The 57,671-nt window shown below is 53.3% G+C and carries 53 protein-coding genes (1 of these 53 running past the window's edge); 19 read left to right on the top strand and 34 right to left on the bottom strand.

Features of this window, described 5'->3' with window-relative positions:
* Together QWY27_RS13745 and QWY27_RS13740 are read left to right on the top strand one after the other, a co-directional pair.
* Positions 1 to 320, top strand: partial view of a Bug family tripartite tricarboxylate transporter substrate binding protein gene (locus tag QWY27_RS13745; RefSeq protein WP_290198974.1) — the final stretch only. It extends 676 nt beyond the left edge of the window; 320 of the gene's 996 nt are visible here — the last part of the coding sequence; its start codon lies beyond the left edge, outside the window; its stop codon occupies positions 318 to 320.
* A 13-nt stretch (positions 321 to 333) separates the two neighbouring features.
* Complete coding sequence (locus QWY27_RS13740) at positions 334 to 1,377, top strand: hypothetical protein (protein WP_290198973.1); 1,044 nt, start codon at positions 334 to 336, stop codon at positions 1,375 to 1,377.
* Here the strand turns inward: QWY27_RS13740 and QWY27_RS13735 are convergent, their stop codons facing one another.
* From QWY27_RS13735 to msbA, 4 genes are read right to left on the bottom strand one after another with little or no spacing between them, the layout of a single operon-like run.
* Entirely contained in the window at positions 1,378 to 2,757 is a 1,380-nt protein-coding gene (locus tag QWY27_RS13735) for an amidase (RefSeq protein WP_290198972.1), read from the bottom strand.
* The gene (locus tag QWY27_RS13730) at positions 2,754 to 2,948 is read right to left on the bottom strand and encodes a hypothetical protein (protein ID WP_290198971.1); all 195 of its coding nucleotides are present in this window, start codon (positions 2,946 to 2,948) and stop codon (positions 2,754 to 2,756) included. The genes QWY27_RS13735 and QWY27_RS13730 overlap by 4 nt, the downstream gene beginning before the upstream one ends.
* A gap of 51 nt (positions 2,949 to 2,999) precedes the next feature.
* On the bottom strand, positions 3,000 to 3,863 hold the full coding sequence (locus QWY27_RS13725; RefSeq protein ID WP_290198970.1) for a nitroreductase family protein: 864 nt from the start codon (positions 3,861 to 3,863) through the stop codon (positions 3,000 to 3,002).
* Between the two features lie 11 nt (positions 3,864 to 3,874).
* Positions 3,875 to 5,650, bottom strand: coding sequence for a lipid A export permease/ATP-binding protein MsbA (msbA, locus tag QWY27_RS13720; protein WP_290198969.1), 1,776 nt, complete (start codon positions 5,648 to 5,650; stop codon positions 3,875 to 3,877).
* A gap of 173 nt (positions 5,651 to 5,823) precedes the next feature.
* Between msbA and QWY27_RS13715 the strand changes: the two genes are divergently transcribed.
* Together QWY27_RS13715 and QWY27_RS13710 are read left to right on the top strand one after the other, a co-directional pair.
* Positions 5,824 to 6,729, top strand: a complete 906-nt coding sequence (locus QWY27_RS13715) for a glycosyltransferase family 9 protein (protein ID WP_290198968.1) — start codon at positions 5,824 to 5,826, stop codon at positions 6,727 to 6,729.
* 44 nt (positions 6,730 to 6,773) lie between these two features.
* Positions 6,774 to 7,541 carry a YdcF family protein gene (locus tag QWY27_RS13710; RefSeq protein WP_290198967.1) on the top strand — a complete coding sequence of 256 codons (768 nt, stop codon included), beginning with the start codon at positions 6,774 to 6,776 and terminating at the stop codon, positions 7,539 to 7,541.
* On the opposite strand, the gene QWY27_RS13705 is transcribed toward QWY27_RS13710, so the two are convergent.
* The 6 genes from QWY27_RS13705 to dnaE are packed head-to-tail and all read right to left on the bottom strand — an operon-like array spanning position 7,517 to position 15,977.
* Positions 7,517 to 8,704 (bottom strand): glycosyltransferase family 4 protein, encoded by a 1,188-nt coding sequence (locus tag QWY27_RS13705; RefSeq protein WP_290198965.1) that lies wholly within the window; start codon positions 8,702 to 8,704, stop codon positions 7,517 to 7,519. The genes QWY27_RS13710 and QWY27_RS13705 overlap by 25 nt on opposite strands.
* Positions 8,697 to 9,425: a polysaccharide deacetylase family protein gene (locus QWY27_RS13700; RefSeq protein ID WP_290198964.1), complete on the bottom strand. Its 729-nt coding sequence runs from the start codon at positions 9,423 to 9,425 to the stop codon at positions 8,697 to 8,699. Before QWY27_RS13700 ends, QWY27_RS13705 begins: the two co-directional genes overlap by 8 nt.
* A gap of 4 nt (positions 9,426 to 9,429) precedes the next feature.
* Positions 9,430 to 10,545, bottom strand: coding sequence for a glycosyltransferase (locus tag QWY27_RS13695; RefSeq protein WP_290198962.1), 1,116 nt, complete (start codon positions 10,543 to 10,545; stop codon positions 9,430 to 9,432).
* A complete protein-coding gene (locus QWY27_RS13690) occupies positions 10,542 to 11,312 on the bottom strand; it encodes a glycosyltransferase family 2 protein (RefSeq protein WP_290198986.1) in 771 nt (256 codons plus the stop codon). Before QWY27_RS13690 ends, QWY27_RS13695 begins: the two co-directional genes overlap by 4 nt.
* Before the next feature lie 32 nt (positions 11,313 to 11,344).
* Positions 11,345 to 12,469, bottom strand: coding sequence for a glycosyltransferase family 4 protein (locus QWY27_RS13685; protein WP_290198985.1), 1,125 nt, complete (start codon positions 12,467 to 12,469; stop codon positions 11,345 to 11,347).
* Positions 12,470 to 12,488: 19 nt separating this feature from the next.
* Positions 12,489 to 15,977, bottom strand: a complete 3,489-nt coding sequence (dnaE, locus tag QWY27_RS13680; RefSeq protein ID WP_290198961.1) for a DNA polymerase III subunit alpha — start codon at positions 15,975 to 15,977, stop codon at positions 12,489 to 12,491.
* Between the two features lie 104 nt (positions 15,978 to 16,081).
* On the opposite strand from dnaE, the gene QWY27_RS13675 reads away from it, so the two are divergent.
* Entirely contained in the window at positions 16,082 to 16,981 is a 900-nt protein-coding gene (locus tag QWY27_RS13675; RefSeq protein ID WP_290198959.1) for an aspartyl/asparaginyl beta-hydroxylase domain-containing protein, read from the top strand.
* Positions 16,982 to 17,005: 24 nt separating this feature from the next.
* On the opposite strand, the gene hrpA is transcribed toward QWY27_RS13675, so the two are convergent.
* On the bottom strand, positions 17,006 to 20,866 hold the full coding sequence (gene hrpA, locus QWY27_RS13670; protein WP_290198958.1) for an ATP-dependent RNA helicase HrpA: 3,861 nt from the start codon (positions 20,864 to 20,866) through the stop codon (positions 17,006 to 17,008).
* A gap of 82 nt (positions 20,867 to 20,948) precedes the next feature.
* Here hrpA and argA point away from each other — a divergent pair, with 82 nt between their 5' ends.
* Both argA and QWY27_RS13660 read left to right on the top strand, forming a co-directional pair.
* The gene (gene argA / locus QWY27_RS13665; RefSeq protein WP_290198956.1) at positions 20,949 to 22,349 is read left to right on the top strand and encodes an amino-acid N-acetyltransferase; all 1,401 of its coding nucleotides are present in this window, start codon (positions 20,949 to 20,951) and stop codon (positions 22,347 to 22,349) included.
* Positions 22,350 to 22,456: 107 nt separating this feature from the next.
* The gene (locus tag QWY27_RS13660; protein ID WP_290198953.1) at positions 22,457 to 22,729 is read left to right on the top strand and encodes an oxidative damage protection protein; all 273 of its coding nucleotides are present in this window, start codon (positions 22,457 to 22,459) and stop codon (positions 22,727 to 22,729) included.
* Here the strand turns inward: QWY27_RS13660 and rpiA are convergent.
* From rpiA to radA, 7 genes are read right to left on the bottom strand one after another with little or no spacing between them, the layout of a single operon-like run.
* On the bottom strand, positions 22,721 to 23,392 hold the full coding sequence (rpiA, locus tag QWY27_RS13655) for a ribose-5-phosphate isomerase RpiA (RefSeq protein ID WP_290198952.1): 672 nt from the start codon (positions 23,390 to 23,392) through the stop codon (positions 22,721 to 22,723). The genes QWY27_RS13660 and rpiA overlap by 9 nt on opposite strands.
* Positions 23,393 to 23,430: 38 nt before the next feature.
* Positions 23,431 to 24,858, bottom strand: coding sequence for a DNA recombination protein RmuC (locus QWY27_RS13650; RefSeq protein ID WP_290198950.1), 1,428 nt, complete (start codon positions 24,856 to 24,858; stop codon positions 23,431 to 23,433).
* A complete protein-coding gene (locus QWY27_RS13645; RefSeq protein ID WP_290198984.1) occupies positions 24,855 to 25,217 on the bottom strand; it encodes a Spx/MgsR family RNA polymerase-binding regulatory protein in 363 nt (120 codons plus the stop codon). The genes QWY27_RS13650 and QWY27_RS13645 overlap by 4 nt, the downstream gene beginning before the upstream one ends.
* A gap of 49 nt (positions 25,218 to 25,266) precedes the next feature.
* Positions 25,267 to 26,016, bottom strand: coding sequence for a 3-deoxy-D-manno-octulosonic acid kinase (locus QWY27_RS13640; protein WP_290198949.1), 750 nt, complete (start codon positions 26,014 to 26,016; stop codon positions 25,267 to 25,269).
* Positions 26,017 to 26,073: 57 nt separating this feature from the next.
* On the bottom strand, positions 26,074 to 26,487 hold the full coding sequence (locus QWY27_RS13635) for a group II truncated hemoglobin (protein WP_290198948.1): 414 nt from the start codon (positions 26,485 to 26,487) through the stop codon (positions 26,074 to 26,076).
* A 47-nt stretch (positions 26,488 to 26,534) separates the two neighbouring features.
* Positions 26,535 to 29,024 (bottom strand): ABC transporter permease, encoded by a 2,490-nt coding sequence (locus QWY27_RS13630; RefSeq protein WP_290198947.1) that lies wholly within the window; start codon positions 29,022 to 29,024, stop codon positions 26,535 to 26,537.
* A complete protein-coding gene (radA, locus tag QWY27_RS13625) occupies positions 29,021 to 30,388 on the bottom strand; it encodes a DNA repair protein RadA (RefSeq protein ID WP_290198946.1) in 1,368 nt (455 codons plus the stop codon). The genes QWY27_RS13630 and radA overlap by 4 nt, the downstream gene beginning before the upstream one ends.
* Positions 30,389 to 30,548: 160 nt before the next feature.
* Between radA and hpnC the strand changes: the two genes are divergently transcribed.
* From hpnC to hpnE, 3 genes are read left to right on the top strand one after another with little or no spacing between them, the layout of a single operon-like run.
* Entirely contained in the window at positions 30,549 to 31,355 is an 807-nt protein-coding gene (hpnC, locus tag QWY27_RS13620; protein ID WP_290198945.1) for a squalene synthase HpnC, read from the top strand.
* 4 nt (positions 31,356 to 31,359) lie between these two features.
* The gene (gene hpnD, locus QWY27_RS13615) at positions 31,360 to 32,238 is read left to right on the top strand and encodes a presqualene diphosphate synthase HpnD (RefSeq protein WP_290198944.1); all 879 of its coding nucleotides are present in this window, start codon (positions 31,360 to 31,362) and stop codon (positions 32,236 to 32,238) included.
* Positions 32,235 to 33,596 (top strand): hydroxysqualene dehydroxylase HpnE, encoded by a 1,362-nt coding sequence (hpnE, locus tag QWY27_RS13610; protein ID WP_290198943.1) that lies wholly within the window; start codon positions 32,235 to 32,237, stop codon positions 33,594 to 33,596. The genes hpnD and hpnE overlap by 4 nt, the downstream gene beginning before the upstream one ends.
* A gap of 3 nt (positions 33,597 to 33,599) precedes the next feature.
* On the opposite strand, the gene crcB is transcribed toward hpnE, so the two are convergent.
* The 4 genes from crcB to alaC are packed head-to-tail and all read right to left on the bottom strand — an operon-like array spanning position 33,600 to position 37,895.
* Entirely contained in the window at positions 33,600 to 33,986 is a 387-nt protein-coding gene (gene crcB / locus QWY27_RS13605) for a fluoride efflux transporter CrcB (protein WP_290198941.1), read from the bottom strand.
* An 11-nt stretch (positions 33,987 to 33,997) separates the two neighbouring features.
* Positions 33,998 to 35,407 carry a threonine synthase gene (thrC, locus tag QWY27_RS13600; RefSeq protein ID WP_290198940.1) on the bottom strand — a complete coding sequence of 470 codons (1,410 nt, stop codon included), beginning with the start codon at positions 35,405 to 35,407 and terminating at the stop codon, positions 33,998 to 34,000.
* Entirely contained in the window at positions 35,404 to 36,711 is a 1,308-nt protein-coding gene (locus tag QWY27_RS13595) for a homoserine dehydrogenase (protein ID WP_290198939.1), read from the bottom strand. Before QWY27_RS13595 ends, thrC begins: the two co-directional genes overlap by 4 nt.
* Entirely contained in the window at positions 36,711 to 37,895 is a 1,185-nt protein-coding gene (alaC, locus tag QWY27_RS13590) for an alanine transaminase (RefSeq protein ID WP_290198938.1), read from the bottom strand. Before alaC ends, QWY27_RS13595 begins: the two co-directional genes overlap by 1 nt.
* 200 nt (positions 37,896 to 38,095) lie before the next feature.
* On the opposite strand from alaC, the gene QWY27_RS13585 reads away from it, so the two are divergent.
* From QWY27_RS13585 to pdxA, 4 genes are all read left to right on the top strand, one after another.
* A complete protein-coding gene (locus QWY27_RS13585; protein ID WP_290198937.1) occupies positions 38,096 to 38,548 on the top strand; it encodes an Mth938-like domain-containing protein in 453 nt (150 codons plus the stop codon).
* Entirely contained in the window at positions 38,545 to 39,012 is a 468-nt protein-coding gene (locus QWY27_RS13580) for a peroxiredoxin (protein ID WP_290198936.1), read from the top strand. Before QWY27_RS13585 ends, QWY27_RS13580 begins: the two co-directional genes overlap by 4 nt.
* A gap of 65 nt (positions 39,013 to 39,077) precedes the next feature.
* Positions 39,078 to 40,763 carry a PhoH family protein gene (locus QWY27_RS13575; protein ID WP_290198935.1) on the top strand — a complete coding sequence of 562 codons (1,686 nt, stop codon included), beginning with the start codon at positions 39,078 to 39,080 and terminating at the stop codon, positions 40,761 to 40,763.
* 11 nt (positions 40,764 to 40,774) lie between these two features.
* Positions 40,775 to 41,797, top strand: coding sequence for a 4-hydroxythreonine-4-phosphate dehydrogenase PdxA (gene pdxA, locus QWY27_RS13570; RefSeq protein WP_290198934.1), 1,023 nt, complete (start codon positions 40,775 to 40,777; stop codon positions 41,795 to 41,797).
* Positions 41,798 to 41,830: 33 nt separating this feature from the next.
* Here the strand turns inward: pdxA and QWY27_RS13565 are convergent, their stop codons facing one another.
* Entirely contained in the window at positions 41,831 to 42,175 is a 345-nt protein-coding gene (locus QWY27_RS13565) for a hypothetical protein (protein ID WP_290198933.1), read from the bottom strand.
* A gap of 19 nt (positions 42,176 to 42,194) precedes the next feature.
* On the opposite strand from QWY27_RS13565, the gene pbpG reads away from it, so the two are divergent.
* Positions 42,195 to 43,076, top strand: a complete 882-nt coding sequence (pbpG, locus tag QWY27_RS13560) for a D-alanyl-D-alanine endopeptidase (RefSeq protein ID WP_290198932.1) — start codon at positions 42,195 to 42,197, stop codon at positions 43,074 to 43,076.
* Here pbpG and QWY27_RS13555 read toward each other — a convergent pair.
* The 9 genes from QWY27_RS13555 to QWY27_RS13515 form a co-directional block, all read right to left on the bottom strand.
* Positions 43,073 to 44,449 carry a replicative DNA helicase gene (locus tag QWY27_RS13555; RefSeq protein ID WP_290198931.1) on the bottom strand — a complete coding sequence of 459 codons (1,377 nt, stop codon included), beginning with the start codon at positions 44,447 to 44,449 and terminating at the stop codon, positions 43,073 to 43,075. The genes pbpG and QWY27_RS13555 overlap by 4 nt on opposite strands.
* A 7-nt stretch (positions 44,450 to 44,456) precedes the next feature.
* Complete coding sequence (locus QWY27_RS13550) at positions 44,457 to 45,275, bottom strand: RIO1 family regulatory kinase/ATPase domain-containing protein (RefSeq protein ID WP_290198930.1); 819 nt, start codon at positions 45,273 to 45,275, stop codon at positions 44,457 to 44,459.
* A gap of 114 nt (positions 45,276 to 45,389) precedes the next feature.
* Entirely contained in the window at positions 45,390 to 45,845 is a 456-nt protein-coding gene (gene rplI, locus QWY27_RS13545; protein ID WP_290198929.1) for a 50S ribosomal protein L9, read from the bottom strand.
* A 14-nt stretch (positions 45,846 to 45,859) separates the two neighbouring features.
* The gene (gene rpsR / locus QWY27_RS13540) at positions 45,860 to 46,132 is read right to left on the bottom strand and encodes a 30S ribosomal protein S18 (RefSeq protein ID WP_290198928.1); all 273 of its coding nucleotides are present in this window, start codon (positions 46,130 to 46,132) and stop codon (positions 45,860 to 45,862) included.
* A 12-nt stretch (positions 46,133 to 46,144) separates the two neighbouring features.
* Positions 46,145 to 46,495, bottom strand: coding sequence for a primosomal replication protein N (priB, locus tag QWY27_RS13535; protein ID WP_435433488.1), 351 nt, complete (start codon positions 46,493 to 46,495; stop codon positions 46,145 to 46,147).
* 12 nt (positions 46,496 to 46,507) lie between these two features.
* Positions 46,508 to 46,882, bottom strand: coding sequence for a 30S ribosomal protein S6 (rpsF, locus tag QWY27_RS13530; protein WP_290198927.1), 375 nt, complete (start codon positions 46,880 to 46,882; stop codon positions 46,508 to 46,510).
* 191 nt (positions 46,883 to 47,073) lie between these two features.
* Positions 47,074 to 48,933: a 1-deoxy-D-xylulose-5-phosphate synthase gene (dxs, locus tag QWY27_RS13525; RefSeq protein ID WP_290198926.1), complete on the bottom strand. Its 1,860-nt coding sequence runs from the start codon at positions 48,931 to 48,933 to the stop codon at positions 47,074 to 47,076.
* 8 nt (positions 48,934 to 48,941) lie between these two features.
* Positions 48,942 to 49,856: a polyprenyl synthetase family protein gene (locus QWY27_RS13520; RefSeq protein WP_290198982.1), complete on the bottom strand. Its 915-nt coding sequence runs from the start codon at positions 49,854 to 49,856 to the stop codon at positions 48,942 to 48,944.
* 8 nt (positions 49,857 to 49,864) lie between these two features.
* A complete protein-coding gene (locus QWY27_RS13515) occupies positions 49,865 to 50,113 on the bottom strand; it encodes an exodeoxyribonuclease VII small subunit (RefSeq protein ID WP_290198981.1) in 249 nt (82 codons plus the stop codon).
* 261 nt (positions 50,114 to 50,374) lie between these two features.
* On the opposite strand from QWY27_RS13515, the gene QWY27_RS13510 reads away from it, so the two are divergent.
* Both QWY27_RS13510 and htpX read left to right on the top strand, forming a co-directional pair.
* The gene (locus QWY27_RS13510; protein ID WP_290198925.1) at positions 50,375 to 51,529 is read left to right on the top strand and encodes an aromatic ring-hydroxylating oxygenase subunit alpha; all 1,155 of its coding nucleotides are present in this window, start codon (positions 50,375 to 50,377) and stop codon (positions 51,527 to 51,529) included.
* A 125-nt stretch (positions 51,530 to 51,654) separates the two neighbouring features.
* Positions 51,655 to 52,536, top strand: a complete 882-nt coding sequence (gene htpX / locus QWY27_RS13505) for a protease HtpX (RefSeq protein WP_290198924.1) — start codon at positions 51,655 to 51,657, stop codon at positions 52,534 to 52,536.
* A 31-nt stretch (positions 52,537 to 52,567) separates the two neighbouring features.
* Here htpX and polA read toward each other — a convergent pair whose 3' ends face one another.
* Positions 52,568 to 55,288 carry a DNA polymerase I gene (polA, locus tag QWY27_RS13500; RefSeq protein ID WP_290198923.1) on the bottom strand — a complete coding sequence of 907 codons (2,721 nt, stop codon included), beginning with the start codon at positions 55,286 to 55,288 and terminating at the stop codon, positions 52,568 to 52,570.
* On the opposite strand from polA, the gene QWY27_RS13495 reads away from it, so the two are divergent.
* Complete coding sequence (locus tag QWY27_RS13495) at positions 55,287 to 55,967, top strand: LOG family protein (RefSeq protein WP_494338398.1); 681 nt, start codon at positions 55,287 to 55,289, stop codon at positions 55,965 to 55,967. The genes polA and QWY27_RS13495 overlap by 2 nt on opposite strands.
* Positions 55,968 to 56,031: 64 nt before the next feature.
* On the top strand, positions 56,032 to 57,516 hold the full coding sequence (locus tag QWY27_RS13490; RefSeq protein WP_290198922.1) for an NAD-dependent succinate-semialdehyde dehydrogenase: 1,485 nt from the start codon (positions 56,032 to 56,034) through the stop codon (positions 57,514 to 57,516).
* Between the two features lie 67 nt (positions 57,517 to 57,583).
* Here QWY27_RS13490 and QWY27_RS13485 read toward each other — a convergent pair.
* Positions 57,584 to 57,671: IS3 family transposase (locus QWY27_RS13485; protein WP_290195450.1), on the bottom strand; the 88-nt coding region annotated here is incomplete at its 5' end.

The following is a 57,671-nucleotide window of genomic DNA, read 5'->3' as shown; positions in this document are numbered from 1 at the left end:
GACTCAGAGCACTTGGGGTCGCTACAAGTGAACGGAGTCCCATCGCACCTGAAGTGCCCCCTATTGGCGATACCGTTAAAGGCTACGACCTTCGCCCTTGGTGGGGTCTGGCGGGTCCTGCAGGCATGCCAAAGGACATAGTCGAGAAACTCCACGCAGCCACGACCCAAGTACTGGCAGATCCAGAAGTTCAGGAGCGCTTCAAAAACATGGGTCTCATCATCACTCCGATGACGACCCAACAGTTCAATGATTTCACCGTTGCAGAGCTCGCTAAGTGGACCAAGATTGTGAAAGATTCCGGCGCAAGTGCCAATTAAAAAGTCAATATTCATGAAAGAAGCATCCAAAGAACTCCTGCTCCCCACTACAGTCGTGGGCAGCTACCCACAGCCTGACTGGCTGGTTGATCGGGAGCAGTTGTCCAAGGGCGTTCCACGCACGCGTCAGCAAGAAATCTGGCGCGTACCGGGTGAGTGGTTGGAACAGGCGCAAGATGATGCGACTGTCCTGGCTATCCGCGACATGGAGCGCGCAGGAATCGATATCATCACAGACGGTGAGATCAGAAGAGAAAGCTACTCGAATCGTTTTGCGATGGAGTTAGAGGGAGTGAATGGTGATTCTCCTGCCATCATCATTTCAAAAACAGGACTCAAAACGCCTGTCCCGCGCGTGGTCAGTAAAATTGTCCGCACCCATCCCGTTGAAATTCGGGACCTTCAGTTCCTGAAGGCTCACACCGATCGTCTCGCTAAAATCACCCTGCCCGGTCCTTTCACAATGGGACAACAAGCCAAGAATGAGTTCTATGCCGATGACGAAGAAATGGTCATGGACTTTGCCGCTGCGGTGAACGCAGAGGCGCTCGATCTTCAGGCCGCGGGTGCGGATTTTATTCAGCTCGACGAACCTTGGTTACGCCATGATCCCGAGGCAGCCAAACGTTATGCAGTCAAAGCCATCAATCGCGCCTTGCAAGGCATCACGGTGCCGACGATTGTCCATCTCTGTTTTGGCTATGCAGCGGTTGTCAAAGGACAAAAACCGACGGGCTATTCATTTCTGCCGGGGCTGAGCGATTCCATCGCAAAGCAAATCTCAATCGAGGCTGCACAACCGCGTTTGGACTTGGGTGTTTTAAGTGACTTGGCAGGAAAAAAAATCATGCTGGGCGTACTCGATCTTGGGACGCATGACATTGAAACAGCCCAACAGGTCGCGGATCGCATCCGTGCAGGACTCAAATATGTCCCGGTCGAAAACATGATTCCGGCACCAGACTGTGGCATGAAGTATCTGCCAAGAAATGTCGCCTTTGGCAAGCTGCGTGCACTTGCCGAAGGCGCAAAAATTGTGCGTCAAACGCTTGGGTAATTAACCAAGTTCAGGATGAGTCTTGTGCCAAGGGGTGGCCTGTTCAAAGGCCGCTCCTGTGCGCAACACAGTCACTTCATCATAATGTTTGCCAATGATCTGCATGGACAAGGGCAAGCCGGTACTAGACAGACCGTTCATCAAGGCTAAAGCAGGATGGCCGGTCAGATTAAACGGAACACGTGCCTGTCTGGTGTAGGTCCTTACGATTTCTTTTTCATCCTCGATTCGACATGGTGGATCAAACGAATTGACGGCCAATAAAACATCGACCTCATCAAAAGCTTGATTCACTGAATCACTTAAAGCTCCGCGCCATTGCATCGCCTGCACATAGTCTCCGGCGCTAAGGAAAGCACCGCAAATTAATTTGCGTCGAGACATTTGCGCAAAGTCCTCGGGTCGCTCGCGCAAATGACGCGCATGAACAGCCCAACCCTCAGACATCAGAATAATTTTCTGCGCAGCGCTAAAGGTTTGAAGTGATGGCAGCGTGATGTCTTTGACTGTGGCACCCAAAGAACGAAACACCTCGCAAGCATCGTTTAACGCACGCGTCATTTCAGGATCGGCCAGCTCATCTTTTTCATGAAAATGTCGAATAAATCCGATTCGCAAACCCTTGACGCCCAGCTGCAGATCCCTCGTATAGGAAACAGGTTTTGCAGCTGAGGATATGGTGGAAGTTGTTGCCAGTACGTCCAACAAAAGCGCAACGTCTTCAACGGTTCGTGCCATGGGTCCCACATGATCCAGAGACATCGAGAGAGGGTAAACCCCTTTTCTAGAAACCAAATCATATGTCGGCTTCAGGCCCGCCAAGCCACAGGCGGCTGAAGGGTTACGGACCGAACCACCCGTATCGGTTCCGAGCGTAAGCGGGACAAAACCCGCAGCAAGCGCAGTTCCTGAACCGGATGAGGAGCCGCCAGGATGATGCTCGACATTCCATGGGTTGCGTGCGGGTGGGAAAGGCAGATCAAAAGAAGGACCGCCGATGGCGAACTCATGCAGCGCGAGCTTGCCAAGCAGTATTGCTCCAGCCGCTCGCAAGGCCTGGATGACAGAAGCATCCTCCTTTGCCACGTGATCCATCATCACTTTGGAATGGCATGAGGTACGCTGGCCTGCAATATCAATGATGTCTTTAATTCCAACAGGAACTCCATGCAAGGGTCCGAGAGTCCTGCCCGCTCTGATCTCTCGCTCGGCCTCTTTTGCAGCAAGACGCGCAGCATCCCGGTCAAGATGAATAAAGGCACGATATTTAGGCTCATATTGATCAATATGCGCCAGCAACGTATCAATCACAGTAACAGGTGAAAGGGTACCCGCTGCATACCCTCGACTCATTTCCGCGGCAGTCATCCAGTGCATCATGATTTCACCTGCATCACAGGACATAATTCGACGGTATTGTCTGGAGGGGATTTAAATGAAGCACGAATGTTCAAGGCTACGCGCGCAGCGGTCTCGACATCATCTGGAAAACGCGCAAGTGTTTGCTCAAGCCCGGCAAGTCTGGCCAGGGTCTGAATGTCCGCACGCTCTGTGTTTGATTGACTACTCATGGTTTTGTCCCGTATTGGTTGAATTTTTATTGTCAAATTTTTCGATCAAATTTACTTCAAACTGAATTTCTTGTTTCGGATAAATGCACCAAAATCGGCACGCTCCGGAACCGAGTAATGACGGGCCTTGTCTTCAGACCAGCCATTAAAATCCGCATCCGGATATAGATTCGCGTAGCGCTGTCGTCTGAGCGGAAATAGCGCATGACGCCGCTGATCATAGGCATCGATTTGCTCTTTCAGTCCCGCTTCATCAAATCGATTTCGATGCGTGGTCACAGACAAGGGCAGTCGAGGCATGATTCGGCCCTGCTCTTGAGGATACCCCACGCACAAACCCGCCACAGGAAACACCGCATCAGGTAGTCCAAGCAGCTCACTTGTTTTTTCAGGATGGTTGCGAATAGCGCTCACGGGAACGGTTACCAAACCAACCGCCTCGGCCGCTCGAATGAATTGGGCGAGAACGATTCCTGCATCAACGGCGGCGTTCATGAAGTGGTCAAGGTGTTCATTGACGAAAGGTTTCCCTCGCCACTGTCCAATTTGCCTGACGCGACGATTGTTTCCACAAAACACTAAAAACACTGGCGCGTCATTGATCCACGGCATATCGGGTATGTCATCCGCTACAGCTTTGATCAAAGCACGGTCAGCAACATGGACAATGTCGGCTTGCTGCAAATCGGACTTGGAAGGTGCGGAAAGCGCGCACGCAAACAAAACATCCAGCAAATCCTGCGAGACCTCCCGCTGAGTCCACTTGCGGTGCGAACTGTGGGCAAGCATTCTCAGAAGCTCATCGCCACCCGGTAAATCATCAGGAATTTTATCCGGCCAGCGGGTGGTCTCCCCGAATCGCTTGAGCGCCGCTTCGGCAAGTTGTTGGGATAACGTGCGGGAGCTCTGCGACATAGATAGCCTTTTTACTCTTCTCGAAACTGCATCTGGTACAGGGCGGCATAAGCACCTGCGCGCGCCAACAGTTCGACGTGCGACCCTTGTTCGACTACTTTACCGTGATCCATCACTACGATCTTGTCAGCATTTTGAACGGTCGACAGACGATGGGCAATCACCAGTGTGGTTCTGCCCTTCATTAAGGTCTCAAGAGAGGCCTGGACTTGGCGTTCAGACTCATTGTCCAGGGCCGAAGTCGCTTCGTCAAGAATCAGGATCGGCGCATTTTTAATCAAAGCGCGGGCGATCGCCAAACGTTGCCGCTGTCCGCCAGACAGCCGGGTGGCATTCTCTCCGACAGGCGTCTGCAACCCTAAAGGTAATGACTCAACAAACTCGAGCAGGTTCGCTGCGGCAAGGGCGGCCCGCACCTCCGCTTCAGACGCATCGTGAAGCGCACCGTACCCAACGTTGACCGCAATCGTATCGTCAAACAATACGACATCCTGACTCACCAGCGACAATTGTTCGCGCAAAGACCTCAGATTCAAAGTCGAGATATCACGACCATCAATCAAGACCTCTCCACTGGAGGGTGAAACAAATCTTGGCAGCATGTTAACCAACGTAGTCTTGCCGCTGCCCGAGCGCCCAACCAAGGCAACAGTTTGTCCAGGCTCTGCAGTAATCGTGACATCCGACAGGGTATCCGTTTGTGCATCGGCAAACCGGTGGGATACGTGACGAAATTCAACTTTACCCTTTGCTCTCGCATCAAAATGCCCCGTACCTGTCTCCGGTTCAGAAGGCTGGTCAACCAATGTGAAGACGCTTTCGGCTGCAACAAGCATTTTTTGCATCCGTCCGGCCACCTTGGTCAAGCGCTTGATGGGATCAAAGATCTGAGCGAGGGCGGCCATGAAGGCCGCGAAACTGCCCACGGTCAGGGTGCCTGAATTGGCCTGATTCAACGCCACCGCGATCACGGCAGCGACTGCGATGGCAGTAATCACCTGTGTGATGGGCGTCATCGCGGCATCTGAAGTCGCCGCGCGCATATCAAAACGTCTCAAGCGACCACTCACATAGGAAAAACGGCTGCGCTCAAAGGCGTAACCATCGAACAGTTTGACGACACGCTGCCCATCAATCCCCTCGCTCACCACACGGGTCAGCTCGGCATTCATATTGACGGTATCTTGATTGATCCGTCGCATGCGGGCAATAAAAGAGCGTGAAATCAACACTGAAATTGGCATCGTGACCAAAATAATCAGCGTCAGCTCCCAGGACATGTAAAGGAGCACGGCAATCATTGCCAACACGACTAGTGTTTCCCGCACAATGACCGTCAAGACCTCTGTGGCATAGCTCGTGACATTACCGGCATCAACAGTGAAGCGGTTTAATAAGCGACCCGTGTCGCCTTTTTTAAAATCACTGTCGGGCATAGTCAACAGCTTTTCGAACATGTCTCGCCTGACACCCAGCAAGACATTATTCGCGACCCAGGCAAGCAAATAATCGCTAAAAAAATTACAGAGTCCGCGCAAGAAGATCAGCGCGATGATTGCTAAGGGTACTTGCCAGACATATTCAGGTTTAGCTCCCGAAAAACCTTCATCCAGCAACGGTTTCATGGCGACGGCAAGCGTTGGCTGGGTAGCGGCCGCCCCCGCCATAAACAGAACCGCGAGTGCCAAGCCTTTCCAGTAGGTACCGACACGACTATATATACGCGTCCATAGATTTTTTCTTAGCGCTTGAGAAGAGTCAGCTGCTGTGGTGACGGGTGAAGTCAAAATGTGGCTCTAAAATCGAATAATTAGATGATTTTACTCGCCTGAGCGAACCGAAGTAAGCATCAGACCTGTCTCAACCTCTCGCCACTACGATGAAAATGAATGCGCAAGACGTAACAAACCGCCCTGCCCCTATATTTATTCGGCTCCCGAACTGGATTGGGGATGTGTGTATGTGCCTGCCCGCGCTGGAATTACTCAGTCAATCAGGTTATTCCTATGTGATTTGCGCAAAAGGCTGGGCGCGATCCTTGTTGACAGGGATTAAGGTCGAAGGATTTATCGAAATGACCGATTCGATCAAAAATAATGTCCGTGCATTGCGCCAATGGCGAAAGCAGCATCCTGCACATCAGGTGGGCTTACTGATGCCAGATTCACTGTCGAGCGCACTGACTTTTCGGCTGGCGGGCATCCAAAGCGCAGGCTGGCGCGATGATGGACGATCCTTTCTCCTCAAATGGGCGTTTAACAAGCCTGCCGAACCCTTGCATGCCGTTCAAGCTTGGTACGCGCTCACACAACGCGCGCTAAAAAGCTGGGGGAAAGATACAGAAGACGCCTGTCTCGCACATACTCTGTCGCTTCCCATTACCAATGAGCACAAACAGGCCGCTGCAGCTGCCTTGCGTGAAGCCGGATTCAAAGCTGGGGACTTTGTTCTGATAGCTCCCACTGCGACCGGTCAGCACCGCGGTCAAAAAAAAGTCTGGCCGCACTTTGATGCCCTTGCACGCGTCTTGCAAAATAATCGTGTCAAAGTCGCCATGTGCCCACCCCAGTCAGAACAAGTGGCTGCCAACCGCGCAGCGCCGACTGTGGATTTGATCCGCCCCCTCGATCTCGGTGCATTCTGCGCGCTGACGCGCATGGCAAAACTTGTCATTTGTAACGACTCGGGCGTGGCGCACTTATGCGCTGCAGCCGGTGCGAAACAAGTCACGCTTTTTGGTGTCACGGATGCTTCCCGCACAGGTCCCTGGAGTCAAAACAGTTGCAATATGGGAATAAACGGACAATGGCCGACTGCCGGAGAGGTTGTCACACGGGTGCAGCAATTGTTAATGTCTAATGCTTAGAGTCTAATAACAAGTATGTGAAGCTTACAGGCCAAATATAAACATTGCTTTCCTCCATCCCTTTTTCCAATCTTCTGCTTTACCCACCCGGGCTGTGCCTCGTCTTGTTGGCACTGGCCCTAGTCATGGTTTCTCTTAGACTAAGGGTCACAGCGATTGTCTTGACGATCTTTGGATTGGGCTGGGTGTTTGCTTGGTCACTTCCTGCCACCTCCCTCTACTTGGGGGGACTACTCGAGTCCAAATACGCTTATAAACAAGCAAAAGAATTGCCCCGCGCAGATGTCATCATTGTGTTTGGAGGCAATACCCAGGCCAACCGGGCTAATTGGTTTGAACCATATAACCGGTCGACCGCCGTCGATCGCATTGATCGGGCTGAAGCTCTTTACTTGGCAGGACGTGCGCCGCGCATTCTACTTTCCGGGAGTGCTCTTGAGGGTAAAGTCAGTGAAGCACAGATCATGGCACGCCTGTTACGTCAGCGGGGCATACCAGACTCGGCGCTCATTTTGGAAAACGAAAGTCGCAACACCTATGAAAATGCTCGTTTTAGCGACATCATGATGCGCAGCCAAAAACTCAAAAGTGCGCTGCTTGTGACTTCGGCTCTTCATATGCCACGGGCACTAGGCAGTCTGGAAAAACGCGGCATCCAAGTTACTGCGGCAGGTGGTGCGCCTCAGATTGTGTTGCCTACTAAGGATGCGCCTGATCTCTGGTGGCCGCACACAAGAAGTTTGAGTGCCAGCCGCACCATCATCAAAGAGTATTTAGGTCTATTCGGTTATTGGGTACGCGGCTGGCTGTGAAGAAGCTCTCGCTCGGCACGCACCGTGTGATAAAGGTGTTCATAATTTTTGGCCACAGCGTCCCAGGAAAATCGCTCAACCACGCGCTGACTCTGGCGCACAATCTCATCGCGCAGACGCTCACCCGGAGCAAGAGCAAGAATAGCCTGCGCCAAAGACTGAACATCCTTGGGATCATCAAGAATCCACGCATCGTACTGATGCTGTAAAAAATCCGCAAAACCGCAATACTGCTTTGCGCTGAGCACAACCGGTATTCCGTGTGCCATGGCCTCCAGGGGAGCCATACCAAAGCTGTCGCGCAGCGTTGGATGAACATAAATATCCGCACTCAAAAAATAGGGGGATACTTCCGCGACAGGGTCCACCAAGCTCACTCGCTCGACAAGCTCAGGATGACGAGCGGATAGATAAGCGCGGGCCTCTGCGTCGGCCCCGACAACAAGAAGCTTGAAGTGATGCGGCAGTCTGATAAAGGATTCAAGGGTCGAGGCCAAACCTTTTCTCATTGGATTCCGGGCAACAAGTAAACAGACCACATCCCGTTCTCCCCAACAGAATTTTTCTCGCATCTGCCCACGCACGCATTGATCCATTGGCACAGTATTTGCACCAGGTGGAATCATTTCAACTTTTTTTAATGCAGGATAGGCCTGATACAGCTGAGCCTCCACGCTTGGGGAGACCGCGACAACACGCCTGCCAGAACCGGAGCGACCAGAGCGAACGGATTGAGCCTCCAGCCACAAGTAAGCAAGATTGCGGGGTTGCAAACAGCCCAGCAGACCTCGCCAGCGGGGCTGAAGGCAAAAACGTCTAAACTTTACTGGTACGACATGCACGACATGAATGTCACCCGCAGGTCCCATCGCATGGGTATGCACGACGTCAAAGCCTATGTCTGTTCTAGACTGACTTTTAGGATAAGAAAATTTACGCGCCCAGTAGGCAAAGTGCAAAGCACGTATCCAACCAGGCCAGCCATTCAAACGCGGCACGAGCATTTCCTTGATCGACAGGGAGTGATCAAACTCCCTCGCAATGACGGTAACGTCGTGATTCAGTGAAATTTTTTCAAACAATTGAACGGCGTAAGCCTCCGCTCCACCAAATTTGCGACCAAAGCGCTCAGTGATCAGCGCAATGCGCAAACGCTCAGCCACGGCGACGGTCCTCGTGGCCAGTCAAACATTTTTGAAAAAATCTCAGCAAATGGGTACTGCGCCAAATTCCCACCCGCGGAAGCAAAAAGGGACCGTCTTGGGGTCCAGCCAACCCTCTTTTTGTCGTGGTGGCATTTTGGTACCCCGCCTCTGCAGCCATCGCGGCATGCTCTGGCTTGAAATGACCATATGGATAGCAAAAAGCCGTAACGTCCTGAGCAACAGTCTCGGAAAGAATTTGGCGAGACTGAAAAATCTGTTGCCGCGCGACTTCGGAATTGAGTTCAGGCAAATGAACGTGATCCAGTGTGTGAGACCCGACCTCTTGACCAGCCTGTACCCAGGCTCTTGCTTCGTCTTTGCTCATCAAAGGCGAGAAAGGGACATTGTTATGCGCATCCCAAATATTTCCGCCATCGAACTGATTCGCAACAAGATAATTTGTCGAGGTAAAGCCCAGCTCAGATAAAACGGGCAAAGCATTCACAAAAACGTTACGAAATCCATCATCAAAGGTCACGCCAAACACCTTGCCGGTTCGTTCCCCCTTTAGATATGGCATAAGGTCACGCATACTCAACCCGCGATATCCGAGTCTGTGCATCCAGCGCATTTGTCTGGCAAAACTTTTAGGATGAACCGTCAGACCTCGAAATTGGGTGCCGCGAGGTGCCGGTATATCTATTTGGTGGTACATCAGAATCGGAATGGAATTGCTCATCGCCTCAAATACCCCTGCAATGCTGATATACACGCAATGTCTGCGCAGAAAAATCTGAAAGATTGAACCATTGCTCGGCGTGGGCTCTTGCCGCCGCGCCCAACTGCTTCAATAGCGTTGGCTGATCGACAATTTTACGCAGTACCTGCGCAATACCCGTGACATCCCGCACCTCAACAATCCAGCCGTGCTGACCCTCTATCAAATTTTCAGGTAGCCCGCCGACTCTGGTCACAAGCACAGGCAAGCCAAGCGCCATCAACTCTCTACAAGCAAAGGATAGAGCCTCTTGGTAGGACAGAACAAATCCAACATCGCATGCTGCAAGCAACGGTCGAATATCGTCAATCAGCCCTGGGAAACTGATCTGCGAGGCCATCCCCAATTTGATGACTTCATCCATCAACTGTGGCTTGGGTGGATCGCCTGCAACAACAATATGAAAACGAGAGCGTAGATCAGTGGGCAAGCTTGCCAACGCGCTCACCAAGTCCAACCAACCTTTTTCTAGATCAGTCCCGCCAGCACTGCCAAGCACGATTTTATCCCGCACAGTCTCGTCAAAATATTTTTCCCGTAGAGAAAGTTTTTCATTGACTGAGACCGGGACAAAATAATTCGTATCAATCCCGTGACGAATCGTCGTCACCTCACAATCCCGATACACAGAGGCGCAAACATGTTTGCGCACATAGTCGCTGACAGCGATCACATGATCGGTTGCAAGCTTTGCGCGCAACCGGTGACCGAAACTCTTTAAAGGGTGATCATTATGTTTGGTAAACACCACACTTGGCCGTGCAGTGCCCAACCCAAGTAAAGCCAGCATGACCTGCTTATGGTCAGCCGAACCATTGACATGGACAATATCGAAGTGCTCTGTCTGCAGCAATGCCCGGAGTCGGGTGCGCGCACCAAACCATGAAGATGGTCGGGTTGTGAAGGACATCGCAACAACCCTTACCCCAGGCACTTCACTCGCCAATCTGAAAAGCCTGCTGGTCTCCGGGCAGGCGACTGTCAAACTGTGATCACGAGACAAACCGCGTAGCAAGTTGACGATATACGTCACATGCCCGCCGCCGTTACCACCATGAAAATTGGTATAAAGAATCTTCATTCGGATTTGTCCGTTGCCCGCCTTTTGGAACGGTTCAACATCATCAGTTTCGAATAACGAAAAAAACTACCTGCTGAAGCAGTCACGGCTAAAACAAAACCGTAACGACCATCCAGGAAGCCCTTTCGCAGGATGTAAATGCGCACGAACGTCCAGAGACTATGGCCAATCATGCTCGCAACACCTGCCCGCTTTCCGCGCATGAACATCATTTGCGCCGCATCGCTGGAATAGCGATTCATTTTTTGAATTAAAGCATCCAGCGTTTCATACGGATAGTGCAATAAACACGCTTGCATTTTGGCAGTCGGGCCCTTGATCTCGACACGCTCATGCACCAGCGCATCGGTAAAAGATCCCGCCTCTTTGCGAAAGAGTCGCAAGACGTGATCAGGCCACCAGCCACTATGACGGATAGGTTGACCGCACAACTCCGAGAGCCTAGGTATGAAATATCCATCGCAAGAGGGGTGGCCCAGTGTGTCAATGATCTCATGTTTAAGTGCTTCGGATACGCGCTCATCCGCATCGATCGATAAAATCCAGGATTGAGTGGTCAACGCAAGCGCGCGATTTTTTTGTGGTCCAAAACCCGGCCAGTCGTCTGTATGGTGAACCTGGGCGCCACATCCTCTCGCGATCTCTGCCGTTCCATCCGTACTACCTGAATCCAAAACAATCACTTCTTGGGCGAAACTCACCGAACTCAAGCAGTCAGCAATGTGACGCGCTTCATTTTTCGTAATGATGATGACCGAAACGGGCAGTTTCTCCTGCTCGATGCTCTGGAGGACGGCAGTCATGATGTCACGCCAGACCTGTTGGACCCGCTGGACTTGTCAGACCTTTTATCCAACCATGCGCGATAGCAGGTCTCGGTGCGTCGAACAAGCGCATCGGGTGTGAATTCGGAACGCGCATCATTCCAGATACGGTCGTACCCCGCCTGTCCCATCTGCCGCCTGAGTGCTGGGTCATCAATGAGTGTGAGCAAGGTGTGCCGCATCTGCTCAGTATCATCGAGCGCAACTACAAAACCTGTCCGTCCATGTTCCAACATCTCCGGGACGCCTCCAACGGCTGTACCAATCACTGGCAGACCCGCTGAGGCGGCCTCGAGGAATACCATCCCACTCGCCTCGAGTCGTGTCGCCAGACAAAAGATGTCAAATCCCGCCATCAGATTGCCCACATCATCACGTCTGCCCAAAAGATGGATGCGTGCTTGCAAGCCCAAACGATCAACGAGCTGACGCACCTCAGTGAAAACTGGCTCTCCCGAACCGACGAGGACCAGATGGAGATGTGGTCGCAAAGAAAATAAAGGTACCATAGCCTCAATCAGCTCCCGATGCCCTTTGTTCGCACGCATCACGGCCACACATCCAACAATCACGGCTTCGTGTGTCAACCCGAGCTCTTGGCGAAGCGTAGAGTGTTCGATCGCAGGGGCCGGTAAGACAGGCGTGTAAATTGTTTGAACCCGTTCAGGTGAAACGCCTTTCCTGATCAGCTGCTCACGGACAAACTGACTATCTGTTGTGACACAGTGGGGGAGCCAAGTGTAGGCAAGCAAAGAGTTCACAGGGTTGGCTAAATGCCGGGTACGCACAATCAAAGGCGTTCCGGCTAAACGACCTGCAGTCGCAGCCAGAATCGTATCGCGTCGACTGTGCGTATTTAAAACATCTATTCGTCGCTGTTTAAGAATGTTACGAATCTTAAGGACGCCCAGCACGAAATTTAAGTGTCCATCCATCTTCATCGCATGAACAACAAACCCCTCTTCGCTCAAACGCTTAGCAAGTTGAGCATGTGGCTGGCAGATCGCCTCAAGGGTATGACCTGCCTCTCGCATGGCGATCATTTCCTTGAAAATCCTATGCTCCTGACCACCAAAATTGGTGGCAGCCTCGGCATGCATAATGCGCAGTGGTTGTTCGTTACTTGTAAGCAACTTCAATATCCTCTGCTGAGGTCCATCCAGCCAACTTTTCTACCAGACTATCGGACAATCTGACACGCCAAGACTCATCGAGCCTAAGCGTGCAAGAGGCAGTCGCTGTTTCATACTGAATCTCGACGGGCGTACCCGGCATACCATTTTCAGGCGCGGCGCGATAAGGGTTCAGCATACGTCTGAGCATCGCCGCATCGGCATTGCCATTGAGCCGAATTCTCAAAGCCTTGGCCCTCGCCTCACGCGCGAGTTGCAAGTCATAAATTTGCTCGGCCACCACGCGCATCCCGCCGGAATACTCGTCATTCGTGACCTTGGCCTGCACGATGAGGAGTTGATCGTCTTTGAGACGATTGCGGTGCTGATCCATGAGCTCGCCATAGATAGACACCTCGACTTGCGCGGTGCCGTCATCAAGCACGACAAACTGCATTTTGCCTCGACGAGTCATCATCGTTCTGGAGCCAGCAATCACACCAGCGAGCCACTGCAGGTCGCGGGAGGGTTCAATCCGGTTCAAACCCTTCGTGACGAAATGCCTCACCTCAGACCGCCAGGCATCGAATAAGTGGCCACTGAAGAAAAAGCCGAGCGCCACCTTTTCTTCTGAGAGCCGTGCATGCAAATCCCAAGGTGCGCACTGTGCAAGCTCACTCTCAACCACATCAGCACCATCGTCACCAAAGAGCGAGACTTGATTTGCGCTTCGCGCAGTCTGTTCCGCCGCCTCAAGCGCCGTGCCAAGCGAAGCAAGCAACGCGGCGCGGTTGGCCTCAATTTGGTCGAACGCACCAGCGCGGATCAAGGCTTCAATACTGCGACGGTTGACAGAGTGACGGTCGATTCTTCGGCAAAAGTCAAAAAGTGAAATGAACGGTCCGTCTTGGCGTGCGCGCAGAATCTCCTCGACCGCACCCTGGCCCGTTCCTTTGACCGCACCCATACCGTAACGAATCGTGCGTGGGGGCAAGCCCTGAGCGGAATGCTCGTCTGCGACAGGTTCAAAACGATAGCCTGACGCATTCACATCGGGAGCAAGCACCTTGATGCCGTTGGCCAGGCAGTCACGCCAGAAAGTTTGCACCTTGCCCGTGTCATCCATGTCCGATGACAGGGTGGCTGCCATAAACTCAGCGGGATGGTGCGCCTTGAGCCAGGCGGTTTGGTAGGCGATCAGCGCGTAGGCGGCTGAGTGGGATTTGTTAAATCCGTAACCTGCGAACAGCTCCATGAGGTCGAAAAGCTTGACCGCGAGATGGGCGTCGTAACCCTTTTTAATCGCGCCCTGTTCGAACAGCTGTCGATGGGCAGCCATTTCCTCAGGCTTTTTCTTGCCCATGGCGCGTCTCAGCAGGTCAGCACCTCCGAGCGAATACCCGCCAATAATCTGAGAAATCAGCATGACCTGCTCTTGATACACGATCACACCGTAGGTGCTTTTCAACGTGTTTTCAAGGTCGGGGTGGAAGTAGTCAACGGATGCGCGACCATGTTTACGGTTCACGAAGTCATCCACCATGCCCGACTCCAGTGGACCGGGCCTAAACAGCGCAAGCACCGCCACAATATCTTCGAAGGTGTTGGGACGTAATTTCTTAAGTAACTCCTTCATGCCGCGCGATTCAAGCTGAAACACGGCAGTCGTGTTTGCGTCGCAGAGGATCTGGTATGTCGCAGGATCGTCAAGCGACAGCGACATGATGTCAAAGTCGCGCATAGAAGGGTTAAATGCACGAACAAAGCGCACGGCCCAATCAAGAATCGTCAGGTTGCGCAAACCCAAAAAGTCGAACTTGACCAAACCGGCGGCCTCGACATCGTCCTTATCGAACTGGGACACTGCGCTGCCCTCCTGACCGGGCTGGCAGTAAAGGGGGCAAAAGTCTGTGAGCTTACCCGGCGCGATCAACACGCCTCCAGCGTGCATCCCGACATTTCGCGTCAAACCTTCAAGAGGTCGGGCAAGGTCCACTAGCGCACGAACTTCTTCTTCGGTGTCGTAACGGGCTTTAAAAGAGGGCTCATCTTTGAGCGCGCGGTCAAGCGTCCATGGGTCGGCAGGATTATGCGGGATCAACTTGGACAAGCCGTCACACAACATATAGGGCATATCCAGCACACGCCCGGCATCGCGCACCACAGCCTTGGCGCCAAGCGTGCCGAAGGTTGCAATCTGACTGACTGCCTCTCGGCCGTACTTTTGTTTGACATACTCAATCACACGCTCGCGATTGTCCTGACAAAAGTCGATATCAAAGTCAGGCATCGAGACACGCTCGGGATTCAGAAAGCGCTCAAACAGCAAGTCATACCGAATCGGATCGAGATCTGTGATCCCGAGTGAGTAAGCGACTAAGGATCCTGCTCCGGAGCCTCGACCCGGTCCAACCGGAACCCCATTGCTCTTGCCCCAATTGATAAAGTCCTGAACGATCAGGAAATATCCAGGGAACCCCATGTTGATAATGGTCTGACACTCCAATGCCAGACGCGCAGAATACTGAGGCATGGCGCGTGCGCGCTCCTCGGGATCTGGAAATAACTGCAGCATCCGCTTTTTAAGACCCGCCTCGGAAAGCTCGATAAGATAGTCATCCAGCGTGACGCCCTGCGGGGTCGGAAAATCAGGAAGCTGCGGCTGACCCAGCACCAAGGTGAGGTTACAGCGCCGGGCAATCGCTACTGCGTTGGCCAGCGCTGAGGGTACATCGCTGAATCTCTCGACCATCGCCTGGGTTGATAGTAAATACTGATCCGGCGTGAAGTGTCTGGGTCGACGGGGGTTGGTGAGGATTTCCCCTTCGGCAATGCAGACGCGAGCCTCGTGAGGCTGAAAATCCTCAGGCTCCAAAAACTGAACAGGATGGGTGGCCACCACAGGTAAACCACACTCTGAGGCCAAGGCAAGCGCAGCACGAACGTAAGACTGATCCGCGTCCGCCTCGGTACGCTGCAATTCAATATAGTAGGCATCCGGAAAAGTTTTTTTCCACTGCAATGCATAGGTACGCGCCAACTCGACGTTGCCTGCCATGAGGGCTTGACCGACATCGCCAGCTCGTGCACCAGACAAGGCAATCAGACCTTGGGCACCCACCAGCCACTCGCGACGCATCTCAGCTCGACCGCGGTGTGCGTTCGTGAGCCATGCTCGCGTCAACAACTCGCAAAGCGCCAAATAACCCGCACGACTCGCAACGAGCAGTAAAATGCGGTAAGGTTTGTCGCGGTCGTCATCGTTTGTCAGCCAGACATCGCAACCCGCGATCGGCTTGATACCTGCCGAACGCGCCTCCTTGTAGAACTTGATCAAACCAAAAACGTTTGACAAGTCTGTGAGGGCGACCGCGGGCTGTTCGAGCTGGGCAACGCGTCGAATGAGTTCCGGAATGCGCACCGTGCCATCCACCACCGAGTATTCGGAATGGACACGCAAGTGAACAAAGGGCTGGGAATGTGGGCTTTCTGACATAGGTCAATTGTACCTACTGTTCGGTCAGATATAGTTACACTTAGTGATGAATTGAGTCTCTGCACGTCCAGTGCCGGGCAAGATACTTTAGGATGGAATGCCGCATGAAATGGATTGTTCTTGGAACCTGGCTTGGAGCCATCCTTTTCGCCCACTTTCGCGGCCGCGTCAGACTCCCTCTTGGTCGTCAGCTGCTTGATCACTCTATTATTTTGGCGCCGATCAACGCCTTTATGGTGTTGACTTCGCGCGTACCCACAACACCCTACATTCCAAATGACGAAATGCCCGAGCTCAAACTGCTCGAGGACAACTGGGAAACGATTCGCGACGAGGCCTTGCACCTTGCCTCCTTACGTGAAATCAAAGCACCCGAGTTACATAATGACATCGGTTTTAATTCCTTTTTCAAATATGGCTGGAAACGCTTTTATTTGAAGTGGTACGACGCCAAGCATCCCTCCGCAGTCGCGCTTTGCCCTAAAACAGTGGCTTTGCTTAATCAAATCCCCTCTGTCAAGGCTGCAATGTTTGCAGAACTACCACCTGGTGGACAACTCAATCCGCACCGCGATCCCTTTGCCGGCTCTTTACGCTACCACTTGGGTTTATCCACACCGAACGATGACCTCTGCTACATAGACGTGGACGGTATCCGCCATAGCTGGCGCGATGGTAAGGGCGTCATTTTCGATGAAACCTATGTGCACGATGCCTACAATAAAAGCCAGCAAAACAGAATTATCTTGTTTTGTGACGTTGAGCGCCCTCTAAAATATCGCTGGGCCCAGTGGTTTAACCACTGGTTTGGCAAAATCGCCATGTCTGCAGCAAGCTCGCCCAACGCAGAGACCGATCAAACTGGCTTCGTCAATAAACTGACGCACTACCACTGGATCATTGATCAAAAAAGACGTGCCTTCAAAAAAGCAAACCGTACAGCCTACAAAGCCACAAAGTTTGGCTTAATCGGCCTTGCCATTGTGCTGTTTATCATCTGGTAGGCACTTTCACACGGCCTTGAATAGCTAGCGTTGCATCGCTTCCCAGGTTTTCTGCAAGCGCTTGACTGAGACGGGCATGGGGGTGCGTAACTCTTGGGCAAACAGCGCGACACGCAACTCCTCCAGCAGCCAGCGAAACTCATCAAGTCCGGTATCTGTAGCACCCTTGAGGGCACCGCGTGCGCGACTGTATTGAGTCAACACGGGCGTCATTTCCGTCATCAAGCGCGCATCTCGTGCAGGATCCGTTTTAAGTTTATCGATCCGCGTCACGGCGGCTTTGAGATAGCGCGGCAAATGCACCAACTGCGCATAAGGCGTGTCCACGATAAAGCGTGCAGGGACGAGCTGCTGTAATTGTTGCTGCAAATCTGCGTAGGCCTGGGGATAGGCCTTGGCCTGCGGCAACTTGCGCAGGGCCGCGCTCCAGCCCTCAAGGATCGCATAAGACAGTCGAGCGACTTCCTGAGCGAGCAAACCGAGTTTTGTTTTGGCCTCCTGACGGCGCACCTCAAAACTTTGCGCATCTTCTGGCCACGGTTCGGTCAAACACGCACCAATCAGCGCGCAATCAATAATTTGATCTCGCAATTGCTCTTGGGTGCCGAGCTGAATGTAAAGCATGCCCATCTTCGTGAGCTCGTGCAGATTTTTTTCCAAAAACTTAACCTGCTCGCGCAACGCCAGGCGGAACAAACGAACAAGACCGCGTCGGTGCGCCCCAAGAGCTACCTGCGGATCATCGAACACATCAAGCGCACAGGCGGCACCACGCTCAACCAGTGCCGGATATCCCACCACAACCTGATCCTTGCGGCGAATCTCCATGAGCTCGGGCAATTTGCCGAAACTCCACTCTGTGATGTCATCTTGCGACAGCACACTGGCGAGATCCTGATCCCGCGTGGCGAGCTTTTGAAAAGTGGCCTGTGCTTGCTTGCCAAGCTCGGCCTTGATCTGCGCGAGATTGCGACCTGCCGCCAACATTCGGCCATGCTCGTCCACCACCTTGAAAGACATAAAAAGATGCGCAGGCAGGGTCTCAGGCTTAAAGTCGGTGACCAACGGACGGATCTTAAGCTGCTGCCAAATATCCTGAATCAACGCCTCAACAAGGCCACAAGGCGGATGTTCCAGTCGCTCGTACCATCGTCCGTAAAAACCTGCCGCATAATCAGGCAACGGCACACAATGACGACGAATTTTCTGAGGCAAGGACTTTAATAGGAGTTGCGCTTTTTCTTTAAGCATGCCGGGCACTAGCCACTCGCAACGCGCGGCGTCAACTTGATTGAGAAAATACAAGGGCACGGTCACGGTCAAACCATCTTTTGGAGAGCCTGGCTCAAAATGATAGTCCGCAACAAGACGCACACCCTGCCACTCTAAAAACTTTGGAAACACGTCTGTTGTGACACCCGCCGCCTCATGTCTCATCAAGGCATCGCGTGTCAGCATCAACTGTTGCGCCTGATCCTTGGGCAATCCCTTCACCCAGTGCTCAAGCGTCGCCGTTTGATAGATCTCAGTAGGCAGAAGCTTGTCGTAAAAAGCCTGGATTAATGCATCGTCCACCAAAATATCCGGACGGCGTGTTTGATGTTCCAGCTTTTCAATTTGAGCAATCAGTTTTCTGTTATGCGCCAAAAAGGGCAACGGGCTGTCAATATCACCCGGAATCAAGGCCTGAAGAATAAAGATTTCTCGGGCCTGCTCGGGAGCGATGGGGCCATAATGCACTCTTCTTCCTGAGTACACGGTTAAGCCGTACAAAGTAGCCTTTTCGTTTGCAACCACTTGTCCAAGTTTGCGCTCCCAGCGGGGATCACTCCAGGAACGCTTGAGGAGATGTCCTGCAACACGCTCCACCCAACTCGGCTCGATCTTTGCCACACAACGCGCGTAAAGTTTGCTGGTATCCACCAACTCAGCCGCCATGATCCATTTGCCAGCCTTCTTTAACAAGCGTGAACCAGGGTGAATCCAGAAACGGATATCGCGTGCACCGAGATAATGCCCACCCTCCTCTGCTTTGAAGCCCAAGTTGCCCAACAGCCCGGACAAGAGAGAGAGGTGAATCTGCTCATGGGTCGCATCTGTTTTATTCAGACGCCAACCCTGCTCTCCGACGAGGGCCATCAGCTGGCTATGGATATCATGCCACTCGCGCAGACGCAGTGGTGAAAGATAGTGCGTCCGCAAAAGCGCCACCAGCTTGCGCTGAGACTGTTTGTGCTTGATCTGCTCGTGATACCAGTTCCACAGCTTGACGTAGGCAATGAATTCAGACTTGTCGTCGGAAAATTTCGCATGCGCCTGTTCTGCGGCTTCGCGCGCATGCATCGGCCTGTCGCGCGGGTCTTGTACGGAAAGTGCGGAAGCGATAATCAGCATTTCGGTAAGACAGTGCTGATCGCGTGCCGCCAAAATCATCCGTCCCAAACGAGGATCAACCGGCAGCTTTGCCAGCGCGCGGCCGGTTTCAGTCAGGGCATCGGGTTTATCGCCTTCGGGGTCGATGGCTCCAAGCTCTTGCAACAAATGGTATCCGTCGGCAATCGCACGACCACTCGGAGGATCCACAAAGGGAAAGGACTCAATATCATTGAGACGCAAAGCCTTCATCCGCAAAATCACGCTTGCGAGTGAGGAGCGCAAAATCTCAGGATCAGTAAAGGCCGCTCGCGCCTTGAAATCGACTTCGTCATAAAGCCTGATACACACACCGGGACCCAATCGCCCGCAGCGTCCGGCCCGCTGATTGGCAGAGGCTTGACTGATCGGCTCAATCCTTAATTGCTCGACTTTGTTGCGCCAAGAGTAGCGCTTGACACGGGCCAAACCGCTATCAATGACAAACCGGATCCCGGGAACCGTCAACGAAGTCTCAGCGACGTTCGTGGCCAACACAATACGTCTAGCACTCGTGCGCGGACGAAAAATTTCCTCTTGTTCTTCTTGGGACAACCTGGCGAACAGGGCGAGTACTTGCGTGCCAGGCGGGTGGTGTTTGCGCAACGCCTCGGCACACTCCCGAATTTCGCGTTCGCCGGGCATAAAAACCAAAATATCACCGGGCCCTACCCGTGCACATTCGTCGACCGCTTCGACTAAAGCATTGATCAGGTCGCGCTCCTCGTCTCTGGCCAAACTTCGGTCGGATAATCCCGTTTGAGCAGAAGTGCTGACAGCTTTGTCATCATCCAGAATGGGGTTCAGTACGGGTCGATAACGGACTTCCACAGGGTACAAACGGCCAGAGACTTCAATGACCGGGGCAGGCATACCCTTTGCATCCGCAAAATGACGGGCAAACCGCCCTGCATCAATCGTTGCGGAGGTGATAATCACCTTGAGGTCAGGTCTGCGGGGCAAGAGCTGACGCAAGTACCCCAGCAGAAAATCGATATTCAAACTACGCTCGTGGGCTTCGTCAATGATGATGGTGTCATATCGCCTGAGCAACGGGTCGCGCTGCGACTCCGCCAGCAAAATACCATCTGTCATCAGTTTGATGGCAGTTTGCGCACTGCTCCGGTCTTGAAACCTGACCTGATAGCCTACCCATTCTCCTAGGGGCGTTTGAAGCTCTTCTGCGATCCTGCGCGCAACCGAGCTCGCGGCAAGACGCCGGGGCTGCGTGTGACCGATCATTTTTTTCAGGCCACGACCGAGCTCCAGGCAAATTTTGGGCAATTGGGTCGTTTTACCCGAGCCAGTCTCTCCGCTAACGATCACAACCTGGTGACCAGCAATCGTGCGCGCGATTTCTTCACGGCGCGCGCTGACCGGCAAATCCTCTGGATAGACGATCTTGGGGGGCTGACGTGGGGAAATGACAACGCTTTCCGGCGTTATGTCGGCTGAGCGCTTTGATTCGGGCATATTTTCTAATCCGATGAACAGCTCATTATAAAATTTATATCTCTTACTCACAGCGCTCACGAGGTTAACAACACAAGCCGCCATGCCTGACAAAAAAGCACCAGAAGCCGGATCCACCCAAGAATCGCCAAATACCAGTCCAGAGGGGACCGTTTCGGCCCAGGAAGCGCCTGAGTTTGCTGCCGCGCAATTCGTTCGCTGGTTTAGAGAGGTTGCTCCCTATGTCCACGCTTTCAGAGGGAAAACCTTCGTCGTTGCTTTTGGCGGCGAGCTCGTTCAAGCCAATGCCTTGAACGCCTTGATCCAAGATTTGTCTTTATTATCAGCGCTTGGCATCAAACTGGTCTTGGTCCACGGGTCACGTCCGCAAGTCAATGAGCAACTTCGCCTCAAAGGCTTTAGCCAGCAGTTTGATCGCGGTCGCTCACCGACGGATGCCGATGCGCTGGAGTGCGCCAAAGAAGCCGCAGGCGAAATCCGCCTCGACATCGAGGCCGCATTTAGCCAAGGCTTGCCCAATACGCCTATGTCGCATGCGCAAATCAGGGTGATTTCCGGCAACTTTGTCACCGCGCGCCCAACCGGCATTATTGATGGCATCGACTACAAGCATACTGGCCAAGTCCGCAAAATCGATGTGGATGCGTTGCGCTTTGCCATTGAGCGTGGTTCGATCGTTCTGCTTTCACCGCTTGGTTTTTCCCCAACCGGCGAAGCCTTTAATTTGTCCATGGAAGAGCTTGCCACAAGTGTCGCCACCAAGTTGCGTGCGGAAAAACTCATCTTCTTGACCGAAACGCCTGGCGTACTTGCCTCGGACGGCTCGGTGGACACCGAGCTTGCCCGATTAGATGCCGATGCCTTGCTGGCATCTGGGGAACTCGACGAAAACACTGCGTACTATTTGCAATACGCCTCCCGTGCGGTCAAACGAGGCGTGACCCGCGCGCACCTGATTCCCTTTTCAATGGATGGTGTGGTGTTGCTCGAGATTTTTACGCACGATGGCGTGGGCACCATGGTCGTCGAGGATACGCTCGATGATTTACGGCCTGCGACAATCGATGATGTGGGCGCGATCCTACAGTTGATCGAACCCCTTGAGCAAGACGGCACACTCGTACCACGTGGCCGCGCGGTGATTGAGAGAGAGGTCGAAAATTTCACCGTACTCGAGCACGATGGTGTGATTTACGGCTGCGCCACGCTCAACGACTATCCAAAAGATCAGATGGCTGAAATGGCCTGCCTGATCGTGCACCCCGAGTGGCAAGGCGCCGGCGAAGGTGAGATTTTGTTGCGCCACATGGAGTCCCGCGCACGCGCGCACGGCGCCAAACGACTCTTTGTTCTGACCACACGGACATCGCACTGGTTCATCAAGCGCGGTTTCGTTCAGGGGGGCGTCGCCGACCTGCCAAAGGAAAAGCAAGCCCATTACAACCGCTCTCGCAATAGCCTGATATTTATCAAACGCCTGTGAAGTTCAGGGCTATGTGCGTCACGGATGCGCTAAACGCCCTACAATCGTTCCGATAGTTTTTAAAAAGCTGAAATTTGCTTTAAATAGCCACACATACAGGAAATAAAATGAGTCGCACTGTTCAATGCATCAAGCTCAAAAAAGAGGCTGAGGGTTTGGAGTTTCCTCCTTATCCCGGCGAGACTGGCACCAAAATTTGGCACAGTATTTCAAAGCAAGCCTGGCAGGACTGGCTCAATGTACAGACTCGCCTTGTGAACGAAAACAGACTGAATCTGGCTGATGCCCGCGCACGCAAATACCTCAAAGAACAAATGGAAAAATACTTGTTTGAGGACATCGACGTCGAAGCACAAGGCTTCGTTCCCCCGTCAGCCTAAGCGCCTGATCCCTTGTTGAGTCGCCAACAGTGCGATGTTGGCTGGACTCAGTGCGAACAAACCATTCGTCACTACACCCGGCACACAATTCAGCTGCCTTTCCATCGCAGGGGCATCCGTGATTGCCAGACCGTGGATGTCCAAAATCTGGTTGCCATTATCGGTCGTGAAACCATCCCGCAGGACGGGCTGACCGCCAAGCTGCAAGGCCGCGCGCGCGACGGCCTGGCGCGCAATCGGCAACACTTCAATCGGCAGAGGAAACTTTCCGAGATGCTCGACAAGCTTGCTCTCGTCGGCAATACAAAGGAACTGTTTAGCGACTGATGCAACGATTTTTTCACGCGTCAGCGCGCCCCCTCCTCCCTTAATCATATGCAGGTGGCTGTTAATCTCATCCGCACCGTCCACATAAACAGGCATGGTCTCCACATCGTTGAGATCCAAAACGAGGATACCCAATCCTGCCAGACGCTTTGCACTGCGTTCCGAGCTTGCAACAGCACCGCGAAAGCGTCCACGATACTTAGCTAAACCGTCGATAAATAAATCCGCCGTGGAACCCGTTCCGACGCCAATCACTGCCTGAGGCGTCAACAGGGGTTCGATAAATGACAGCGCAGCCTCTGCGGCCTGTTGTTTAAGATCTTGCTGGGAAAGCATATTTAGTTCCTGTTGAGAGATGAGAGGCCACAAGAGGCTTAGCGACTAGTATCAGGATCGGCCAGCGTATCTGACGCCGGGGTATCGACACCAAGTCCTTCTAATTCGTTTGCTTCAGAGGAAAAAATGGCGCGCGCCTGGTCTTCAGGCATGGCCTCGACGCTTTTCAGGCTGCGAAGCATCACGCGAGTGCGCGATTCAGTCTGTCCAATTTTATTGCTGGCAGTATCGAGAGACTTTTTGACGTTAGCTAGCGCATCACCGAATTTACCAAACTCGGTCTTCACAGCACGCAGCACTTGCCAAACCTCAGAGGAGCGCTCCTGAATCGCAAGCGTACGGAAACCCATCTGTAAACTATTTAGCAATGCAGCCAGATTAGCCGGGCCCGCGACATTGACGCGTAAGTCATGCAATTTGTCCAATAGACCCGATTGGCGAAGCACCTCAGCATACAAACTCTCGCTGGGCAAAAACATAATTGCAAAATCTGTCGTGTGAGGGGGCGAGACATATTTAGCCACAATCGTTTTAGCTTGTAACTCGACGGCCCGGGCCAGCGCTGCGCCTGCAGCCTTGATCCCATCGCGATCCGCCGAGTCATGCGCGTCCATGAGACGCTCATACTCCTCTTTTGGAAACTTGGCATCAATTGGCAACCATACAGGTTGATCCATCACGCCCTGACCAGGTAATTTGATCGCGAATTCGACTTGCGCATCGCTACCCGGTACCGTTTTGATATTTTGAGCGTACTGATCAGGCGTCATACTGTCCTCGATCAAGCGCGCCAGTTGAACCTCCCCCCATGTGCCCCGGGTTTTAACATTGGTCAACACGCGTTTGAGATCACCCACGCCCGCAGCCAGACTTTGCATTTCCCCAAGACCTTTCTGTACAGACTCCAGCCGATCGGAAACTTGCTTGAAGGATTGCGTCAAACGGGTCTCAAGCGTTGCATGAAGCTTTTCATCAACGGTCCTGCGCATCTCATCGAGCTTGGCCGAGTTGTCAGTTTGCAGAGAGAGCAACCGGTCCTCGACCGCCACACGTAATTCTGCGATTCTGCGCTCATTCGTTTGGATGAGCGTTTGAAGCTGTTCAGAAAAACCTGCAGCAAAACGATTGAGCGACTCTGCGCTCTCCACACGGCCCGCTGCAGCATCACGCGCCATAGCAGCACGAAACTCCGCATCGCTTTGCGCAAGCTCCACTCTCAGTGCGCGCGAAGACTCCGCAAGCTCGGCACGTAATTGGCGATGCGTCTCAGCTTGCTCGGTCCGCAAGCCGCGTTCAAGTCGCTCTTGTCCCGCTATGATTTGTTCGAGACGCGGATCGACGACAGCAGAGGGTTGCCGCCCTGCCCGCAACCATCCAAGAAAAGAAAACAATACTGCCAAACAGGCAGCAACCGCGATGAGCAGCAGGAAAATTTCTTGCGCAGTCAGCGCGGTCAAATCAATCAATGGGCACCTAGTTTTTCGGCGAAACGTTTTTCATTAAAACCAACGGTCACGGATTGATCCGGATAGACCGCGACTGGGCGACGAATCAAAGCAGGATAGTCTGCGATCAAAGATAACCACTCTTTTTCCGATACGGGTGATTTACGATATTCGTCAAGATGACGCCAAGTCATTGAGGCACGGTTGACGAGCTTCTCCCAGCCGCCCAGCGCCAAGGACCAAGCTTTGAGGGTCGCTGCAGGCAGAGGCTGATCGCGGTAGTCCTGAAACTGGTAGGAAACATCGTGGGAAGCGAGCCAAGCCTGCGCCTTGATGCAGGTACTACACTTGGCTAATCCATAAAGTTTGACCGTCATCATCATTCCTGTTTTGCTATTTGCATAAGAACTCGACTTTCATCGGGTTATTTTAGTTGCTCTGAGCGAACCAAATTTCTTGGTAGCCCTCATTGAATGCTCGCCAGCAATCATGATGCTGGACAAGAGAAAGCTTCTTCAAGGAACGCAACAAACGCGAGAGGTTTTCAGCGCGCTGGCCAGGCGTGAGCTTACCAAGCCGACCCCGATCGAAATCAATGAGCCATATCTTTCCAAGCGGATCAAACAAGATATTAAAGACATTCAAATCGGCGTGCCACACACCAAAGCGATGCATCGCGGCAATCACTTGACCTGCATGCTTCCAGAGCAACGCATCACTGGTGTACGCCAATGGCTGCGCATCTGGAATCTGTTCGGTCAGTAAGGCGGCCCGGTACGTTAGACCATGACGCCATGCCGCAGCACCAAGTGGACGGGGCACAGGCAAACCTGCTCTCCAAAGCGTACGAATCAAATCAAACTCAACGCTCGAACGCGTCTTTTCAAAACCTGACCACAGGTAACGATTCTGAACAAATTTGGCAACTAAACCGCCACGACGATAATGACGTAAAACCGCATCAAACGCACCCGCACGAACAAACCATGCCGCTGCCCGTCCACCCGCTGCGACCGGACGCGCGTGCAAAGCTGGCGTATGAGGATCGAAATAATCCCAAATCGTCAATTCTGGGCCGCAACGTTCACTTAACGCATGATCCACGCGGAACCAGCGATCAGCAAGAGTCAACTGATCAACTGTTTGCTCAAACATCGCCTCGTTCATCGTATTGCTCATTCAGACAGCATCCCATCGGCAGTATTGATCGACTACTTTGATCGACCACTTGAACCCCTAACCTTCTCGATTACGCATCCAGTCGGCGACACCAAAGAAAATTTCCAGCATTCGGTCAAGCAGAGGCTCTGGATAACCAAGCTCTTTCATGGCACGCCCCATGCAAAGCAGCCACTGATCCCGTTCAGCGATACCAATGGAAAACGGCAAATGACGGGCTCGCAGACGCGGATGACCAAAACGCTCGATGTAATGTTGTGGCCCACCAAAATAACCACACAAATACCAAAACAACTTATCCCGGGCCTGGTCCAAACTCGCACCATGGACATCACGCAGAAGTTTAAGGTCAGCGTCCACATCCATCAAATCATAAAAACGATCGACTAACTGTCGAATGCCAGATTCGCCACCTAAAATCTCAAACATGGTGGGGCCTTGCGGCTTGGCTTGCTGCTCGGTTTGACTCATTCGTCTTTCTGTCTAAAGGATATTAGTGTGAGGCACATGTCAGCGTCTTAGGCATGATGTCGCAAAATAGTGAGCGGAGGCGTATTTAGCACACCTCTTAACGCAATCGCGCCCGCTAACCAGGCACCCAGCATACAAACGGAAAGACCAAGCAACCAGGGCCAAAGCGATAGGCGCATATCAAACTCAAACACCCAGTGCGATAAAGCCCAAGCGGCCAACGTCGCACCGCCCGAGGCAAGTAAACCTGCCAACGCACCCACCGCGAGCAACTCAATGCGCTGGGCACCTGCTAGTTGACGCCGGGTGGCCCCAAAGGAGCGAAGCAAAGCGGCCTCTCTGACGCGTTCATCACGGGTGGCTGAAAGCGCGGCGGCCAACACAATGGCGCCGGCAAAAACGGAGAACAAAAACAAACCTTGAACCGCTACCGAGACCTTATCAAGAATATTTTGTAATTGACTCAATATCGCACCCACATCGAAAACAGTCAAATTAGGAAACTGTTTGACCAGATCCTGCGTGACAGTGAGCCGATCAGGAGGGAGGTAAAAAGCAGTCATCCACGTTTGTGGGGCCTCTTTCAAGGCAGCGGGCGTCGTAATGGCAAAGAAGTTCGCGCGCATCGAATCCCAGTCCACCCGCCTGAGGCTCGTGACTTCCATGCGAATTTTTTCACCTGCCACATCAAAGTCCATCATATCTCCGACCTTGAGCCCAAGCGACTTGGCCAAACCGATTTCGAGCGAGACCTCCGGGCGCGCAGCGTTTAAGTCCCGTCCGACGACGATCTGGCCTGGCTCTGCCAGACGATCTGCATAAGACAAATTGAACTCGCGTTCGACCAGCCTTTGGGCACGCGCATCTTCATAATCCGCAGCCGAGACGGTACGATTATTTAGGGCGACAAATCGCCCCCTTACCATCGGTGAGAGCCTGACTTGCGTCAACCCTGCTGCATTGAGGGTTTGCTCGATACTCTGGACTTGATCGTTCTGGATATTGATTAAAAAACGGTTTGGCGCATCGGCCGGCAAGGTTCTTTGCCAACCGGCCAGCAAGTCGGTCCGCACGATCGTTAGCAAAAGAATTGCCATCATGCCCACAGCTAGCGCGCTAGTTTGAGCGATGGTGGCACCGCGCCTGCGCACGACGCCAGCCAAGGCAAACCGCAGAACAGGAAATGATTTGAGCTTCGCTCTAAGGCCGGAAAGCGCCCACAATACCAACAGACCCAAACCTGCAAAGAGCGCAGCCGCGGCAAAAAAACCCGCGGCCAACCCGACTCCAAGTTTGACATCATTGGCAACCCACCACATCAGCACCGAAAACCCGGCTAAACCCAACACGTAACCTACCAGACTCTGAAGAGGTATGCCATTTTCCTGTGCGCGTAATATTTGTGAAGGGGGAACATGACGCAGCCCGTTCAAAGGCGGCCAGGAAAAGGCTAACAATAGCCAAAGACCTGCGAACAAACCCTGCAAAGCGGGCTCAACACTGGCCTGAGGTAGGTCCGCCCCCAGCAAACCACCCAGCGCCTGAACCATCAAAGCTTGTCCACCCCAGCCCAAGGCCACACCAACCAAAGAAGCCAAGACGCCCGTCAGGATAAACTCGCCCAACAAAATAGTCGTGACTTTTGTTTGAGTTGCTCCAAGGCAGCGCATCACGGCCACACTATTACGATGGCGCTGGCCAAATCGTCTCGCGCCCAATGCAACAGCGACAGCCGCAATCAGCACGGCCAACATTGCCACCAACGCCAGGAACTCCTGCGCACGATCAAGTGAACGTCTGATTTCGGGACGACCGGTTTCGACCGTTACGATTTTTTGACCGGCAGTCATGACGCCCTTGAGCCATTCACGATACATATCGATGGCCGGTCCATCGCCGGCGACTAAAAAGTTGTAGCCAATCCGACTGCCACGGGTGATCAGACCCGAACGGGCCAAGTCCTCTGCCCGGACCATGACGCGCGGGGCAAGATTGACAAACTGCGCGCCGCGATCGGGCTCATAGGTAATGACGCGTGCAATGTTAAGGCTCAAGTCACCCACATTGATTGAGTCCCCGATTTTCAGGCCTGTTTGACTCAAAACCTGTGCATCCACCCATGCCTGTCCCACCTCAGGGGACACAGTCGTTTGTTGCTCAGGACCGCCCAATACATTCGTGGTGCGCAAACCGCCCCGCAACGGATAGCCTGCTTCGACACCTTTGATCGAAGCGAGCACTAGGCGACCATTACTGCCAACCATTGAAGGAAACTGCCAGCCTAAGACAGTGCGCAAACCCTGGTTTCGCGCGCGCTCGACAAACTGAGGGGGAATGGGTTGAGAGGACTCCAGAACAAGGTCAGCACCCAGCATTTGCGCAGCATCTCGCTCAAGCGCCCTTCCCACTCGATCCGCTAAAAATCCAACACTGGTCACAGCGGCTACCGCGATCACCACTGCCAGGCCCAGCAAACGCAAATCTCCAGCCCGCGCATCCCGCCAGGTTTGTCTAAAAATGATCTTCAGAATATTCATGCGCGCAACCTGTCCAGAGCATCTTGGAGGCGATCAACCGCCCACACCTCAAGCCCTTCTATAGGCTGCCTGGGTGCATTGGCTTTGGGAATAATCGCGACAGAAAAGCCCAGCTTGGCAGCCTCACGCAATCTTTCCTGACCACGCGGCGCGGGCCTGACCTCTCCGGCCAGTCCAACCTCGCCAAACGCAAATAAACCCTTGGGCAGAGGACGATCACGCAACGAGGACAAAATCGCCAGCAACACAGCAAGATCGGCTGCTGGCTCAGTAATCCGTACTCCACCTACTGCATTCACAAAAACATCCTGATCCGAAGTAGAGACCCCGGCATGCCGATTCAACACGGCCAACAACATGGCCAGGCGATTGCCCTCGAGACCAACCGATAAACGTCGGGGATTTGGGACATGTGCCGTGTCAACCAAGGCTTGGATCTCAACCAGCAAAGGACGGGTGCCTTCCTGGGTCGCCATGACGCAGGAACCGGAGACTTGGGCTGAATGCTGCGATAAAAATAGTGCTGAGGGATTGGCCACGCCACGCAAACCCCGGTCGGTCATGGCAAAAACACCCAGCTCATTGACCGCGCCAAAACGATTTTTGAAGGCACGAATCAGACGAAAAGATGAATGCGTATCGCCCTCGAAATATAGGACGGTATCCACAATATGCTCAAGCACCCGGGGGCCGGCAAGCGCACCATCTTTGGTCACATGACCAATCATCACGATGGGAATGCCTGCTTGTTTCGCGAGCCTGGTCAGCTGGGCGGCGCACTCTTTGACTTGCGACACTGAACCCGGCGCGGCGGTGAGCTCGCTGGAGTACATTGTTTGAATCGAATCGATCACGGCAACAGCCGGCTTTTGCTCAAGAAGTGCCGTCTGAATGGCTTCGAGACGAATCTCAGCGAAAAGATCCACACCATCGCCCGATAAGCCCAAGCGTCTTGCCCGCAAGGCCACTTGCTCGGCGGATTCTTCACCCGTTACATACAAAACCCTGCGCTCGCCCGACATGGCAACCAGCGCCTGCAGCAAAAGCGTCGATTTACCAATACCAGGATCGCCCCCGATCAAAACGACTGCCCCGGCGACCAAACCGCCGCCAAGCACTCGGTCAAACTCAGCAATGCCTGTGGTGATCCGCGGCAATTCGAGCGCCTCAACGTCAGAAAGACTGCGCAGCGCGCTGGAGGCGGTCAACGGCGCATAGCGATGCTGTTCTGCCTGGGCGGCAAAACCTGCGTCTCTGGACTCTTCGAGCGTATTCCAAGCTTGGCAATGCGGACACTGACCCAGCCATTTCGGGCTGATGCCACCACATTCGGAGCAAGTAAAGATTGTTTTGATTTTGGCCATGTAAGTCTCTGGCGCATGATGCACCGCATAACGCTAGTCTAACGCAGGGGCAAACCCTAAAAGACCTGAAAATAGTCCACTAAACCCACAGTATTGACGGGGTGAACCACTACACTTTGTTTTTTGCACTTCAGCGCATCTGAATTAAGCATTTTTTGATATGGCCGTTGACCACTACGAAAACTTTCCCGTTGCCTCTATTCTGCTGCCCAGACATCTGCGCCGTGCGGTCACTGATATCTATCGTTTTGCTCGGGGCGCAGACGATTTGGCCGACGAAGGGGATGCCACAAGCGCAGAGCGGCTCAATGCCTTACAGTCCTACCGGGCAGCCATTCTGGACATTGCCAGGGGCCAACAGCCAGAAGCACCTTTCCGCGCTCTGGCACAGACGATCTCTGAGCACGCGCTACCTGTTCAACCCTTTTTAGATCTGCTCTCCGCGTTTGACCAGGACATTCAAAAAAAACGCTATGAGAACTTTGACACCCTTTTAGACTATTGCAGACGCTCCGCAGATCCAGTCGGTACGCTGATGCTGCATTTGTACAAAACCACGGATTCTGTCTCCCTAGCCCAATCGGCCTCGATCTGTTCCGCGCTGCAACTGATTAATTTTTTGCAAGACGTCGCAATCGACTGGGAAAAAGCCCGCATTTATCTGCCTCAAGACGATCTCGAGCGATTTGGTGTGACGGAACAGCACATTGCCCATGCTCAAGTTGACCAAGCCTGGCGCAATCTGATGCAGTTTCAGGTCGATCGCGCGCGGAGCTTGTTAAACTCCGGGCTTCCGCTTGGTCGAACACTTTCAGGCAGAATTGGTCTTGAGCTCAGGCTCATCGTCCAGGGTGGCCTGAGAATTCTCGAAAAAATCGAGCATGTAGATTTTGATGTTTTCCGACATCGCCCGATATTACGCCCCAAGGATTGGGTCTTGATGTGTTGGCGTGCGTTTAGAGCTTGATAAGATGACCCCTAACGAATATTGCCAGGAAAAAGCGGCGAAAAGTGGCTCTAGCTTTTATTACGCTTTTTTGTTTTTGCCACCCGAGCGTCGCCAAGCCATCACAGCACTCTACGCTTTTTGCAGGGAGGTCGATGATGTGGTCGACGAATGCTCGGATGCCTCCATCGCCCGCATTAAGCTCGCCTGGTGGCGCACTCAGATAGAGGCCATGTATCAGGGCAAGTCTGAACATCCGGTTACGCTCGCCCTCGCCCCACACCTCAAGCCTTTCGATATCACTCAGGCGCGTCTGCTGGCTGTGATCGACGGTATGGAAATGGACCTGGATCAAACACGCTATCTAGACTGGCCCGGACTTGAAAAATATTGCTGGCATGTTGCCGGCGTGGTGGGCGAGCTCTCTGCAGGCATTTTTGGCTATAGCGATGCTGCGACACTTCGCTACGCAAGCAAGCTGGGGATTGCTTTTCAACTCACCAATATCATCCGCGATGTTGGTGATGACGCGCGACGCGGACGCATTTATCTTCCGATTAGTGACCTCCAGCAGTTTGGGGTTCGCGCTGCAGATGTTCTAAATAGTCAGTATTCAGAGAACTTTTCTGCACTGATGGCTTTTGAGGCAAAACGCGCGCGCGCGCTTTACCGGGAAGCAGTCGATGCGCTACCTGAAAGCGATCGACGCGCACAGCGTCCCGGGCTCATGATGGCGGCGATCTACTATGCGCTGTTAGGCGAGATTGAGCATGAGAAATGGCAGGTATTGGATCAAAGAATCTCGCTGACGCCTTTGCGGAAGTTTTGGCTTGCATGGAAAAACTTTGTGGGCGCCGGCCGCAGCGTGTTGCGACAAATTCGACGCGCGCCTGAGACGCCGTGAATGTTGCACTCATCGGCGCCGGTTGGGCAGGCTTGGCCGCGGCGCTCACCCTAAAGGATCTTGGCGCACACGTCACGGTCTTTGAAGCCGCTCCAGTGACAGGTGGGCGCGCGCGAGGTGTCGATGACATCCACATGGGGCGCATCGATAACGGACAACATCTCATGCTCGGCGCCTACACGGAGTCGCTCAAGATCATTGAAAGCCTCCATCCTCGCCTGTCTCTTTCGCAATTACTCGTTCGTGAGCCGCTCCTTCTTGAAAGTGCTGATGGTAGCTTCAGGCTACATGCTCCCGCACTACCTGCCCCGCTCAATACCCTGGCTGCGATCTGGTCAGCCAAGGGGCTGGGTATGAAGGATCGTTACAAAGCTTTTCGTTTCATGCTGCAGTGCAGACTCTCCGGCTGGTGTGCGAAAGAAAACGAAACTGTTCACGCACTGCTTTTGCGCCACAATCAATCAGAACAACTCGCCCGTAAACTGTGGACACCGCTTTGTCTGGCTGCGCTCAACACCCCAATACACAACGCTTGCGCACAACTTTTTCTCAATGTTTTACGCGATAGTCTGGCCGGCAAGCGCCAAGCAAGCGATCTGCTCATTCCCCGAGTCGATCTCACACAACTGTGGCCCGCTGCCGCGGCAGAGTGTTTCACGATGCGGGCTCGACACATTGTGCGCGCTGTACGTGCGCATGCACAATACGTCGAGGTCGATGGTGAACGCTATGACGCCTGTATTGTTGCGACGCCGCCCTATGCCGCTGCGCGCATCCTGTTCGATCCCGTCAATCAAACGACACAGACCGCACCACTCACACCGCTTGCTCAATCTGAATCGGCATTGCTGAGAATTCTGCAATCCTTTGAATATCGCTCAATTGCGACGCTTGCGCTCGAGCTTGAGTCCCCTTGGCGACTTCCGCGCACAATGATGATGCTTGATGAAGATGCGCACCGAGGACACGTTGGACAATGGGTATTTAATCGAACCGATCAAAATCGCCAACTGACAGTGGTTGTCAGCGATGCGACTGATTTTTTAAAACTCGACAGAGAAGCATTCGTTGAGGCCATCGCGAGACAAATCCGCGAACAGTGTGCGAAACATCCTGAGAGCAACGGACCGATGCCTGCGGTGAAGCACCAGCGACTCATCGTCGAGAAGCGAGCGACTTTTGATGCCGTGCCGGGTCTCGGGCGCCCCTCGAATCAAAGTCCCTGGGCGCGGATCGCACTGGCTGGAGACTGGACGGATACGGGCTACCCCGCTGTGCTTGAAGGCGCCGTGCGCAGCGGTATCGCCGCTGCGTATGTGCTGGAAAAACACTTAAGTGCTGAGTGGCAACCGCTCTGACACTCAGCTTCTGAAACTATGGGCGGTCATCAGCCCTAAAAAGGTCAGGATCAACGACCCCACCAGGCTCATTCCTGCGTAGGATAAGGCCATACCCAAGCGCCCCTCCTCAACAAAAGCCACAACCTCGGCTGAAAAAGTTGAAAAAGTCGTCAGTGCGCCGAGAAAACCCGTAATAAGCAGTAAACGCCAGAACTGCGGCCACTCAGGATGGGCAGCGACCAGTCCCAGAATCAGTCCGACTAAGTAACCGCCAATCATATTGGCGGCAAAGGTCCCCCAAGGCAACATTTCAGCATGTCGATTGAGCCATAAACTCAGCAGCCACCTCAACCACGCCCCTGCCGTTGCACCGATTGCAACAGCCAGAAAGTGCATAGAGGTGAGCATCTCCATAACTGTCAGGTGCCAGCGTGTTCAGTGATGTAGGATCGTACGCTTGCGACGTCGCAGGGCAGTACCGTGAAGCGTTGCGGCAAAGACTCGAGATTTTCAAGCCCTGCGGGAACGGGGGCAGGAATGCCAAGCGCTTCCTCGATCACCTCAGAGAATTTAGCAGGCAAGGCTGTTTCAAGGACTAGCATCGGGATGCCTGGTTCGACGAACGCCGCGGCGACCTTGATCCCGTCCGCAGTATGCGGATCAATCAGGACACCTGTGCGCGCATGGACACCTCGAATCGTTGCCAGACGGTCTTGGTGCGTACTGCAGCCAGCGACAAAACCATACTGACGCTCAAGTTCAGGCTTCATATCGGATAAATCGAAAAAGCCTTCTTGCGAAAGCTCGCGCCAAAGACCCGCAACGCGCTGCGCATCACGTCCGACCAAATCAAACACAAAGCGTTCGAAATTAGAGGCACGAGAAATATCCATTGAAGGACTCGAAGTCGCGAAAGTTTGAGCGGCTCCACGCGGACGATAGATGCCCGTTCGGAAAAACTCTTCGAGGACGTTGTTTTCATTGGTCGCCAACACCAGCCTGCGGACGGGCAAACCCATCGAGCGCGCAATATGTCCAGCCAGAATGTTGCCAAAATTCCCAGACGGCACGGTAAAGGAGACCTCTTGTCCGGGTGCGGAAGTCGAGCGCAACCACCCATGGAAGTAATAAACGATCTGCGCAGCGATTCGCGCCCAATTGATTGAGTTCACCGCGCCCAGGCGATATTTGGACTTGAAGGGCAAATCACCCGCCAGCGCCTTGACCACGTCCTGCGCCTCATCAAAATTACCCTTGACGGCGATATTGTGAATGTTCGCATCTTGCAGCGAATACATCTGTGCACGCTGAAACGCACTCATACGACCGTGGGGCGAGAGCATAAATACCGCGACAGCGTCCTTGCCGCGCATCGCATACTCTGCAGCCGAACCTGTGTCACCCGAGGTGGCCCCTAAAATATTCAAGGTGCTACCACGCTGTTTCAGAACATGCGGGAATACTTGGCCAAGAAACTGCATCGCCATGTCCTTAAAGGCCAGCGTCGGCCCTTCAGACAAACACAACAAAGACATGCCGTCATACAAAGGCTTCACCGGGACAATCGCTTCGGTTTGGAAGGATGCTTTGCAATACGCGGCAGACGTCATCGAAGCAAGCGTCGGACGATCGATATCACCGACAAACAAGGATAAAACCTCTGTTGCCAGAGCGTGATAAGGCAAGGCGCGCCAGGACTCGAGCGTCTGAGCTGAAACTTTAGGGATTGATTGCGGAACAGCCAAACCGCCATCCGGAGCCAGACCTTCCAGCAAAATATCCGAAAACTCCAGAGGCGCCATCCCGCCGCGTGTTGATACATATTTCATGTCAAGCTTTCCACTCTTAACCGGGTCACATTTGAACGCACGAACTCAAGCGCTTCAATGCGCGTGATCGCAGCGTTTATATTTTTTTCCAAAGCCTGGTGGGTCAAGAAAATCAAATCCGCGCTGCCATCCGCATCGGAGGGCTGCTGAATCATGGATCCGATCGAGATACCTGCATCAGCGAACAGTCTGGCGATATCGGCCAACACACCCGGACGATCCGCCACCGTCATTCTGAGGTAATAGGAAGTCACCACTTCATCGATGGACAGAATCGGCGTATCGGCCATAGCGTCTGGCTGAAAGGCCAGGTGTGGCACGCGATGTTCGGGATCCGCTGTGTGAAGACGGGTCACGTCGACAATGTCTGCGACGACAGCCGAGGCGGTCGGCTCTTCGCCCGCGCCTTTTCCATAATAAAGCGTCTGCCCGACTGCATCGCCGCGCACAAGCACAGCATTCATCGCACCCTCGACGTTCGCCAGCAAAGAAGCGCTCGGAACCAGGGCGGGATGCACGCGCAACTCGATACCGTTGGGACGGCGTTTGGTGATACCGAGGAGTTTGATGCGATAGCCCAGGCGCTCTGCGAGCTTGATATCCTCAGAGGCGAGCTTCGAGATGCCCTCTATGTGCGCCTTGTCAAACTGAACAGGGATACCAAAGGCAAGAGAGGCCAGCAAAGTGAGCTTGTGTGCGGCATCCACGCCCTCAATGTCAAAAGTAGGATCAGCCTCGGCGTAGCCAAGCTTTTGCGCCTCCGCCAGAACAGTTGCGAACGGCAAGCCGCGTGAACGCATTTCTGACAAGATGAAATTAGTCGTGCCGTTGATGATACCTGCCACCCATTCGATGCGGTTGGCTGTCAAGCCCTCGCGCATCGCCTTGATGATTGGTATACCGCCGGCGACAGCAGCCTCGAAAGCAACCATCACGCCTTTGGCTGAGGCCGCGGCAAAAATTTCCGTTCCATGTTTTGCAAGCAGGGCTTTGTTTGCCGTCACGACATGCTTGCCTTGTGCGATCGCCTCGAGTACTAGTTCGCGCGCCAAGGTGTCGCCACCAATCAGCTCCACCACAATGTCGATCTTGGGATCGCGCACGACGGCAAAAGGATCCGTACCGAGCTCGACTGCTTGACCGAGAAGCCCGCGAGCTTTAGCAATATCGCGAACCGCCACACGGGTCACCTCTATATTTCGACCTGCACGACGCGAGATTTCGCCCGCGTTGCGCGCCAACACCTTCCAGGTGCCGCCACCAACAACGCCCAAACCTAGTAGACCAACCTTGATTGATTCCATTACAACAATCCATCCTTGCGAAACATTTCTTTGATACCCCGAACCGCTTGACGGGTTCGTTGCTCATTTTCAATCAGAGCAAAGCGCACATAGTCGTCGCCATAATCACCGAAACCAATGCCTGGCGATACGGCGACCTTGGCTTCTTCGAGGATGCGTTTGGCAAACTCCAAAGAACCCGCGGCCCGATAAGGCTCAGGAATACGCGCCCAGATATACATTGAAGCCTTCGGGTTATCCACCATCCAGCCCGCTTCATGCAACCCTTTGACCAGAACATCACGACGGCTCTGATATTTCTCAACCACCTCGGCAACACAATCCTGCGGCCCCTCGAGTGCGGCGATCGCGGCAACTTGGATCGGTGTGAATGTTCCGTAGTCGTGATAACTCTTTATACGCGCCAACGCATTGACCAGCTCGGCATTACCGACCATGAAACCAATTCTCCAGCCCGCCATGTTGTAGCTTTTACTCATTGTAAAGAACTCAACCGCCACGTCGCGCGCACCCGGCACCTGCATGATGGAAGGCGCCTGATAACCATCAAAACAGATATCGGCGTAAGCGAGATCATGCACCACAATGATGTCGTGCTCTTTGGCCAGTTTAATCACGCGTTCGAAAAAAGAAAGCTCGACACACTGCGCAGTGGGGTTGCTCGGAAAGCCGAGAATCATCATCTTAGGTTTTGGAATCGACTCACGAACGGCCCGCTCGAGCTCTTCGAAAAAATCACTTCCGGGTGTCATGCGCACGGAGCGGATATTCGCTCCAGCGATCACTGCCCCGTAGATGTGAATAGGATAGCTGGGATTGGGCACCAGCACCGTGTCACCCGTATCGAGCGTGGCTAGCATCAGATGCGCCAAACCCTCTTTTGAACCAATGGTCACGATGGCTTCGGAATCGGGATCAAACTGGACGTGATAACGGCGCGCGTACCAGTCGGTGATTGCCTTGCGTAGACGCGGGATGCCCTTTGAGACTGAATAGCCGTGCGTGGTCGGCCGTTCAGAGGCCTCAACGAGCTTGCTCACAATGTGAGGAGGCGTCGCCCCATCAGGGTTTCCCATGGACATGTCGATGATGTCTTCGCCTCGGCGACGCGCAGCCATTTTGAGCTCTGCGGTGATGTTAAAAACATACGGAGGCAGACGCTCGATGCGGGAGAATTTCCTCACAGTCAGTCCTTTTGTAAAAAAAACTTAATATTGGTTTATTTGCAGCGCAGCAAAACACTGTAATCTAGCGCATCGGGACCGTTGTCGCAAATCGATTGTTATCCACCGAACATCTGTTTTTTCGGCCAATCTCGACAAATGATGTCATCACAATTGAGAAGTGATTGCGCTATCATCGAACGAAATAGCTGGAGTATTGATTGAAGCTTCATACAGACACCAACGCGGCGCTCAACACCGTCACCGGTTACGGTCATGGCTACGTCGAAATCAACAAAGTCAGCTTTCACCATGCAATTGCCTTCGGCCCGGAGGGTTCTGTGCGAACTTGGCCAGTCGACAATCCTGAAAGCATTTCCACCGCATCGCTGCTGCAGGCTGCCGGACTGATCCTCAAGCCGATCGATCCACTTGCCTTTTTGGACTCTGTCGAGCCCCCCCAACCCGAAGTAGAGGGTGTGCGACCGGAGGTGCTCTTGGTCGGGACGGGCTCACGCCAACGCATGCTAAGCCACGCCGTTGTGCAACCGCTCTTGCGGGCGGGCATTGGTGTGGAATGCATGACAACCAAAGCGGCCGCCCGTACCTATAACATCCTGATGGCTGAAGGCAGACAAGTTATCGCCGCTCTTTTACCGGAGAACAATAAATGAGTAGTGTCCTGATTGGCAAACCCGCCCCCGCTTTTTCAGCTAATAGTACTTTTGGAGAGATTTCTCTCGAAAGATGCCTGGGTCGTGGCGTCATTATTTATTTTTATCCTAAAGACAACACGCCGGGTTGCACAACAGAAACGCAGGACTTCAGAGACTTGCACGATGAATTTTTAGCCATAGGTTGTGTTGTGATCGGTGTCTCTCGGGACTCGCTCAAATCACATGAGAATTTTTCCAAGAAACTTGAGCTTCCTTTTCCCCTCATCGCGGATACTGAAGAAACGGTCTGTCAGGCCTATGACGTGATGAAACTCAAACAAATGTATGGCAAACAAGTGCGTGGCATCGAGCGCAGCACTTTTTTAATCGATGCCCGCGGCAAACTTGTGCAAGCCTGGCGCGGAGTCAAAGTCCCAGGACATGCCCAGGAGGTGCTTCAAGCCGCACGCAGCCTCACATAATTCGAAGCGTCCATTCAAAGCGCCACTCACTCATTTAATCGCTGGTCCCTTTAGAGAACTCTCGTATGCCGTTGCCAAAGTTGCCTACACGCCCTGCCGCGATTCTGGATATCGCCGACCACAAGCTCGAGCCAAAAGTAGCTTCCCTGATTCGCGAAGAGAGCACCGCAGAGGAAATTATTGAAACGCTCGACGCCCCCCCCACACCAGTGGTTACCGAAAAACCCTCCAAATCCATCACGCTGGACTTGTCGAGTTTGTCGCAAACCAAAACAAAGCGCACAAGTCGTCAAAAGCTCCCAAAAACGGAGCGTGCGCATCCCGCAACCGTTCAGACAACTCAATCTTTGCGTAAATTGTTTGTACTGGATACAAATGTGTTGCTTCACGACCCGAGCTCTCTTTTCAGATTCGAGGAGCATGATGTCTTTTTGCCGATGATGACGCTCGAAGAGCTTGATCATCAAAAAAAGGGCATGTCGGAGGTTGCGCGCAACGCTCGCCAGGTCAGTCGCTCGCTTGACACCTTGGTGGGTGAGCATCGTGACCTTGATCTGGGCCTCCCGCTCGACGGCCTTGGACACAAAGATGCAACGGGTCGATTGTTCTTCCAGACCACTGCGATGGCAAGCGCCCTGCCGCCTGATCTGCCGATGGGAAAAGCGGACAATCAAATACTCGGCGTGGTGAGAGCTTTGCACGACAAGTTTACTGACCGCGAGGTCGTGCTTGTTTCCAAAGACATCAATATGCGCCTGAAGGCACGAACGCTTTCACTTTCGGCAGAAGATTACTTTAACGATCAAGTGCTTGAAGACTCGGACTTGTTGTACAGCGGCATGCTTGCGTTGCCCGACAACTTCTGGAACAAGCACGGCAAAGGCGTGGAGTCCTGGCAACAGGGCGGTACAACTTACTATCGAATCACCGGCCCGCTTTGCCATCAGTTCATGGTGAATCAGTTCGTATATTTTGAAGGTCCGATGCCGCTGTATGCGCAAGTGCGCGAAGTCAGTGGCAAGACTGCAGTGCTCGCCACACTGCGTGACTTTACGCATGGAAAAAATAACGTATGGGGTGTGACGGCTCGCAATCGCGAGCAAAACTTCGCCATGAATCTGTTGATGGACCCGGACTGTGATTTTGTTTCGCTTCTCGGTCAAGCCGGAACAGGTAAAACTCTTTTGACTCTCGCCGCAGGTCTGGCACAAGTATTGGAAACCAAGCGTTACACCGAGATCATCATTACCCGCGTGACGGTTCCAGTGGGAGAAGATATTGGCTTTTTACCCGGAACCGAAGAAGAAAAGATGCAACCTTGGATGGGTGCGCTTGAAGACAACCTCGAAGTGCTCACAATGGGTGAAACAGACGGCGGCTCATCTGTTGGCAACGGTCAGACGCATGACTGGGGTCGGACAGGGGCGATGGATTTGATTCGCTCCCGCATCAAGGTGAAGTCTCTCAACTTTATGCGTGGCCGCACATTCCTGAACAAGTATTTGATCATCGACGAGGCCCAAAACCTCACGCCCAAGCAAATGAAGACCTTGATCACGCGTGCGGGTCCCGGTACCAAAGTGATCTGTCTGGGCAATATTGCGCAGATTGATACGCCCTACCTGACAGAGGGGAGCTCTGGACTGACCTTTGTGGTTGATCGTTTCAAGGGCTGGCCGCATGCCGGACACATCACCTTGCAACGAGGAGAACGCTCACGCCTGGCTGACTACGCGGGCGAAGTGCTGTAACGCAAAAGACTATGACGACAACTCAAGCCTCTTCCGGTGCACGCACGCCTTTGGCAATGACCTTGGGAGATGCCGCGGGCATCGGCCCTGAGATCATTGTCAAGCTGCATGCTCAGGGTCTTTCTGCACCTTGTATTGTTTATGGTGACTCCGGCGCATTGAAACGCGCCTGCGACAAGCTAGCTGTCTCCTTGCAGATCGTTGAGCTCTCTGTACAAGATCCTCTGACAGACGATTTTCACCGTCCCGGATACCTGTTTGTTCGCCCCTCCTCGCCTGCTCTGCCGCCAGACCTTCCCTATGGAAAGGTCGATGCACGCGCAGGTCATGCCGCGGTTCAAGCTTTGCACGCAGCGATTGATGACGCGCTGGCCGGACGAGTGCGCGCAATCGTCACAGCTCCCTTAAACAAAGAGTCCATGCATGCAGCCGGTATTGACTTTCCCGGGCATACAGAAATTCTTGCCCAACGCTCAAACACACCACATGTCGCGATGATGCTGGTGAACGATCAGCTGCGTGTCATCCTGGCCACCATCCACATCGCGCTCTCCGAGGTGTCTACCACCCTTACAACAGAGCTGGAGTATCGGACGATCGAGCTGGCCAGTCTCGCCTGCCGTGCAATGGGAATCACGTCGCCACGCGTGGCCGTTGCAGGCCTGAACCCTCACGCCGGCGAGCAGGGCAAATTCGGACGAGAAGACCTCGATATCATCGCCCCTGCTATCGCACTGGCCAGACAAAAGGGGATTGATGCTACGGGTCCCTGGCCTGGCGACACTGTATTCATGCGGGCACGTCAAGGCGAGTTTGATATTTGCGTGGCCCAATATCACGATCAAGGACTCATTCCGATTAAATACCTGGGCATTGACGAGGGCGTGAATGTCACAGTCGGTCTACCTTTTGTCAGAACAAGTGTTGATCACGGCACGGCCTTTGATATCGCCGGCCAAGGGATCGCCAATCCGAGTTCCTTACGCGCAGCTTTTGATCTTGCCTTAAGCCTGACTGCAGCAAAATTTAGTTAGTTTTTTAGGGGTAAACCCTTGTTTTTAACAATGTTAATAAATAAACGGTTTAACTATCCTTGCTAAGTATATAATTTGAATAGTTTTTATACTTATAAGGGCGCTGGGAATGCGTGCAGGAATTTTTTTACCCCTTCGCAAGGCTGGTTTAGCAGGCTTAGTTAGTCTGAGCTTGGCTCTCGCTGGAGCCTCGAGTTTTGCGCAAAGCACGACAACGACCAGTTCGCAAGCCTCTAAAACTAAAGCGACGTCGTCCAGCAAAACGGCCCAAAAATCAAGCACGGCCAAAAACAGCACAAAAGCCTCAACAAAATCCAAGTCAAAGCCTAAATCAACTTCGGCAAACGCAAACAGAAAGAAAGCCGCACCTGCTGGCACGCCTCAAGGCACTCGCGGCGTGAAGTCCAGCTCAAATACAGGTAAAGCACTTGCAGCGGGTGCGACAACCGCAGCGGTTGCCAGTGCAGCCAATGCACAGCGCGCACAAGCGGAAAAAAAATCAGGCAATCCTGCGAGCGGCCTACGCTCGCATGTGGTGTTCGTTCAGGACCTTAACAGCAAAGCGGTACTGTTTTCACGCAATGATGATGTCGCCCGTCCAATCGCCTCGATTACCAAGCTCATGACTGCCCTGGTCGTCATCGATGCCAAACAACCGCTTGATGAAATCCTGCAAATCACACAGGATGATGTGGACGTCGTCAAGTTCAGCCGTTCGCGTCTAGCAGTTGGCGTCAAACTTTCACGCGCAGACATGTTGCACCTTGCCCTCATGTCCTCAGAGAATCGTGCCGCCAACGCTTTAGGTCGTCATTATCCCGGTGGCATGCCCGCTTTTGTCGCAGCCATGAACAACAAAGCGCGCGAGCTTGGCATGACTAACAGTCGTTTTGTAGAACCCACGGGACTGTCCAGTGCCAATGTCGCGACGCCCCGGGATCTGGTCAAGTTGATGCAAGCCACAGCAGCCAGACCAAGCATCCGCTACTACTCAACCAACCAGCAACACGAAATCTCAACGCGTGGACACGCTACCCTGTTCAGAAACACCAACATGTTGGTCACAAATCCGAATTGGGACATCCGAGTCTCCAAGACTGGCTTTATCAACGAAGCGGGTCAATGTCTTGTGATGGTTGCACGCATCAACAATCGCGACACCGCCATCGTCTTACTCAATGCCGATGGCAAGGGCACACGTATTGGAGATGCTGTCAAAATCAGACAGCTCGTACAAAATCGCCAGGCTGTTGCCATGTCACGCACGGATCTGAACTAGTAACTTGCTCCGCCGCCCGCAAAATTCAAGAAGCGTGTACTAGACCCCTGGAACGTCAGACGCACCGTTCCTATCGGGCCGTTACGCTGCTTGCCGATAATGATTTCGGCAGTTCCCTTATCTGGCGAATCGGGGTTGTACACCTCGTCGCGATAAATAAATAAAATCAAATCAGCATCTTGCTCGATTGCGCCGGACTCTCGCAAATCACTCATCACGGGTCGTTTATTTGGGCGTTGCTCAAGACTTCGATTCAGCTGCGACAGCGCAATCACTGGACACTCAAGCTCTTTACCCAAGGCTTTCAAAGAACGGCTAATCTCGGAGATCTCTGTTGCACGGTTCTCACCCGCTGAGCTCGCGCCCATCAATTGCAAGTAGTCAATCACAATCAATCCAAGCTTGCCGCACTGCCGCGCCAGACGACGGGCGCGTGCGCGCACCTCAACCGAACTGAGTGCCGGGGTCTCATCGATGTACATCTGCGCGTCCTGCATGCGTTGCACCGCGTGGGTCACACGCGGCCAGTCATCGGCCAGCAGCTTGCCCGTTCGCATACGATGCTGATCCAACATTCCGACTGAACCAAGCATACGCATAGCAAGTTGGACCGCACCCATTTCCATGGAAAAAACGGCTACCGGTAAACCTTGTTCGATCGCGACATGCTCGGCCACGTTCATGGCAAGTGATGTTTTCCCCATTGAAGGACGACCTGCCACAATCACCAAATCACCTGGCTGCAATCCAGAAGTCATTCGATCCAGATCTGTAAAACCGGTCGGCACGCCCGTCACATCCGTGTCACCCTCGCGATGATAGAGCTCATCAATGCGCTCGACCACCTCCGAGAGCAAAGGCTGAATTTCTCTAAACCCTGCGCTGGCTTTGGCGCCCTCCTGCGCAATTTTGAACACCTTGGATTCAGCTTCATCTAGCAGCTGGCGCGCCTCTTTTCCCTGAGGATTGAAGGCTGCCGCAGCAATCTCATCGGCCACTGTGACCAACTTACGCAACATGGAGCGCTCACGGACGATTTCGGCATAGCGACGAATATTGGCGGCTGAGGGGGTGTTGTGCGCAAGCGCATTCAAATATCCCAGCCCTCCCACTTCTTCGGACTTGCCCACGCTGGAGATCGATTCGTGAACGGTGACGACATCAGCGGGACGCGAGAGATTGATCAAACGGGAAATATGATGCCAAATCAAACGATGATCGTAGCGATAAAAGTCATCCTCGTTGACAACATCGGTCACACGCTCCCAAGCACCATTGTCGAGCAGCAAGCCGCCCAAAACGGATTGCTCCGCCTCGACGGAGTGTGGGGGAACGCGCAGATAGTCTAGCTGTGGATCGGGGGGATTATTCATGCTGAGATCATAACCTTAAGGCATCCGTGACATACAAAAATCCTCGAACATCCCGCCCCGGCAAACGCTGTAACAACCAGCCAATATGGCGTTTGACATCAGAAAAAAGCTGTCCAAATCTAACGAGCCGGGCGCGAACAGCCGGGTCAGGGTTGGCTTGTAAATAGGTCGACAGCAACCTTGCGCACAAGAGCCTGCGTTCCTGCTCGGAAAACTGTTCTCCGCGCAAGCCCGCCATTGAAGACATCATCTGATACACATCGTAGGCCTGGCCAAGGGGTTTTGAAAGCGCCTCGCCAATGTTTTCCTCAAAATCGATACGCGTCAGCTGACCTTGTTGCACCATCAGATTACGCAACTGGGCACCACCATGCACAAAGCCTGCTTGATGAAATTTGGCAAGGTCGCGCGCGGCAAGATCCATCCATTCAAGTCTCTGTTGTGCCGTAGACTCTCTGATTTCTGTTGGGAGATTTTCGCCGACGAATGCCAGTACAAGCAAGCCAGGTGCATGATACAAAACCTCGGGCGCAGGATAGCCTTGGGCATGCAACGCAAGCAGTCTCTGCGTCTCAGCTTCCACACCATTACGAAGTAATACACGAGCGGATGGCCGCTCCTTAAATCCCCACCAGCAAAAAAGCGAAATGATTGAGGCCCGCAGATACCGAACAACATAACTCATGGCACCAAGCGCAGATGGCCTTTTGATTTTAATGACACAGGTTTGTCCATCAAGCACAGCCATATGCACGCCATTAGCACGCTTATGATCCTCAAGCCAGGCGGTTAAAGCTTGCTGAAAGGACACGGATGGATCGTTCATTAATTGAATTACCTGTTGACTACGCTGTGGTTGATTGCACGCCTGGGGTCACGCAGTCAAAAAAGCCGGCATCAGCCGGCTTTTTTGTGAAACATGATCAGGATCGGATCGCGATCAGACCAAATCACCCACGACAACAACAGTGATCGTGCTGACGACGTCAGGATGCAAAGCAACCTGAATGGATGTTTCGCCGACTGCCTTGAGCGGACCCTCTGGCAAACGGATCTGCGCCTTCTCAATACCGGCAAAACCGGCCGCAACCAGTCCTTGCGCGATATCCATGTTGGTCACGGAGCCAAACAAGCGTCCATCCACACCAGCTTTTTGCTTGATGCTGAGAGAGAAGTTCTCCAGTCGCTCGCCCATCGCCTGACAAGCGGCGAGCTTCTCGGCCTGAGCTTTCTCGAGCTCTGCACGACGCATTTCGAACTCTTTGAGAGCTGCTTCAGTGGCACGACGCGCTTTTTTCTGAGGAATCAGGAAATTACGGGCATAGCCGTCGCGCACACGAACAACTTCACCGAGGTTTCCAACGTTAACAACTTTTTCGAGCAGAATGATTTGCATAATATGCCCCGGGATTAATTGTGGTTATCAGTGAAGGGCAACAAAGCCAAAAAGCGCGCACGCTTGATCGCTGAGTCGAGCTGACGCTGATAAATTGCTTTTGTACCAGTCAGACGAGCAGGAATGATCTTGCCGTTTTCCTGAATAAAGTCACGCAGCGTATCGAGATCTTTGTAATCGATCTGCTCAACACCCGCCGCGCTGAAGCGGCAGAATTTACGACGCTTAAAAAGCGGATTTTGTTGGGTGAACTTCTTTTTTTCTTTACGTTTACCGAAGAAAGCCATGATATGCCTTGTTCAAATTTGTTGAATATGCTGCGCATGCAGCCGATATTTTTGAGAATCTTTTCGAACCGGAGCCAGAAATCCCTGAAGCCGGACCTTGCAACCTAAACTCATTGTTCCAGCCATTTGGGCCAAATCTCCCATCGCAACAACAGTCAACATAAATGCGATGCGACGCGGTTGATTTGCTTCTGTGACCTCGGACTCATGCGAGAGTAAAAACTCTAAAACCGGAACGCCTGCAGGTGTGTACCTAAGAGGAGAAAGCTCAGAGATGATTCCCTGGACTTCGTACCGATTCGCTTCGTGCCGATTCACTTCTAGCCGGTTGACTTCGTTCCGACTGACCTCTGGCCGATCCACGACAACTCCGGTTTACTCGGTGTCGTCTGGTATTGATTCAGCGGATGCTTTACGGGCTTCTTCGCGTTCGACTTGTTTCATCATGATTGAAGGCTCTGTCTCAGCAGCTTTTGTCTTGATGACCAAGTGACGCAACACAGCATCGTTGTAACGGAAAGAATGCTCTAACTCGTCAAGCGTTGCCTGGCTGCACTCAATGTTGAAGCACAAGTAATGCGCCTTAACAAGTTTTTGAATAGGATATGCCAACTGACGGCGGCCCCAGTCTTCGGTGCGGTGGACTTTACCGCCCTGTGTGGTGACCAACGCCTGATAGCGCTCAACCATGGCGGGCACTTGCTCGCTCTGGTCCGGATGGACAATAAAAACAACTTCATAATGGCGCATGCAATGCACTCCTGTGGATATCCGAACCAAGTAACCAACCTGATCCGGGGGCAGCCCGTTGATCTGGAAATCGCTTTAAAAAAGCATCAAATCCATGACAATCGAGCAAGAAAGTCTATTATTTTCGCGCATTTAGCCCTTTTTTGCAAACCAGTGCCGTGCCTGAGCATGACGCTGTCCACAAAACTGGCTCAAGCCGCCAGAAAACGCGAACGAATGGAGGACTCGATCCCCGCGGCATCAAGCCCCACGCTCGCGAGCAAGGCCCCCTGCTCGCCGTGATCGATGAATCTGTCAGGCAAGCCCAAGTGCAAAATGGGCGTCACGACGGCATGGGCAGCAAGAGCTTCAGACACTGCACTGCCAGCGCCCCCCATGATGCATCCTTCTTCAAGAGTCACTAGGCCAAGCGGATGCTCTGCAGCCATCTGCAGCACAAGCTCGGTATCGAGCGGTTTAACAAAACGCATATCCACAACAGTCAGGTCTAGGGCCTGAGCTGCCTGCAGCGCCGCCGGTAGCAAGGTACCGAACACCAGAACAGCAATACCGCGCCCTCGCCTGCGCACAATCCCACGACCAAGCGGCACCGTCTCCAGGTCCGAACCAACGGGCGTACCCGCTCCGGAACCCCTGGGGTAACGGACTGAGGCTGGACCGGGGTGCTGGTAACACGTTGTCAGTAATAAGCGTGTTTCATTTTCATCTGAAGGGGTTGCAACCACCATATTGGGAATGCAGCGTAAAAACGCAATGTCGTAATTTCCAGCATGGGTTGCTCCATCGGCTCCAACGAGTCCTGCTCGATCCAGGGCGAAGGTGACATCCAGATTTTGTAGGGCGACGTCATGGATCAATTGGTCATAACCGCGTTGTAAAAATGTCGAGTAAATCGCCAGCACGGGTTTTTGACCCTCGCAGGCCATTCCCGCGGCAAATGTCACGGCATGCTGCTCGGCAATACCCACGTCAAAATAGCGCGTCGGGAAACGGCGTTCAAATTCCACCATGCCGCTGCCCTCACGCATCGCCGGCGTTACGCCGTTCAGACGCGGGTCATGTTCAGCCATGTCACAGAGCCAGCGGCCAAAGACTTGAGTAAAGGTGAGCTTGGGCGCAGCGGTCGGTTTTTGAATCCCGAGGGCCAGATCAAACTTGCCGGGACCGTGATAAAGCACGGGATCCGCCTCGGCGAGTTTATAGCCCTGTCCTTTTTTAGTCACCACATGCAAAAACTGCGGTCCTTTGAGCGCACGCATATTTTGCAAGGTCGGAACAAGCGCATCTAAATCGTGACCATCGATCGGTCCGACGTAGTTAAAACCCATTTCCTCAAATAAGGTGGCAGGTGTCACCATTCCCTTGGCATGCTCCTCGAGGCGACGAGCCAGCTCAAGCACAGGCGGCACATGCTGCAACACCGCGCGACCTACGTTTTTAGCCGCCGCATAAAACTGTCCGGACAACAGCCTGGCGAAATAACGATTCAGCGCACCAACAGGCGGTGAAATCGACATATCGTTGTCGTTGAGAATCACCAGCAAATTAATATCTGGTGTCACACCCGCATTATTCATTGCCTCAAAAGCCATCCCGGCAGACATCGCACCGTCGCCAATGACTGCAATGTGTTGACGGGAAACCCCGGCGTTACGAGAAGCAACCGCCATGCCGAGTGCTGCGGAAATCGAGGTCGACGAGTGAGCGGTACCAAAGGCATCGTATTCAGACTCGGAGCGCTTGGGAAAGCCGGAGATCCCGCCAAATTGTCGCAGCGACGCCATGGCGTCTTTGCGGCCAGTCAAAATCTTGTGTGGATATGACTGATGGCCAACGTCCCAGATGATTCTGTCATGGGGCGTGTCGTAGACGTGATGGAGGGCGACAGTCAATTCGACCGTTCCGAGGTTGGAGGAAAGATGCCCGCCCGTGCGAGAGACCGATTGCAAGATAAAGGCCCGAAGCTCGTCAGCAAGCTTTTTAAGCTCGCGACGATCCAACGCCTTGAGGTCCGCTGGTTGTTGAATACGATTAAGCAAATCTGTAGACATATCTCTCGTCAATGATCACGCAACACAATAAAGTCCGCCAATCCGGTCAAATAACGACCAGATTCGCCCAAGGGGGCGATGGCAGCAACAGCCTCCCGATGTAGCGCCCGGGCAAATGCCTGGGCACCAGTCAGCCCCATTAAGGTGACGTACGTTGGTTTGTTAGCCACCGCATCTTTACCTGCAGTTTTACCCAGTTTCGACGTTTCAATCGTCACATCCAGCACATCATCTACTACCTGAAATGCCAAACCCATCGCACGACCGTAATGATCGAGCGCGTCTTGTTGAGATCGGTCGGCCCCGGCAGCCAAACCGCCGAGCGCCACACTTGCGCAAAGCAAGGCGCCAGTCTTGAGTTGATGCATGTGTTGGAGCGCATCCTGGGAGAGGGTCTGTCCAACGCTCGCCAAATCGATCGCTTGACCACCTGCCATGCCAAGGCTTCCGGCAGCCTTGGCCAATACGCGTGTCGCCATGGCAATACGCTCGGATGCAATCGGCATTTGAACGAGAAACTCAAACGCCAGTGGCTGCAACGCGTCCCCGGCCAACAAGGCAGTCGCCTCATCAAACCGCACATGAACAGTTGGTTGCCCGCGTCGCAACGTGTCGTCATCCATGCAGGGTAAATCATCATGGACCAATGAATAAGCGTGAACAAGCTCAACGGCGGCGGCGGCGCAGTCCAGACCACGCTCAAAATCGGCACGGCCCTCTTGACTCGCGGCGCAGGCATACCCCGCGGCGTAAACAAGTGCCGCGCGCACGCGCTTGCCTCCTCCGAGCACAGCGTAACGCATCGCCTCATGCAAGCGCTGGGGCACCGCATCAGAGCTGGGCATCCCCAAATGCAGTACCTGCTCAATGTGCGTGGCCCGCTGACCCAGCCACTCTGCAAAAGGAGGTGGAGCGACTCTCATCATGGCACTCATTGCGCGGAGCGGTCCGTCTCATCGAAAGGGCGCAACAAGCCGGCCTCCAGGACACTGATCTGCTGCTCGGCATGCGCCAAACGCTCCTGACAGACACGCGTAAGCGCAACACCCCGTCGATAGGCGGCCAAAGACTCCTCAAGAGGCATCGCGCCGCTCTCCATTTTCGCTACCAGTTCTTCTAGCTGAGCCAGTGCCGTTTCAAAATCCTGGGGCAGGTCTGCATCGACCTCAGCCTCTGTCATCGCAGGTTGTGCCCGATCGGCGCCGGGGGCCTTTTTAGTTGGCTTGGTCAAACGAAACTCCATCGTAGGCCGAATCACGACACGAAAAGACGTGAGAAGGCCATATCTCAAATAATAGGTAATTGTACGAGATCATGGAGGGTTAAGGCCTTGATTGCATGGGTTACAATCAGGTCTTTATTATGGTGATCGGCCAAACCGATTTTTCTTCGCGCCAGCGCGACAATAAACGTACTGGCATGCTTCCATGCGGAGGGAATCATGACCGACATTGGTCGGATGGTGCATTTAGCCCCAGCTCGCACCCAGCTGCACGTCAACACCTATTTTGACGAAGCTCTTTTTGCCCGCGAGCAAGCTAGCATTTTTAAGCAGTCCTCCCTGTATGTCGGGCACGAAAAAAGTGTGCCCAACCTAGGAGACTGGAGAAGTTTGTCCCATGAAAACAATGGGAGAGTACTCGTGCGCGGTGAAAACGGCATCGAGTTGCTTTCCAACGTCTGTCGCCACCGTCAGGCACTGATGCTTGGCGGCCAAACCGGAAATGTCGCAGGCCATGTCAATACCCATGGCAATCTTGTGGGTACCGGTGGAAACATCGTCTGCCCCTTGCACCGTTGGACTTATGACAAAAAAGGCCAGCTACTTGGTGCCCCGCAGTTTGACGACAAGCCATGCCTGAACCTCGAGCGTTTCGCCCTGAAGGATTGCCACGGACTTCTTTTTGAAGGCCCTCGCAATCCTCTGACCGATATCGGCAGCCTGTTCAAACGCCCCGAGTTTGATTTTTCTGACTATGTGCTTGACCATGTTGAAGTTCACCAGTGCAACTACAACTGGAAAACATTTATCGAGGTCTACCTCGAGGATTACCACGTCGCCCCCTTTCATCCGGGCCTTGGTCACTTTGTGACCTGTGACGACTTGTCCTGGGAGTTTGGAGCGCAATACAGCATGCAGCGCGTGGGCGTGCATCAAGCACTCTCCCAGCCCGGTTCGCCCGCTTACAAAACGTGGCATGAAAAACTCATGCAGTTCCGGCAAGGCCAGGCGCCCGATTTTGGCGCAGTCTGGGTCACCTACTTTCCGACCCACATGATCGAGCTTTACCCGCACGTGCTGGTTTTATCGACGCTTTACCCCAAGTCTCCCCAGGAAACGGTCAATATCGTCGAGTTTTACTACCCAGAGGAAATCGCTCTCTTTGAACGCGAGTTTGTCGAAGCACAACGCGAAGCCTATATGGAAACAGCGATTGAAGATGACGAAATCGCTGAACGCATGGACGCAGGCCGGCGAGCCCTTCTGGAGCGTGGCGTATCCGAAACTGGACCCTATCAGTCCCCGATGGAAGACGGCATGCAGCACTTCCACGAGTGGTACCGGGCCGCAATGGGTCAAAACCTGAAAGAATAGCGCGCAATTCTAGGAGCGCGCTATCAGAATATCCAGGGAACTCTTTAAATCTGTTTGTGTCACAGATACACTTTCATTTGTTTGTCGAGTTTTCTCCCTTTAACGCTTTAAGCTAATCGAAAAACATGAAGAGAATTGTTTTATTCCTGGTGACAAACTTAGCGGTCATGCTTGTATTGAGCGTGACCCTCAGCATTTTGGGCGTCAATCGCTTTATCACCGAACAGGGTCTGAACGTCCAGATGCTGTTGATCTTTTCATTGATTGTCGGCTTCACGGGCTCGATCATTTCTTTGCTGATCAGCAAGCCCATGGCCAAGTGGAGCACCCACGCACAAGTCATCGACCCACAGGCCCCCGGTGGTCCGCGCGAAGCGTGGCTGGTTGACACCGTGCACCAACTCGCTGATCGTGCGGGGATTGGCCGCCCCGAGGTTGCCATATACGAAGGCGAACCAAACGCCTTTGCAACTGGGGCTTTCCGCAACGACTCCTTGGTCGCCGTTTCTACGGGCCTGCTCGATAGCATGACAGAGGAAGAAATCTCAGCGGTTCTGGCACACGAGGTTGCTCACATCGCCAATGGCGACATGATCACACTAACCCTCATTCAAGGGGTAGTGAACACGTTCGTGGTGTTCTTTGCGCGGATTGTTGGCTATTTTGTGGATCGTGTCATTCTGAAGAACGACAAAGGTCTTGGGGCGGGTTACTACATTACTGTTGTTGTCTGTGAAATCGCCTTTGGCATCATTGCCAGCCTGATTGTGGCATGGTTCTCACGCCAACGAGAGTATCGTGCAGACGCTGGCTCTGCCCAGCTGCTCAGCTCGCGCGAGCCCATGATTCGTGCGCTAGCTCGCCTAGGAGGACTGGAGCCAGGTGTGTTGCCCAAGAGCTTTGAGGCCTCGGGCATTTCAGGCGGAAAAGGTATCAGTGCGATGTTTGCCACGCACCCCCCTATTCCTGCGCGCATCCAGGCCTTGCAGCAAATGCCTGTACGTTAATGACGGATGCTTTCAGGACCGTCGGATACAACTAGTGAGCCTGCTCCCAGTTGGGTCCGACGCCTACTTCGGCTACCAGCGGTACGCGCAACGTGGCGACCTCGCACATCAGGCGAGGAAGATTGAGCTTGATCTGCTCGATTTCTTCATCCGGCACATCCAATACCAATTCGTCATGAACCTGCATGACGATTTTGCTTTTTAGCCCCTGCTCGTGCAGCCAGTTTTGTACAGCCACCATTGCAAGCTTGATCAAATCAGCGGCGGTCCCTTGCATCGGCGCATTAATAGCAGCCCGTTCCGCACCAGCCCGTCGAGCGCCAGCAGCATTGATATCGGCTAGCCATAACCGTCTGCCAAAAACAGTCTCCACAAAACCCTGAGCATGAGCAAGCGTCTTGGTCTCAGCCATGAACTGCGCAACACCCGGATATCGCATGAAATAGCGATCAATGTAAGTCTGGGCAGCATCTCGCGTTATGCCGAGATTGCTTGCCAAGCCAAAAGCGCCCATGCCATAGATCAAGCCAAAATTAATCGCCTTGGCTGCGCGTCGCTGTTCACTCGTGACATCCGCCAAGGGAACGCCAAAAACTTCGGAGGCTGTTGCGCGGTGTATGTCCTCGCCAGCCGCAAAGGCTTTTTGCAAATTTGCATCATTGGACACATGTGCCATCACACGCAATTCAATTTGCGAATAGTCTGCTGAAACAATTTTTCCCTTAGTGGCGATAAAGGCTTCGCGCACGCGTCGACCTGCCTCGGAACGTACCGGGATATTTTGCAAGTTCGGATCCGAAGATGCCAGACGGCCTGTAATCACGGAGGCCTGAGAGTAATGCGTATGGACTCTTCCTGTGGCAGGATTCACCATTTTAGGAAGTTTATCGGTATAGGTAGACTTGAGCTTGGCAAGCCCCCGATACTCCAACAACACCTTAGGCAAAGGGTAGTCCTCAGCGAGTTTGGTCAACACCTCTTCGTCAGTCGACGGGGCACCACCTGCTGTTTTACGCACCACAGGCAGTTGCATTTTGCCAAACAAAATCTCGCCCAACTGTTTAGGCGAGTTGAGATTAAAAGGCTGCCCCGCCAATTCATACGCACGTTTTTCCAGCTCCAAAAGCTCTTGCCCAAGAACATGGCTTTGGCGACCTAGCTCGGCTGAATCAATGCCCACCCCTGTTCGTTCAATTTCAAACAACACACGCGATGTTTGCATCTCAAGCTTATAAATGTATTCAAGCTTTGGCTCTTGCTGAATCTTTGGGCGTAGTACCTGATGCAAACGCAGGGTAAAGTCTGCATCCTCGCAGGCATATTCTGTTGCGCGCTCAAGATCGACTTGATCAAAACAGATCTGATGGGCGCCTTTGCCGCAAAGCTCTTCGAAAGACACGCCCTTGAGACCGAGATAACGCTGACACAAATCCTCCAGTCCCACGCCTCGATGAGACTCTAAGACATAGGCCTGCAACATGGTGTCATCGGCAACGCCGCGCAAATCAATACCCTCGTTGGCAAAGACGTGGGCGTCGTATTTGGCATGGTGCAACAGCTTGATGGCACGCTCATCCTCAAGCCATGGTTTCAGACGCGCCAAAACCTCTTGTTTTGGCAGTTGCGCCTGAGAGTCTGTACTGTGATGCCCAACAGGGATGTAACACGCGCTTCCAGCCTCAATGGACAGGGAAATCCCCACCAAACTCGCCTGCATGGGCTCTAGGGAAGTAGTCTCGGTATCAAGCGCCACACAATCAGATAGCCGAACTTTCTGAAGCCAGTCATCAAGCAGGGACCAGTCCGTCACCATCTCATACTTTTTGTGTGCGGGTGCAAGTGGTTTGACGGCTTCGACTGGCACACGTGCATCACCCTTGGGCACACGCTCTTGCTCGCCCGTCAACTCCCTTAACCAGGAGCGGAATCCATAACGCTCGTAAAGCTTGACGAGTGCATCCCTGTCAGGACTTTTAGGGCACAGCGTCTCGATACTGGGGACCTCCCGGCTCAAATCGCAGTCAATTTTGACTGTCAACAACTCGCGGGTCAGCGCAAACTGGGGAATTGCTGCGCGCAGATTTTGCCCTGCCACACCCTTGATATCGTCCGCGCGCTCGATGAGCGCCTCAACAGAGCCATACTCTTCGATCCACTTGGCCGCAGTTTTAGGACCGACTTTTTGAACACCCGGCACATTATCGACCGTATCGCCTACAAGCATCAGATAGTCAACAATTCGCTCGGGACTCACGCCGAATTTACGCACGACCCCTGCAGGGTCAAGTTTTTCGTTAGACATGGTGTTAACAAGCGTGACATGCGGCGTCACGAGCTGGGCCAGATCCTTATCGCCAGTCGAAATGATGGTGTGAACATCATGATCGGTTGCCCAGTGTGCCAACGTGCCGATCACGTCATCGGCCTCCACGCCTTCGATACCCAGAACGGGCCACCCCATGGCACGAATCGCCTCGTGGATCGGCTCGATCTGGGCAGCGAGATCCTCTGGCATCGGGGGGCGATGTGACTTATATTCAGGATAGAGGTCTTCGCGAAAGGTCTTACCTCGCACATCGAACACACATGCGGCATACTGCGCTTGATATTCATGCAGCATTTTGCGCATCATGTTGACGACGCCGTAGATTGCACCCGTCGGCTCTCCTTGCGCATTGCGCAAATCAGGCATCGCGTGAAAGGCACGATACAAATAACTCGATCCATCTACTAGCAACAAGGTTTTTTTCATGGGCCACAAAGAAGAAATAGTTTCGCCGGCACTTCAGCAAACAACCCAAATTATGTCAGAGATGCTGCACGCAGCCGACACTCTGGCCAAGATTGGGCCCGCAATCAGCATTTTTGGTAGTGCCAGGATCAAAAAAGATTCGTCACATTACGCCATAAGCGAGGAAATTGCCCGCAGATTAGCGCACGCGGGGTTTACTGTCATCGCGGGCGGCGGTCCAGGGATCATGGAAGCGGCCAATAAAGGGGCCTTTGAGGCTGGCGGAACAAGCGTTGGCTTGCACATCAAATTGCCGAAAGAGTCCAAACACAACGAATTTCAGACAATTAGCCTGCCTTTTCAGCATTTTGTGTCCAGAAAAGCGACTTTTTTCATGCACAGCCTGGCCTATGTTGTGCTGCCTGGTGGCTTCGGGACGCTGGACGAGCTCTTTGAAGCGGTCACTCTAATGCAAACCGGCAAAATACCTCCCGGACCCGTGATTTTGGTAGGAACCGATTTTTGGTGTGGACTGATGGATTGGATTCGGACGCAGCTCGAACAATCCGCCCTGATCAACCCCCTTGATCGTCATACACTGATCATCGAGGATGACCCGCAGCGTGTCGTGCAACACCTGGTCGACTTTTATCAGGATCACCCGGGAATTGTCGCCCGGCAGCCGAACGCGCCCGTTTAAAATCGTTAGATACTAGAATGAAGTTATCTTTACAAATTGTTAATCATTGATAGTTGGAGCAAACATGGATCGCGCTGTATTTCCTATGAAATTGAACAACCCTGACCTGCTGCGCTCGCAGTCCTACATCAACGGGAATTGGGTGGATGCCAAGGATGGGAATGCTTTTGCAGTCGACAACCCTGCAACCGGTGCCCATATTGCCCATGTTGCCAACCTGGGTGCTGATCAGGCTCAGGTGGCTATTGATGCGGCCAGTGCTGCCTTTCCCGCATGGCGGGCACGCACAGCCAAGGAGCGCTCAATCATTCTGCGCAAATGGTTCGATTTGATCAATGCCAATACTGATGATTTGGCGCGCATCATGACAGTCGAACAAGGCAAACCCTTCCCTGAAGCAAAAGGCGAAATCGCCTATGGCGCCTCTTTTGTAGAATGGTTTGCAGAGCAAGCTAAACGCGTGATGGGCGATACGATTGCGGCCCCGATCGCGACCAACCGTATGCTGGTCTTGCGCGAACCGATTGGCGTCTGCGCCGCGATCACGCCCTGGAACTTTCCTACCGCTATGATCACACGTAAAGTTGCGCCAGCGCTTGCTGCCGGTTGCACGATCGTCCTCAAGCCCGCCGAACAAACCCCCCTGTCAGCGCTGGCCTTAGCAGTCCTGGCTGAGCAAGCAGGTATCCCGGCTGGTGTGTTGAACATCATCACAGCGGATAGCGAACAATCTATTGCTGTGGGTAAAGTTCTGTGCACCAGTCCAACCGTGCGTAAACTGACTTTTACCGGCTCGACTCCAGTGGGACGTATCTTGATGCAGCAATGCGCCCCGAGTATCAAAAAAATGTCACTCGAACTCGGTGGCCATGCTCCCTTTATCGTTTTTGAGGATGCGGACATTGACGCAGCGATCGAAGGCGCAATGATTTCCAAATACCGCAATGCGGGTCAAACATGCGTGTGTACCAACCGTTTTTATGTTCACGCCAACGTCTATGACAACTTTGCTGCAAAACTGGCTGCACGCGTCTCAAGCGCCCTTTCTGTGGGCGAAGGTTTCGAAGATAAAGTGACGACAGGCCCTCTGATTGACGAGGCCGCAGTCGCCAAAGTCGAAGAGCATGTTCAGGACGCAGTCGCCAAAGGCGCCAAGATTTTGTGTGGCGGCGCCAAGCACGCGCGCGGCGGTCGTTTCTACCAGCCTACCGTCATCACGCAAGTCAGTGAAGATATGCTTTGCATGAGAGAGGAAACCTTTGGTCCCCTCGCGCCAATCGTCAAATTTACCGACGAAGCCGAGGTCATTCGCCTGGCCAACAACACGGACTATGGTTTGGCGTCCTACTTTTACAGTCGGGATATCGGTCGTATTTTCCGTGTGGCTGAAGCGCTCGAGTACGGTATGGTCGGCGTCAACACAGGACTGATCTCAAACGAAATGGCGCCTTTTGGTGGCGTCAAACAATCCGGTCTCGGACGCGAGGGCTCTGTCTACGGAATGGACGATTTCATGGAAATGAAATACGTATGTCTCGGCGGAATTTAAGCTCGCGCACGTAAAAAAACGCAGCCTAGTGAACTGACCCCATAAAGTTGGACAGTTTAAAAGCGGATTAGGGCCTCAAGGGTTGAGTTCTGTATTGCACAGGACTCAGCCCTTTGAGTTTTGTCTTGATCCGGTCGTTGTTGTAATAGTGAATA

The sequence above is a fragment of the Zwartia vadi genome (genome assembly GCF_030410375.1).
In the GTDB taxonomy this organism is placed as follows: domain Bacteria; phylum Pseudomonadota; class Gammaproteobacteria; order Burkholderiales; family Burkholderiaceae_B; genus Zwartia; species Zwartia vadi.
Note: the sequence above shows the minus strand (reverse complement) of the source record. Positions and strands in the feature narration are given on the sequence as shown.

Bases quoted from the DNA above. Each gene is read 5' to 3' on its own strand.
- QWY27_RS13740 (WP_290198973.1), top strand. From the start codon at position 334: ATGAAAGAAGCATCCAAAGAACTCCTGCTCCCCACTACAGTCGTGGGC.
- QWY27_RS13735 (WP_290198972.1), bottom strand. From the start codon at position 2,757: ATGATGCACTGGATGACTGCCGCGGAAATGAGTCGAGGGTATGCAGCG.
- QWY27_RS13730 (WP_290198971.1), bottom strand. From the start codon at position 2,948: ATGAGTAGTCAATCAAACACAGAGCGTGCGGACATTCAGACCCTGGCC.
- QWY27_RS13725 (WP_290198970.1), bottom strand. From the start codon at position 3,863: ATGTCGCAGAGCTCCCGCACGTTATCCCAACAACTTGCCGAAGCGGCG.
- QWY27_RS13715 (WP_290198968.1), top strand. From the start codon at position 5,824: ATGTGCCTGCCCGCGCTGGAATTACTCAGTCAATCAGGTTATTCCTAT.
- QWY27_RS13700 (WP_290198964.1), bottom strand. From the start codon at position 9,425: ATGAGCAATTCCATTCCGATTCTGATGTACCACCAAATAGATATACCG.
- QWY27_RS13695 (WP_290198962.1), bottom strand. From the start codon at position 10,545: ATGAAGATTCTTTATACCAATTTTCATGGTGGTAACGGCGGCGGGCAT.
- QWY27_RS13685 (WP_290198985.1), bottom strand. From the start codon at position 12,469: ATGCATGCCGAGGCTGCCACCAATTTTGGTGGTCAGGAGCATAGGATT.
- dnaE (WP_290198961.1), bottom strand. From the start codon at position 15,977: ATGTCAGAAAGCCCACATTCCCAGCCCTTTGTTCACTTGCGTGTCCAT.
- QWY27_RS13675 (WP_290198959.1), top strand. From the start codon at position 16,082: ATGAAATGGATTGTTCTTGGAACCTGGCTTGGAGCCATCCTTTTCGCC.
- hrpA (WP_290198958.1), bottom strand. From the start codon at position 20,866: ATGCCCGAATCAAAGCGCTCAGCCGACATAACGCCGGAAAGCGTTGTC.
- argA (WP_290198956.1), top strand. From the start codon at position 20,949: ATGCCTGACAAAAAAGCACCAGAAGCCGGATCCACCCAAGAATCGCCA.
- QWY27_RS13660 (WP_290198953.1), top strand. From the start codon at position 22,457: ATGAGTCGCACTGTTCAATGCATCAAGCTCAAAAAAGAGGCTGAGGGT.
- rpiA (WP_290198952.1), bottom strand. From the start codon at position 23,392: ATGCTTTCCCAGCAAGATCTTAAACAACAGGCCGCAGAGGCTGCGCTG.
- QWY27_RS13645 (WP_290198984.1), bottom strand. From the start codon at position 25,217: ATGATGACGGTCAAACTTTATGGATTAGCCAAGTGTAGTACCTGCATC.
- QWY27_RS13640 (WP_290198949.1), bottom strand. From the start codon at position 26,016: ATGAGCAATACGATGAACGAGGCGATGTTTGAGCAAACAGTTGATCAG.
- QWY27_RS13635 (WP_290198948.1), bottom strand. From the start codon at position 26,487: ATGAGTCAAACCGAGCAGCAAGCCAAGCCGCAAGGCCCCACCATGTTT.
- QWY27_RS13630 (WP_290198947.1), bottom strand. From the start codon at position 29,024: ATGAATATTCTGAAGATCATTTTTAGACAAACCTGGCGGGATGCGCGG.
- radA (WP_290198946.1), bottom strand. From the start codon at position 30,388: ATGGCCAAAATCAAAACAATCTTTACTTGCTCCGAATGTGGTGGCATC.
- hpnC (WP_290198945.1), top strand. From the start codon at position 30,549: ATGGCCGTTGACCACTACGAAAACTTTCCCGTTGCCTCTATTCTGCTG.
- hpnD (WP_290198944.1), top strand. From the start codon at position 31,360: ATGACCCCTAACGAATATTGCCAGGAAAAAGCGGCGAAAAGTGGCTCT.
- crcB (WP_290198941.1), bottom strand. From the start codon at position 33,986: ATGCTCACCTCTATGCACTTTCTGGCTGTTGCAATCGGTGCAACGGCA.
- thrC (WP_290198940.1), bottom strand. From the start codon at position 35,407: ATGAAATATGTATCAACACGCGGCGGGATGGCGCCTCTGGAGTTTTCG.
- QWY27_RS13595 (WP_290198939.1), bottom strand. From the start codon at position 36,711: ATGGAATCAATCAAGGTTGGTCTACTAGGTTTGGGCGTTGTTGGTGGC.
- QWY27_RS13580 (WP_290198936.1), top strand. From the start codon at position 38,545: ATGAGTAGTGTCCTGATTGGCAAACCCGCCCCCGCTTTTTCAGCTAAT.
- QWY27_RS13575 (WP_290198935.1), top strand. From the start codon at position 39,078: ATGCCGTTGCCAAAGTTGCCTACACGCCCTGCCGCGATTCTGGATATC.
- pdxA (WP_290198934.1), top strand. From the start codon at position 40,775: ATGACGACAACTCAAGCCTCTTCCGGTGCACGCACGCCTTTGGCAATG.
- QWY27_RS13555 (WP_290198931.1), bottom strand. From the start codon at position 44,449: ATGAATAATCCCCCCGATCCACAGCTAGACTATCTGCGCGTTCCCCCA.
- QWY27_RS13550 (WP_290198930.1), bottom strand. From the start codon at position 45,275: ATGAACGATCCATCCGTGTCCTTTCAGCAAGCTTTAACCGCCTGGCTT.
- rplI (WP_290198929.1), bottom strand. From the start codon at position 45,845: ATGCAAATCATTCTGCTCGAAAAAGTTGTTAACGTTGGAAACCTCGGT.
- rpsR (WP_290198928.1), bottom strand. From the start codon at position 46,132: ATGGCTTTCTTCGGTAAACGTAAAGAAAAAAAGAAGTTCACCCAACAA.
- rpsF (WP_290198927.1), bottom strand. From the start codon at position 46,882: ATGCGCCATTATGAAGTTGTTTTTATTGTCCATCCGGACCAGAGCGAG.
- dxs (WP_290198926.1), bottom strand. From the start codon at position 48,933: ATGTCTACAGATTTGCTTAATCGTATTCAACAACCAGCGGACCTCAAG.
- QWY27_RS13520 (WP_290198982.1), bottom strand. From the start codon at position 49,856: ATGAGAGTCGCTCCACCTCCTTTTGCAGAGTGGCTGGGTCAGCGGGCC.
- QWY27_RS13515 (WP_290198981.1), bottom strand. From the start codon at position 50,113: ATGACAGAGGCTGAGGTCGATGCAGACCTGCCCCAGGATTTTGAAACG.
- QWY27_RS13510 (WP_290198925.1), top strand. From the start codon at position 50,375: ATGACCGACATTGGTCGGATGGTGCATTTAGCCCCAGCTCGCACCCAG.
- htpX (WP_290198924.1), top strand. From the start codon at position 51,655: ATGAAGAGAATTGTTTTATTCCTGGTGACAAACTTAGCGGTCATGCTT.
- QWY27_RS13495 (WP_494338398.1), top strand. From the start codon at position 55,287: ATGGGCCACAAAGAAGAAATAGTTTCGCCGGCACTTCAGCAAACAACC.
- polA (WP_290198923.1), bottom strand. From the start codon at position 55,288: ATGAAAAAAACCTTGTTGCTAGTAGATGGATCGAGTTATTTGTATCGT.
- QWY27_RS13490 (WP_290198922.1), top strand. From the start codon at position 56,032: ATGGATCGCGCTGTATTTCCTATGAAATTGAACAACCCTGACCTGCTG.